We start from the raw sequence: 57671 nt of genomic DNA on the forward strand, positions 1-57671 counted from the left end.
ATAGTAGTTTGAGGTATATACATTACTGGTCATATCCTTTCGAGTAGAATTTTGTGTGGTAACTCAATTATTACTCTATATTGGATATGATTTTTAATTTTTTGTGAATTACTTTTGCAACACTCTAATTTATATACACTAAAATACTGCATATATTTCTTCACTTAATCTAAAGGTGTTTCAACTCTAGCTAAGAGTAGGAAGGGAAAAACTAGGTTTTACTTCAACTTATCTACTATATAACCTGATATAAGAGGAAGTACAACTGACCTAGGCATACCGTGCCCTACTTCACTTGCAACTATAACATTTACACCATTATCACTTGCATCTGTCACTAACTCTGCATCTGACACAGGTGCTACAGGATCTGTAGATGTTCCTATTGACATTATATCTACAGAAGTTTTCATTTTTCCTAGATACCCTTGGTTTTCTAAGCTATACTCAGGAGCAGCTTCAGCAAACCCTTTTATGGATGTATCTAATCTGTCAGCAAGAACTACCTGATTTAACATAGGAAGATAGGATACTGTCTCAGGGTTAATTCCCTTCCAAACATCACTTAAAGCTCCACAGAAGTTTACAACAGCTGTAACATCTTCTTCATTGGTAAAGGCTGTTCTAACTGCTGGTTGTCCCCCAAGGCTTGAGGCCCCTACTACTATCTTTCCGTTAAACCTAGGATCCTTCTTAATCTTCTCTATAACACCTCTATGAACTATATTGGTATCTGGAGTATATGTAAGGTGTGAGTTTATTCCCATCCCAGGAAGCTCAAATGAGATATAAGCTATCCCCTGCTCTGCAAGATACTCCTTAAATAACCTGTAATACTCTATTGCAAATACATCGGATCCTCCTGTAAAGATAACAACAGGATAATCCTTTCCATTCTTTTCAGGAAGGTGTAGGTTGGCATACGCCTTCCCCTGAGGAGTATCCACCTCTATCTTCTCATAGTAGAATCCATCCTCCTCAACCACCTTCTGGTAGTTCTCCATAGCATTTACCACATAACTATTGTAGTTTTCCCTGCTGTCTTTAAAATAGGGGTAAGCAGAAACTGTATAGTAAGCAGCAGCTTTTTCATAGTCTCCACTTCTTTCCGCTTCTGCTGCTATCTGATCCCACTCATACTGCCAGTTCCCATCCCCATACTCCCTTGTAGCAGTATCAAGGAATCCGTCTTTCCCCTTGTTCTCCTTAAGGATATCATTAACTACTTTAGTGATTACCCCTTCTTCAGCTCCAATGTAGGTCCAATCATCGTATTTAATTTCTCTAAGGAATATTCCGTCAAGCTCTTGATCCACTCCCCTTAAATTTTTTAGCCCTTCCTCTCCAGTAGCTATTAAAGTAGTAGCAGCCATTATTGAACCTATTATTACTTTCCTCATCTTAAAACCTCCCTATATCTCTAAAATTTATACTTGAACCCAGCTCCAACTTCATAGATAAAGTTATTATCCACTATTGGTGAATCATCTATTTCTCCTGAAAGATACTTTACTCCGCCAAAACCAACTAAGGCAAAACTTTCATTAAGATCATGCTCTGCCATTAATTCGATACCATATTCTTGAGAAGAGCCGGCATTATACTCCTTTTTTATCCCCTCATTCTTAGCTGCTTCATCCTTAGTTACCCCAAAGTAGTAGTCCGTGTAGGAAGAATCATTGAATGCGGCATATACTGAAGGTCTAATAATAGTTTTTTCCCCTATAAAGTACAGTTTACTCCCTTCTAAAGTGTATCTGTTTCCCTCACTCCCTAAAGCTATCCTTGCTGTTAATTCATAATCCTCTGGAAGCTTATAGGTAAGTTCTAGTCCACCTTCAAATTGTGTGTCTCTGTCATCAATATCTTGGTAACCTTTATCTAGATCTCCACCTTCAACTTCATAGCCTCCCATAAAATCAGCAAAAGCACTAACTTTGAATCTTTCAGTTTCAAAGGCTTCATACCCCAGTTCAGTTCCCCTTAAGTATAGTTTCTTATATTTAAGGTCTAACACTGGAATAGGACTTCCCTCTGTCCCAACACCTTTATACGGGCTCCTTTCTGCCATAAGTCCAATACCTACATCAGCCTTCCAAGACCTCTCCTCCTCTTCTGCATATAATCCTGTAGTTAACCCTGTAAGTATAAGCAGGGTCATTAATCTTTTCATGTAGTGCCTCCTTTAAGTTTTAGATATTCGTTATGATACAACCTAAAGCTTAGCTGAAACTTAAGTTTGAAATTTAGCTGAAATATTGTTCGGTTTATTTAAATTTCTTGTCTTTAAATTGTTCCTTAATAATATCTAAATGGTTTTATATCTTGGTGATCTCTGCTTAAAGTAATAAATATTTAAAGTATTTTCTTTAAATTAAAATAGAATTTAAGTTTAAAATCAGTTTCATACCCTAAACTAAATAATAAACTATATTAAAGGGAGAAAAAGATTATGAAGAGAAGTTATTGGTTTATCTATTTGTTGATTTCTTTAAATCTATTTGGCAAAACTATTACACTAGAGGAAGCAGTAGAACTAGCCAGCCACCAAAATTTAGATATCCAGGAAAAAGTATTTGAAGAAAAGATACAAGAAAAGCGTGCTTATAGCAAAAAGAAGGACCTCCTTCCAAAATTAAGTGCCACAACTACCCTTGAAGACTCTGAGGGCAGTGGAAATAAAAGCAGTGAAACAGACCTGCTTTTCAGGGGGACTTTATATAATGGAGGAAAGATTATTAATTCCATAAACCTCGAGGAAAAGCGACATGAAGTTTCAACTTTAGCTAAAGATATCGATAAGAAAAATATTGAATTTTTAATAAAAAAATCTTACCTGGAATGTCTGAAAGCCATCGACAGAAGGAACATTGTTTTAAAAAGTTTAGAATTTTATGAGAAATCTTATGAAAAAAACAAAGAGTTAAAGGAACTTAACCTTATAACAAGGGCCGACCTCTTAGCAGTTAAAAGTGAACTCTCTAAAAGAAGATTGGACCTGATACAGGCTGAAAATACCATAGAGAGTTTAAAAATTTCTCTGAAAAAACTAATGGGACTCACAGATGAAGATACCCTGGAACTTGTTTCAATTGAAGGTGTAAACTACTTGGCTGAAGAGCCCGCTGCTCCAGAAATTTTAAAGGAGAATATGGAGATTAACTTGAGTAATATCGAGGTTGAAATAGCCGGATTAGAAAAAAAAATCTCTTTAGGTAATTTTGCTCCAGAAGTCACCTACCATATGGGCTTTAATGAGACTCAGGATAGCTTTTCAGATACATACAGTGATTTTCAGGGGATAGCAAGTATCTCCTTTAAGCTTGATATTTTCAGCTGGGGTCAGAGGATTGATGAAGTAACAATAGCTCAGATGGAAGTAGATCGAAAAAAAATCTCTCAAAAGAATAGTGTGGATCTTCAAAATGAAAGGTTAAACCTTCTGAAAAATGATTTAAACTCCTTGGAGGAAGGAGTTGCTCAAAGTAAAACAGCCCTTGAAAATTTCCAAGAAAAATTCAAATATTATGAAGAATCTTATGTGCATAAACTTATAAGTTTAGATGAGTACCTTGACAGTGAGCAGGATCTATTAGATGAAAGGTCAAGGTTTATAGGTCTTAACTACGACTACAAAATAAAAAAAGAAGAGATATTAACACTACTTAAATAGGGGGAATTGAAATGAAAAAAATATTTTTTTTGTTTATATTAACGATAACTTTGACTAATGCGAGTAATTTAGAGACTTTAACGATAATGGGTGAAAAGGTGCCTCATTGGGTAGAGTATACTGCTAAGACATCCTATGCTGACAAAGTTGACATAATAAGTGAGGAGCCTGGTTATGTTAAAGTCATTAATTTTAAGAATGGAGATAATATAAAAAAAGGAGATATTGTAGTTGTATTAGAGAATAGAGAGCTTTTCATAGAGGAGGGACAGGCAAGAAAAGCCCTTGAAATGGATGAGATAACGTATAAAAAATATGAAAAATTATACAGTAAAGAACTCATTTCAGAAAGTGAACTTTTTACATACAGACAAAATTATCTGGAGAGCAAAAAAGATTATAACCTTATCGAAAAAAGAGTTGATGACTTAAAGATAAGAGCACAGGTCTCTGGAATAGTAGGGAACATTGAAGTAGAAATAGGGAATAAAATTGAAGCAGGAAATAAAATTGCTTCAACTGCTTCAAGAAGCTTAATGGAAGTAACCGGATATATCCCAACAGAAGAGATTAATAATATAAGAGTCAATGATGCTATTGATATCAACTTTTCTGAATTAAAAATTAAGGAAAAAGGAAGGATAACAGAAATTAATCCATTTGTTGATGAAAAAATCAAAAAATATCGGATAAAGGGAACATTTGAAAATTCTACTCCCTATCTTCTTGACAATATTTATACTAATGTCCAAATAAATATTTCACCTGAAACTGGAATCTTAATACCTAAAAGCTCGATAATCTATTATGACCTTGAAACATATGCCTATGTCATTAAGGATGGAGTTGTAAATAGAAAGAAGATAACTCTAGGTAGAGAAGTAAAAGATCAATTTATTGTTTTAAGTGGCCTAGAAATAGGAGAAACATTAATTATAAATGACCTTTATAACATTACCAGAGGACAAAAGATTAATTAGGAGGATGTTATGAAAAAAAAGTCGACCATGGTTTTAGACAAGATAATGCAGCTAAATAAAGGAGTTATAGTTATATATATAATGCTAATATTCGGAGGAGTATACTCCTTATTTTCCCTCCCTACAGAGTTTTATCCAAATTTTGACAGACCTTCTACTGAAACACTTACAGTATGGGAAGGAGCCTCCTCCAGCGAAGTAGAGAAGTATATAAGTAAACCTTTAGAAGACCTATTATATACGCTAGATGATGTATATAAAATAACTTCAAACTCTTCCAATGGAAAAAGTGTCATAACAACAGAGTTCAACTACGGAATAGATGCTGACATAAAGGCTTTAATGGTTCAAAATGAAATTCAAAATATATTAAATGATCTCCCTACAGATCTTGATGATGGCCCAAGTACCAGTAATGGACTAGCCAAGGATGAGGTGATATCATATAATATCTTTGGAAATGAACTTTGGGAAGTAAGTGATTACGCTAAAAATACACTCAAGCGAGAACTGGAAGGCGTTGAAGGTATAGGATCAGTAGTAGTAGAAGGGGCACTTATTAAAAAGATAGATGTCGCTCTAAATACTGTCCTTCTCTCAAGGTACGATATATCGGTTCTTGAGATAGTAGAAAAGATAAGATCAGCTCACTCCTATATTCCTCTTGGAGAAGTGAAAACTTCAGAAAATAATCTCAGTGTACTCTATGATGGAAAGCTAAAAAACATCGAAAACATAGAGAAGATTGTTGTAAGAACAGATGGAGAAAGTAAAATATACCTTAAAGATATAGCAAAGGTGGAGATTGGATACAGGGACCTTGATACTATCTACACGGTAAATGGTAAAAATGCTGTTTATGTAAAAGTTCTTAGAGAGGAAGGAGAGGACTTTATAGAGGTCGCTCAAAGAGTAAGAGAAAAAATTGAAGAAATCAACCTGCAGCTCCCATCTGCTATTGAAATTTCGGAGGGAGAAGTCCCTGCCGACGAAATATCTACATCTGTGAGTGTATTAAAAAGTAATGGAGCTATGGGTTTCTTCCTGGCAATTATAGTTATTTTTGTATTTTTAAGGAATTTAGGGGCTTCTGGAATTATAGGAATAAGTATTCCAACTTCGTTTTTAATAACATTTTTATCCTTTAAATTTTTTGATGTTACTCTTAATATGCTCACTCTTATGGGACTCTCCCTAGGTGTCGGGATGTTAGTAGACAACTCTGTTGTTGTCCTAGACAGCATTGAAAGTCATGTTTCCAAATATGGTAAGAGCAGAAAAACCATTGAAGAAGCTGTTTCAAAGGTAATCTCACCAATAACTGCTGCTACTATTACTTCAGTAATAGTTTTTGTCCCAATATTTATGATAGGAGGAATGGCAACGGAGATATTCAAGGATATGGCATTTGCGATTATAGCATCTATAACGGCTTCCCTCATAGTTGCAGCTACTTTAATCCCTATAATATCAGAAACTTTTTCCTGGAATGTAAAAAATAAAGGAATTAAATTAGAAAGTTTAAAGTATTTTTATGAAAAAATATTAATGACAGCTTTAAGAAGGAAATATTTAACAATTGTTACAGCTATATTGATACTTTTCTCCAGCTTTTTTCTTATTACCCTTATTGACATTAATTTTTTAGCTGACTCAGATGAGGGGTACTATGGGATTCTGGTGGAGACACCTAGAAACTATTCTCTAACAAAAAAGGATGAATTAACTAAAAAAATTGATATCCTTATAGAGGAGGACCATAATACTCAATGGTATAGTAAGAAGGTCAGTGATGAAGGTATCATCTATAATGTAGCTTTAGTAGAGGAACGATCAAAAAGTGCTATGGAGATAAGAGATTCTATGAGAAATACTATCGGTAAGGTCCCTGATGCTAAATTAAACTACTTTTTAGATGCAGGATACGGATCTGAAAAGGATATCGAGCTTTCTATATCCTCAAAAGACATAAACCTTTTAAAGAGAAATATGGATCAGGTCATCGATAGTCTCTCCAAGGTAGATGGTATAACTGATATTACCTCATCCTATAAAGATATGTTGCCACAAATGTACATGTCCATCGATAGAGAGAAGTTAAGAGACTATGGACTTACCGAGGCAGAGTTAAACGAAATGATTGCTGTTCAAGTTAATGGTATAGATGCCACATATTTAAACTCAGAAAATGATAAAGTAGATATTGTTGTAAGACTAAATAAAATAGAAAGAGACTCCATTAAAGACATAAGAAATATTTATGTTGATCTCCCAAATGGAGGAAAAATTAAGCTTAATCAATTAGTTGATTTAAAGATAAGAAGTGACCTTACAACTCTTTCTAAAGAAAATAGGAATCCATACTTTAATTTTTCAGCTAATGTAAAGGAAGGGTATAGAGGCTCAATTGTTAAAGAGAAGTTACTTGCCACTTTAAATGAAATGAAGCTTCCCCATGGAATTAATTTTAGATTTATAGGAGAAGCAGAGGATCAGAGCGAGGTTATGACATCTTTAGCTGTTTCCTTTATAGCTGCAATAGGACTGATTTACTTTGTACTGGTCCTACAATTCAATTCAGTTTGTTTACCGTTAATAATTATGGGGGCTATTCCTCTATCATTTACAGGTGTTCTTTTTGGGCTTTTTATTACAAATACAAACTTTGATATACTGGCTATGATAGGGGTTATCATTCTTTCAGGAGTTATCGTTAATAATTCACTTGTATTGATTGAATATATCCGTCAGCTTGAACTCCAAGGTATTGGTATTAAAGAAGCAATTCTAGAAGGAGGAAAGGAAAGGATCAGGCCTATTTTAATTACTACTTTTACTACAGTTATTGGAATGATACCAATGACTTTAGGAGTTGGACAGGGAAGTGAAATATACATTGCTATGGCTAGGGGAATGAGTACAGGTCTGATACTTTCAACCTTACTTACACTTATAGTTATTCCTACCCTCTATTATGTTTTTAGAGAAAAAGCTTACCAGAGAGATAAAAGATCTGAATGCTCAAAAAAATCGGAGCAACCATGCCTTCAATAACTTTTAAAATTAGGTTGTTTAAAAATTTGAATAGCCATTATATTTAAAGAAAGGAAAAAATATGGAAGACAAAATATTAATTGTAGAGGATGATCGAAATATTTCTAATATTCTAAAGCTTCAACTAGAAAGACAAGGATATGAAGTTACATGTGCTTTTGATGGTTTAGAAGGAATTAAAATGGCAAAAAAACATAAACCCCATTTGATTCTTTTAGATTGGATGCTTCCCCAGATCTCTGGAACAGAGGTGTGTAAAATACTTAAAAAGGTGATGGATGCTCCAATAATATTTCTTACAAGTAAAGCAAGAGAAGGAGATATAATAGAAGGATTAGAAGTTGGGGGAGATGACTACATTACTAAACCTTTTAAGTTTGAAATTGTTCATGCAAGAATCCGCGCAAACTTAAGAAAGTATTCTGGAAGTAAAATAGGCAAGTTAAAATTTAAGGAAATATCTATAGATATCTCCTCTAATATTGCCTACTATGAAGATAACCCCATGGAACTTACTAAACTAGAGTACCTGCTTTTAACACTTCTTCTTTCAAATCCCAAATCCATATTATCTAAAAACAGGATAATACATGAGCTCTGGGGGGATTTTGAGGATGATCATACAAAGGGAAACAACCTTGAAGTTGTAATTAATAGTCTCAGGAAAAAACTATCATCTGACAAGAAAAAATATATTAAAACACACAGAGGGAGAGGATATGGTCTTATTTAAAAAACTATGGCATAAAGTTGCGATAGTTTACTCTTTAATTATTATGGCTTTATTTTTCATCTTTATTGCAGTTCTTCAAAACACGTTTTTAGCGTATTTTGAAGATAAGGAATATCCTATGTATTCAGATTTAACAAATAATATTGAACTATTTATAGAATCTAAGGAGGAAATTAACGGTAAAGACTTGGAAGGGTTTATTCGAGAAGGAGACCTCTTAAGTAAAGTAGATATATTGCTATATGATGATAGTGGAAAAATGATTTTGGGAGATAAAAAATACCATGAACTTCTTCAAAACTATGAGTTGCATATTGATATGAAGGATGGAATGATTATAGAGCCCCGGGATAATCCAGATGATCATGATTACTTCATTCTTGAGAGGAAATATAAAAAAATAGATGGGACATTATACCTAGTAAAACAAATTGATAAATATACAACATTTTATTTAAAAATGGAAAGATTTGCTATATCCTTTGCGGTATTGTTGTCAACTTTGTTTATATTTCTCAGTTTAATAACCTCCAGATGGCTATTGAATCCAATCTTTAAAATATTACAAGATGTTAAAAAAATTGAAATTGAAGGCAGTACAAGTCTTTTGACAGAACAATACCCTGAAGAGGAATTTAAAAAAATTGTTCAACTACAAAATAGTTTTATTAAAAAAATCAGAAATTATATAAGTAGAGAAAAGAAGTTTATATCCAATGCCTCTCATGAACTTTTGACCCCTGTAACTGTAATAAAAGGTTATACAGAGGTGTTAAGATGGGGAAGTGACGATAAAGAGGTTTTAAACAGTGCTTTAGATACTATCGAAAATGAAACCGAAAGAATGGAAGAACTTATGAGATCTTTAATGGTATTGTCTAAGATAGAAGAAACAGAAAAGAACATTCTCGTTCCGTTGGATATGAAAAAAATTGTTGAAGAAGAGGGAAAGCGCCTTCAAGGAGTATATGAAAGAAAAATTAGAGTTAAAAGTGAGAAGAGTATTATCCTGGGAGAAGAGCAGCTTTTAAAGCTACTTCTGGGAGAAGTTGTAAAAAATGCTGTAAAATATAGTCAAGAAGATATAAAAATAAATCTCTACACCGATAAAAATAAGGTGATTTTAATTATAAAGGATCAAGGGGAAGGAATATCTTCAGATTATTTAAAGGAGATATTTCAAAGGTTCTCTCAAGAGGATAATTCAAAGGGGAGCAAGGGATTTGGTCTAGGTCTTGCAATTGTAAAAGATATATCTAAGCTTCACCAAGGAATGGTAGAGATAAAAAGTGTTCAGGAAGAGGGGACAGAGGTTAAAGTAACTTTTCCAAGAGCAAATTGAATTTATAACTATTAAAAGGAGCTATCAAAGCTCCTTTTAAATTGGAAATGTATAACTGTTTTTATTTAAAATTAATTCCCCATAAATAAGGTTAATCTAAGATATGGAGTTTATAATCATGTTAAGCCAAGAAGAGGAAACGTCTATAAATAGCTGAAGTTAAATAAACGAAAAATTTGGAGGGAATAAACATGTATTACATAAATAAATACGGAAAAAAAGTCAATTCAATTGACTTTATAAATCCATATATCTGTATCACTTGTGGGACTTTATTTAAATTTGATTCAAATAAAGTTAAAGAACTACTATCTAAAAATATAAGTTACAGAGTTAATTTAATAGAACGATCTATTGTTGAACTACACTTAGAGAACTTTTTTTCAACAAGTGGTGAGCTGACAATTAGAAATAAGATTTCTAAGCAGTCGCTGGAAGAATTTTTTGGTGAGATAACATAATAATAAGTCGTTCCTCTTCTCAAGAAGATAGCTTACAATGATCACAAGAATTAGGAAAAGGCCTATATTGAAAATCTTCCCAGTTTAAAGCCGACCTGTAGGTTCCATGAGTTAGGTCTGCTCTTATCTGACCATTCCAATACTTATGAAGCCCCTTATATGCCGGTGTACTGGAAATCTTCTGCACCTACCAAGTAGCCGCCCTCTACATCCATCTCAAGAGTCGGCACCTCTCCGTTTTTTACCTGGTAGGTTCTGGTGCTCACTAGAGTACTCTGAACATTTTCTACACTATCCCGGTAAATCTTGGCAGAGCTATTGTAGCTATGATCCCTCTTTATCTATTTTTAATACCACCGTTCCCCCTTGCAATGTCTCAACTTTATTTACTTAATCTTTCATCTACAGTAACCTGACTATTCATTATTGTCCTAAAGCTAGTCTCCTCATTTGATTCCTCCAAATTAAATGTAAATACTAAAAAATAAAGCAGACCTAAAAAGGTCTGCTTTCAAAATATTGTCACTTGATTTTATCTAACTTAGATTAAGCTAATGTTTTCCTCTGTTTCAAGATCAAAGATGTGACACTTCTCCATGTCGAACCAGAACTTATAGTCCACACCGTTAGCTGTATTTTTTACCTTAGCTGAGTCAAATCTTGCTGCAAGCTGAGTTCCGCCTACGTTGAAGTATACAAACTCCTCGTTACCCATCATCTCAACTACAGAGATCTTTCCGTCTACTAGCTCCTCATTTGGGTGGATCTCATATGAACCGACATTTTCAGGTCTGATTCCAAACCATACCTTCTTTCCTACGTATGACTTAACCTTCTCAGCCTTGTCCTTTGGAAGGTGAAGGATATTTCCTCTAAGGTCCACTGCTATTCCTTCATTGGTATCGATAATCTCAGCCTCTGTAATATTCATAGATGGCGATCCAATGAACCCAGCTACGAACTTATTTGCCGGTCTGTTATATAGGTTAATAGGAGTATCTACCTGCTTGATCACTCCATACTCAAGTACACAGATTCTGTCACCCATCGTCATAGCCTCTACCTGGTCGTGAGTTACATAGATCATTGTAGATGACATCCCCTCATCCTTCAGCTGCTTATGAAGCTGAGTAATCCTAACTCTCATAGATACTCTTAACTTTGCATCCAGGTTTGAAAGGGGCTCGTCAAATAGGAATACATCTGGTTTTCTAACAATTGCTCTTCCAACTGCTACCCTCTGTCTCTGTCCACCAGACATCTCCTTAGGTTTTCTATCCAGAAGCTCAGTGATCTCAAGTTTTTCCGCTGCATCCCTTACTCTAGAATCTATCTCCTCCTTGGAATAGTTCTTTGAAAGCTTTAATCCAAAGGCCATATTATCATATACAGTCATATGTGGGTACAGTGCATAGTTTTGGAATACCATTGCAATTCCTCTGTCCTTTGGTGGAAGATCATTTACTATCTTATCCCCTATTGAAATAGTTCCACCAGAGATCTCCTCAAGTCCTGCGATCATTCTAAGTGTAGTTGATTTTGCACAACCAGATGGTCCTACAAATACCATGAACTCTCCGTCCTTTATATCCAGATCTACCCCATGTACTGCCTTAAACCCATTTGGATAGATCTTTTCTACCTTTCTTAACTGAACTCCTGCCATCTTTATTCCCCCTATTTTTACCCTTTCAGGTTATTTTCTTTTTTTATTTAGTTAAACGGTTAACAAAGCTTTTAAAAAAACTATGTAGCTGAGCTACGTAGTTTCTCTCTTTCTTATCTTTACTGGGATGGATACCTCTCTCTTAAACTTTCCTCTATCACCGATCTTGTCGATAATCATATCCACAGCCAGTTCACCCTTATAGGATACCTGCTGGTCGGTACTTGTAAGGGATGGAGTTGTATACTCCCAGGCTTGGGTGTCTCCAAAGGCAATGATCTTCATCTCCCCTGGTATATCCCTTCTTCCGTTGAGGTATTTAAGTGCCCCCAGAGCTCCCTCTGAGTAGGAAAAGAATATTGCGTCTGTCTTGCCAGCTTCACATATCCTTCTGGTTGCCTCATATCCCCCTCTAAAGGTTTCCTCGGTCTCGAGGATATTTTCCTCGGTAAGGGCCAATCCATACTCCTCCACAGCTGCCTTATACCCGTAGAACCTCCTCCTGTATACCTCATTTTCATCCAGGGAACCGCACACAAAGGCGACACTTCTGCTTCCCCTTTCGATGAGGTGCTCCACAGCCAAGTAGGATCCCAGTGTGTCCTCTGAATGGATGTAGGAGGCTTCCTTCAGCTCTTCTCCATAGTTATCCACCATTACCATGGGAATTCCTGTCTTCTCTATCTCCCTGAGAAGTTCCTCCTCATAGTCCCCTAAGAAGATAACTCCCTCCAGGTCTCTCTTGGCGATCCAGTCCCTGAGATATTCCATGCTTCCGTCTCTGAATACCTCAGTTATAATGAGGTCGTAGTTCTCATACCTTCTGATAGCAGAGTTCATTCCATTTACAAGGAGGTTCATCTGACTGAAGGAACTTCCCTCGGTCTTCTCATTGATGACTATCCCCAGGAGTCCCGATCTTCTTGTAGCGAGGGTCTTAGCTGAGATATTGGGTCTGTAACCTAGCTCTCTGGCGGTTTTTAACACCCTCTCCCTTGTTTCCTCCCTGCACTTCTCCACACCATTTAGCACATTGGATACAGTGGCTACAGATACACCAGCTTCCCTGGCTATATCTCTTATGGTAACTTTCTTCATATAATCTCCTCAAAGGTTTTGTTAACCGTTTAACTTCCATTAACTGATACTATAATATGACATAAAACCTCCCTTGTCAATACTTCTCCCTCAACTTTAACCTTAAAGTGTATAGAGCGGTTTAAATACTGCAATAATACTTGAGTCTTTCCCTCCTCAAACACTTGACACTATCAACTACAGTACTATTCATATTTAAACGAGAACTTTAGTCATAAGTTTATTGAAAGTAAATGGAACTTACTGTATAATATCCTTAAGATTTGATTATAATTTTAAGTTTTTTTATAAATACACAATAAAACTTAAGGAGGAATACTATGGAATTTATGAAAATCCAGATATTGGCTATTGGTATGCTGATTCTGGGAGCTTACACCGGAGGTGTTATAGCTAAAAAACTTAATATTGGGGAAACCATCGGACAGATCATTGGGGGGATGTTAATCGGTCCGCATTTTTGGACGTTAATACACGACTGGGCTGCTAAGAAGGAGCTCCTTACATCTACACTGTTGTTTCAAAAGCTGGAATATGTTTATACCCACGGGTTTCATACCTACGCTGAGGTTATAGAGGAGAGTCACTTCTTTGTCTTCTTCTTTCTGGGAATTATCGCCTTCAGCTTGGGAGAGGAACTTCACTTTGACAGGCTGAAGCAGGTGGGAATTAAGCCTACCATCATCTGTCTAATTCAGGCACTTCTAACATGGGTGATGATCACTCTGGTATTCTGGAAGGCCTTCAACTTCCCGATGATAAACTCGGCAATAATAGGGTCAATCGGTATTGCCACAGCACCGGCTCTTACCTTTGTACTTATGAATAAGCTCAAGGTAGAGGGGAAGTTAAAGAATCTCTTGGCTAATATAGTTGTTTTAGACGATATTATAGAGGTAATCTTCTTTTCGGTATTTTTAGGAATAGCGGTTATGATCCAGAGCGGAACCCACCTTTCAATAGGTCATCTTGCTTTTGAGGTAACCAAGGAACTAGTCCTTGCTGTTCTTGTGGGAGTTCTTATCTTCTTCCTGCTGAAGTTTACTGTAAAACCAAGGGGAGTTAATGATGAGGATGGAGTTATTGAGGTAGAGAGCTTCTACGGCCCTATGCCATCTATAGAACTCTTCTTTATAGTAGTAGGTTTTGTAGCTGTTGGATCGGCAATTGCTCTTCACTTCCACCTTCCATTCCTTGTGGTGGCTGTGGTGGCTGGAGCTCTTGTATCAAACTATCACTTCCACGCTATCTTCCACTCGCTGCAGCTTGGAAATATCATGCCTGCACTAAACCTCTTCTTCTTTGCTCTTATCGGAGCCAGTGTAAAGCTGGAGACCTTTTCTCCAGAGACATTTGTCTTTGTACTGGGTTACCTTTTTGTAAGAGGTGGAAGTAAGTTCTTAGGTACTTGGTTCGGATGTTATATAACTGAGCAGGAGAAGGAGATAACCAACAGTCTTCCTAAGCTGATGCTTCCTCAGGCAGGGATGGCAGCTGTGGAAACGATTCTTGTAGCTACAGTGCTTAAGGATAGCGGCGGAGAGCTTATCTTCAATACTATTATTCCGGCACTGGTTGTCTTTGAGATTGGAGGAGCCTGGCTTTCGGAAAAAACTCTTATCTCCTGGAAGAACTTCATCGGAAGTAAGTCTAGTGGCAAGAAGGAGCACTTCTCCATAGAGGATATTGTAGGAAATGTATGGGAGTTTAAGGCAGAGAATAAGAACAATGCCATTGAAAGCCTCTCTGAACACCTTAAGGGGAAGGGGATAATCAAGGATCTTCATGAGATATCCCATGCAATCCTGGCCAGAGAAAAGCTTGCCAGTACAGCTCTTGGAAAGGGGGTAGCTATCCCTCACTGTCGTACTGGAGAGGTTGATAAAACAACCTGTGTCTGCGGATTCCTGGAAAAACCTGTAGAGTGGGGATCACCAGACGGAAAACCAGTTGATATTGTTTTCCTGGTAATTACTCCAAAGGATAAGCCACAGGAATACCTTCAGTTTGTAAGGGCAATAATCAACACAGTAAAGGACCTTTCCCTTGAGGGAGAGGTTAACCACAGCCTTCTGAGAAACATTCTTGTAGGCTAGAGCAATATAAAAGCAGCTGAATCAACCTTCAGCTGCTTTTTTTATATCTTATCTTTAATTCTACCAAACAACAAACTCACGAAACCATTCACGGATCATCTGAAGTAGACAGGAGAAACAGACCTTTCTGTCATAACCAATATGCTTCCCGCAGCACCTGCATCTATTCATTCCATCCACCTCCCGCCAAAAACCTCTTCTAACCATTCTATACTCTCTCTGTCTATATTTCCTTGTTTTCTACCTGTAAAATAATTGTATTTTTCAAGTAAAGCAACGTGACCTTGCATCCTTAGCACTCATTATTTTATTTAGTTTTTTATAGCTTCTATAACTTTCCTTAACAATAAAAAGACTCCCTGGAATAACCTCCAGAGAGTCCTCTATCAACATCCTAATCCTAATTTTTTAACTGAATAAAAGAATTTATTTAAGCACCTTCAACTTCATACTTTCCAACCCAAGGACTCTTCTTTATCACAATCTCTGAGAATGGAAGGTAGATAGAAACGATTCCCAGCACCGCAAGGAGCTGCTGGTACCATAGAAGTGGCATTATCTCCATAGGAGTCACTGCTCCCCCTGCAAATCCAAGAAGGATAAGCATCTGAGCTCCATATGGTATAAGACCCTGAGCTATACACGAAAAGATTCCCAGAAGCCCCGCTACCTTTCTAGGGTCAACCTTGTAGTTCTCTGAAAGCTTCTTTGCTATTGGACCATTTATAATAATGGCTACTGTATTGTTTGCTACAGCTATATCTGTAAGAAATACTAGAGCTCCAATACCCATCTGAGCCGATCTAGGTCCCTTTATCCTTCTCTGGATCTTTTCAAGGATCCACTCCACTCCCCCTGCCTTAGTTACCATGGCAGCCAGTCCTCCTGTAAGAAGGGAAAGAAGGAAGATCTCATTCATATTTGCAAAACCGTTGTATACCTCTCTGGCAAAGTTTATCACAGTAAAATCACCATAGTAGGCTCCAATTGCCCCAGAAAGGAAGATCCCTCCAGTCAGAACCACAAATACATTGAGCCCAGCAAGAGCCAGAACCAAAACGAAGAGGTATGGCATTACCTTAACCAGGTTGTAGCTATACTCAGCTGCTGCTGGAGCTACCTCAGGCTTTCCAAAGACAAGAAGGAGAGCTATAGTTATAAAGGCTGCTGGGAAAGCTACAAATATATTTACCTTAAACTTGTCCCTCATCTCGCACCCCTGGGTTCTTGTGGAAGCTATGGTAGTGTCCGAGATAATGGAAAGGTCATCTCCGAACATAGCTCCTCCCATTACAGCTGCAAGGATTATTGGAAGAGCTACTCCCGACTTCCCTGCAAGGTCAACAGCAATTGGCGCCACAGCAACTATAGCTCCCACAGAGGTTCCCGTAGCTGTAGATATAAACCCTGCTATAACAAAGAGACCCGCTGCTATATACTGTATAGGTATATAGGTAAGTCCCAGGTTAGCTGTAGAGTCTACACCGCCCATAGCCTTCGATACAGCAGCAAAAGCCCCTGCCAAAAGGTAGATGGTACACATTATTATGATATCGCTGTTTCCGCACCCCTTAACAAAGGTTTCAAACTTCTCATTTATATTCCCCTTAAATAAAAGAAAAGCTGAAATTATTCCGCAGAAAACTGCCACTGGAGCCGGCAGTTGATAGAACGCCATCTCCACTCCCTTTAATTGAAAAAACAAACCACTTCCCAGATATATTCCTATGAAGACCAGAAAGGGTATCAGTCCCTTTCCGCTGGCCTCTATTTTATTCCCCTTATTCATTAACTTTCCCCCTAATTTTTTTAAAAAATAAGGGCCCCCTCCTAAAAAGGGGCCCAGTAGTTAAAACTACTTAATTTTTGCTAATCCCTGCTCTAAGTCTGCAATGATATCTTCAGCGTTCTCTAGTCCAACTGAGATTCTAACTAGACCATCAGCGATTCCTGCAGCAAGTCTCTCTTCTCTAGTGTATGGAGAGTGAGTCATTGATGCTGGGTGCTGGATTAAAGTTTCAGTATCTCCTAAGCTAACTGCTAATGTACAAAGCTCTAAGCTGTTTAGTAGAGTTTTTCCTGCTTCGATTCCACCCTTAACTTCAAATGCCATGATTCCACCGAATCCGTTCATTTGCTTTTTAGCTGTTTCGTGTCCAGAGTGAGACTCTAGCCCAGGATAGTGTACTACTTCTACTGCCTCGTGACCGTCAAGGAACTTAGCAACCTTCATTGCGTTCTCACAGTGTCTCTGCATTCTAACTTCAAGAGTCTTCATTCCTCTGATCATCATGTATGCATCGTTTGCTCCAAGTACAGAACCAGTCATGTCCTTAACTCCCACAAGTCTGATCTGCATTACGTGCTCTAATTTACCAGCAACGAAACCTGCGATAACGTCTCCGTGACCGTTTAGGTACTTTGTAGCTGAGTGAACTACTAGGTCTGCACCATGCTTGATTGGGTTTTGAAGGAACGGAGTAGCAAATGTGTTGTCTACTACTACTAGTGTGTTCTCATTTCCATGAGCGATTTCGCAAACCTTCTCGATATCTACAACCTTTAGGTTAGGGTTTGCAGGAGTTTCAAGGTAAACAATTCTTGTGTTTGCCTTCATAGCCTTCTTTACAGCCTCAAGATCAGATGTATCTACGAAGTCTACTTCGATTCCAAACTTAGTAAGTCCGTGGCTTAGTAGAGCATATGTACACCCGTAAAGAGTCTCGTCTGCGATCATGTGATCTCCAGCCTTTAGAAGTGTCCACATAGTTGATGAGATAGCTCCCATTCCAGATCCAGTTGCTAGAGCTGCCTCTGCTCCCTCTAGAGCTGCTAGCTTCTCCTCTACAACTGAAGTTGTAGGGTTTGCAAGTCTACTGTAGATGTATCCTCCTTCTTCAAGAGCGAATCTTCTTCCTCCCTGCTCAGCTGAGTCAAAAACAAATGTTGAACTCTGGTAGATTGGTGTAGTAAGAGTTCCAAATGGGTTCTTCCCGTGTCCCCCGTGTATAGTTTTTGTTCCAAATCCTTTTGCCTTTATATTTTCCATATTTCCTCCTATTAAAGAACTTAAAGTTCTAATATTGATCGTTTAGTCCTGATTGACACAAAAAGTCTAACATAGCAATTTTACAAAATCAATCTTTTTTTTGTAAAAGTATTATTTTTTTATGAAGGTAGATGCGAACTGCCGTTCAACATTAGTAAATATAAGACCTCAATAGAGTACAGACCTATCATAAAAAAGATAAATGGTTTACTATAGCACACAGAAATAACTAAAAAGTGGAAAGCTTACACTAGGTAAGGTGCAAAATATACCTGCATATCGTCCGCTATAAAAGTTTATTGGTCATATTCCGTATAAATGAACATCATTGAAATTTAATATATTACACTTTTGGAATATCTCTAAAATTGAAAAGCAACGTGACGTTGCATCCCGACAACTTGTTGGAATCTTGTTGCTTCATATGATTTCTTTATAAATTCTATTCTTTTCTTAGAATTAAAAAAAAGCTAAGTCCTTAGACTTAGCTCTTTAAAACTTCCCCTCTTCCAGTACCTTGTTGGCAGCTCTGAAGATTCTCTGGCTTGCTTCTAGCTCATCGGGATCTACCTTCTTAAACAGTTCACTGAGGAACTTCCCCTTTACTCTCTCTATACCAGTGCAGATTCTTTCTCCCTTTTCAGTTAACCTGAGGGTCTTCTGCCTTCCATCCTTCTCTCTTGTAATAAGTTCATTCTTCTCTAGCTTAACTAGGTCTCTGGTCATATATGATGGATCGATGCTCAGCATCTTAGAAAAATCCTTGGCAAGCATATTTGGGTTATCCCTTAAAGCTGTAAGGATTACAGAATCCAAGATATTAAGCTCGTCTACCTCCTTCTCACACATCCTGATGTACCTGTTAATACCATTTCGAAATTTCATAAATTCTTCTAAATACAGCATATTCTCACCCTCTATGATAAAATTTTTATGTCCAATTAATTAATATTCACAATGCTGATTCTAACATAATTTTAATATTGTTAAAATTGATTTTATCAACTTCCCAATATTTATTTTTATCAACTTTCATTATATTATAAGCTCTTTAAAGAGAACGCACTTTTAAAAGGACGTCATTACCATAATTTTGATACTAACTATGGATATACCGTGATAAATTGGTATTGTAATATTCGCTATTCTTTAAAAAATTTAAAAAATTTATAATCAAAATCTGAAAAAAATTAGACAAATCCACCTTTACGTTGAGGGAGGATAGGGGACTATCTCAACTTTCCTATAACCTCACAGGAGTTAATTCTTAAATTTTTAACACAGATCCTATACTATTCTAAGATTTTTCTAAGATTTGTAGTTTAAAATTAACAGACAGGATCTTTTGATCCGTTAAACCTACTCAATAAGGAGGAAAAATAGTGAATATAAGGAGATTTCCAGACTTTCTAAATGATATATTTTGTGGAATTAAAGATAAGGTTGGGATAAAGATCCCCAGAGAGGTTGAAGGAGAGATTGCAGATTACTTTGAGGGTTGTTCCCTGGGAAGGTGTGTATCTCCCTCAGAGGATTATAGTGCAGACAAAGCCATGGAGGATTATATCAACTTTATCTACTGTGCCCTCCTCCTTCAATATATATCCTCTATAAATATAGAGATATATGAGTTTATGGAGGAACTGAATAAGTTTAAGACCTGCGTCGGCTCTAAGATTCAGAGGAGCTGCTCCGACCTACACCTTCCAAGAAAGATCAGAGAGTTCGACACCGAATACCTGCCAGACTATAAGAACTTGGCAGAGGAGAGCTATAAAAAGCACCATTGCTCCTCAAAAAATATTATGAGAGAGCACAATGAACTAAGAAGAAAACTAATAGGGGAGTGTGAAGTGGATATACCCTTCAGGGAGAACTCCACAAAAAATAAACGGGCAGCTGTCGGATATCTTTGGAGGCTTTTTTCTGCATTGAGGACAGCTAAAATCTCTCAAGACAGCATAGGGGAAAATGTTCCCCACCAACAACACCCACTATAAAAAAAGACCTGGCGAACCAGGTCTCTTCCATGTTTCAGACAATATCTTTTTCAGCAGGTAAGCTATACTACCATCTCCGTGTTAACAGGCTATCTAAGATGTATAAAAGATCTGTTTCTTTAGGGAATTCCACTCTATCTCTCTTAATAGGTCCCGTTAGTCCCCTATAAAGCCGTCCTTCTGACTGTTGTAGAGGGAGCTATACACTCCTCCTACCCTCATAAGCTCATGGTGGCTTCCCTCCTCTATTATCCCCTGCTTTCCTATAACCAGAATCCTGTCGGCTCCCTCTACTGTAGTAAGCCTGTGGGCTATGGTCACAGTAGTCCTCCTGTCCTCAGATCCCCTTGTGAGCTCATAGAGAGCTTCCTGAATATACTTTTCAGTCTGGTTATCCAGGGCTGAAGTGGCCTCATCCAGGATAAGGACCTTGGGATTTTTTACAAATATCCTGGCTATGGATATCCTCTGCTTCTGCCCGCCGCTGAGCTTGACTCCCCTCTCGCCCACAAAGGTATCGAAGCCATTCTCCAGCCCCTCTATAAACTCAAGGGCATCAGCCCTTCTGGCAGCTTCCCTTATCTCCTCATGGGTAGCATCTAGCCGGCCAAAGGCTATATTCTCCCTGATACTTCCATTAAAGAGGAATACGTCCTGCTGGACGATTCCAATATTTTTTCTCAGGGTTTCATCCCTTAATCTTCTTATGTCCACCCCGTCTATGGTAAGCTCTCCCTTGGTCACGTCATAAAACCTCGGAATAAGACTACAGATAGTGGACTTTCCCGCTCCGCTCTCTCCCACCAGGGCTATACTCTCCCCTGGGGCAATCCTCAGATTGAAATCTTTCAGTATATCCTCGCTTCCGTCGTAGGAGAAGGTCACACTATTAAAGTGGAGCTCCCCCTGTACCCTCTCAAGGTCTATGGCATCTGGAGACTCCTCTATATCTGGATCTATCTCCAGTATATCCATAAATCTCTCAAAGCCTGCCATGCCTCCCTGATACATCTCAAGGAGGTTCAGCATCTTTCTGATAGGCTCTAAAAACCTGTTGGCAAAGAGAAAGAATCCTATAAGGGCTCCCACAGTCATCTCCCCGCCGATGGTCATCATCCCTCCTAAAAGAAGGATGATGATCTGGATCCCCCCTGAAAACATCCCCATCCCTGCGTGAAGAAGACCCAGAGAGTGAAAGGCTGCAAGAACCGAGGTGACCACATCCATATTCTTCCTGTCAAACTTCTCATTTATAAAATCCTGGTTTCCAAAGGCTTTCACCACCCTTATACCGCTCAGGTTGTCCTCTATCTCCGAACTGAGCTCCGCGGAACTCACCCGCGACCTCCTAAAAGCATCTTCCATAGCCGTGTTATGCTTCAGAGCAAAGATCAGGTAGACTATGAGTATAGCAAATATTATAAGGGTTAACTTTGCATTCACGCTGTACATAAAGATAAAGGAACCCACCAGAGTAATAATAGCTATAAAGAGATCCTCTGGACCGTGGTGAGCCAGCTCCGATATAAGCTCCAGATCCCCCATTATCCTGGACATCATCTCTCCCGTCTTTACATTGTCGAAGTAGGAGAGGGAGAGCTTCTGCAGGTGCTTGAAGAGATCATTTCTCATATCATACCTTATCTTAAGCCCCAGCCCGTGCCCCCAGTAGATAACTATATAACTCAGTATATTTCTCACTCCCTGTAAAACTATAAGGAAGATACAGAACTTGAGCAGGAGTCCCATATCTCCCCCTGGAAGAACCCTGTCCACAACCCTTTGGGTAAAAACAGGAAATATTAGATCCAGTATAGACATAAAAAAAGCACATCCAAAATCAAGGATAAAGAGCTTTTTATGCCTGGTGTAGTAACCAAAAAAATACCTTAACTTTTTCATAAACCCTCCCCCGATATTGATAATAAAAAAAAGTATATAATAATCCCGAAAAAAATAATACCCCCATAAAAAATTTTAAAAACTACCAAAACTTTCATCCCCTCTTAATCTCCTATTATTTCGTACAAAATGTACTATTAATTTTCAGAAAGTGTTTTTTGACCTCCATCTGCCCGCACTTTCGTGTACACTTTTGATCTAATTTTGATCTTTTTTTGGTTAATTAAAAAACAAACTTGACTATTGAGTTTGCCGTTGTTATAATGCCGTTAACTTGAAACAAACACCAGGAGGGGCAAATTTATATGAGTACACAATTTGGTTTTAAAAGAGATGAGATTGGAAGGGGAACTCCAAAGGCTTTTTCCAGAATAAGAACCACAATTGAGACATCCTTTTATAGAAACAATGTAATTAGTGTAAAATCTTTAGAGGAGGCTTACAATCTTGCTATGGAATCATCTGGAACTATCGTTACAGATCTTCCGATTCACAGAGCAGAGGAGCTAGGACTTCCAGGAGATTCCAAGGTTTTAATATTCAACGACGGTGCCAGAACAGGAAGAACCGCAGCTGCTAGAAAGATCTTAGGTGAAAGACATGTTACTGAGGAAAAATATGAGGGGCTCATTAGAGAAGCCGTTTTCCAGGGAAGAAATAAAAAGATGTACAGAGCATCTGTATGTGTTGGACTTCACGAGGAGTTCATGGTAAGAGCACACCTTGTAATTCCAGCTGGGTATGAGAACATCCTCTACTCGTGGATGCTCAACTTCCAGAACTTCAATGAGGAGTTCATTGTAAAGTACGACAACTCCCAGGAGATAGAGGAGGGAGATATCTTTGTTTACTCCGATCCAGAGTGGGAGAATGAGAATCACCCTCACGGACTTACATTCTTTGACTCTGAGCACAACTGTGCTGCCCTTCTGGGAATGAGATACTTCGGAGAGCACAAAAAGGGAACTCTTACTCTGGCATGGACAATTGCTTCCAGAGCTGGATACACTCCTTGCCACGGAGGACAGAAAAGATACAACCTTGAAGATGGAAAAAAGTTCATCGTAGGTGTATTTGGTCTATCTGGTTCTGGTAAGTCCACTATCACCCACGCAAAGCATGGGGACAAGTATGACATCACAGTTCTCCACGACGATGCCTTCATCATCTCCAATAAGGACGGATCATCTATCTCTATGGAGCCGTCATACTTCGATAAAACACAGGACTACCCTACAGATTCAGAGGACAACAAGTACCTTCTCACAATGCAGAACTGTGGGGCAACTATGGACAAGGCCGGGCTTATCGTTCCGGTAACTGAGGATATCAGAAATGGTAATGGTAGAGCTGTTAAATCTAAGTTCTGGTCTCCAAACAGAGCCTATAAATTTGATAAAAAGTGTGATGCTATCTTCTGGCTGATGAAGGATGAGAGTCTTCCACCGGTAATAAAGGTTAACTCACCTACTCTGGGAGCTGCCTTCGGAGCTACCCTGGCTACAAAGAGAACCTCAGCTGAGCACCTTCTAAAGGGTGTAGATTCCAATGAGCTTGTAATTGAGCCATATGCAAATCCATTCAGAACCTACCCACTGGTTCACGATTACAAGAAGTTTAAGTCTCTGTTCAAGGAGAGAGAGATCGACTGTTATGTTCTTAATACAGGGTTCTTCCTGCATAAGAAGATAACACCTGCTGTTACCCTTGGAATAATAGAGGATATCGTAGAGGGAAAGGCAGAGTTCCAGAAGCTTGGTCCCTTTGAGAATATAGAGTACTTAGAGGTTCCAGACTATATTCCAGACTTTACAGATGTTTCCTACCTTAACCTGGTAGAGAGCAGAATCGACAAGAGAGTGGAGTTCATAGGAGAACTGAGAGACTACAATAAGCTGCCATATGAGGCCAGCGAATCACTTCATAAGCTTATGGAGAAAATCCAGGAGTTAAAAGCTGATATAGCTGAATAGCAATAAAAAAAAGAGGCAAAGGCCTCTTTTTTTTATTTGTCACCGTTACGAATAGTGAGATCATCCTCAAATTCATCTTTATTTGCAGCACATATTGGGCAGATCCAGTCCTCCTCTACATCCTTGAACTCCGTTCCTGCCTCTATTCCGTGCTCTGGATCCCCAATCTTGGGATCATATACATAACCGCATATAGTACACACCCATCTCTTCATCTTACACACCCTCCTCTCTGGTTCTCTATGTGTAAGAATTACTCCTTTTACAGCTCTTTCCTTTTTATATCTTCAATTTAGAGAAAAAGCCCCTTGAGGAACTCCACTATTTCATCTCTAAATCCCCAGCTGAGAAAGATTGTCATCTTATTCATAGCAAGGAGGGCTCCCATAGTTATGAGGATTACTCCCCCTATCTTCTCTGAAAAGAGAAAGTTTTTTCTTATGAAGTCAAGCTTATTGCCCTTATCCAGAAGGAGAGCAAAGATCATAAAGGGGAAACCAAGCCCTAGGGTATAGATCCAGATATAAAGCAGCCCCGTCCACATGGTGTTAGCTACAGCCAGGTATGACATCACAGTAAAGAGCACAGGCCCCATGCAGGGGGTCCACCCAAAACCAAAGGCAAAACCAAATAGGTAGGAGGTCCCTACATTTCTCTTCATGAAATGAAAGTTAAACCTCTTATCGCTATATAGCTTGGTTATCTTAAATACCCCCACCATATGCAGCCCCATTACAATTATAATTCCCCCAAATATCATATTGAGGATATTATTTCCTATGAGGTTACTGGCTAGGTTGGTAAAATTAAAGAGCAGAATCTGCAGCGCTGAAAAGGCTGTACCAAAGCCCAGTATAAAAAAGAGGGTATGGATAAATACCTTAACCTTGTCCTTGGCACTCCTACTCTCCCCCAATACCATTCCGCTGATATATGAGAGGTAGCTTGGAACCAGGGGAATTATGCAGGGAGCCAGAAATGTTCCTATCCCCGCTAAAAAAACAATAAATACATTTATCTCCATCCTCTACTCCTTAAGACCCTCTATATCCTCCACAGTCATCCCACTCCAGTCTGTTGCCCCGTGTATCCTTGCAAGGTTTATTCCATTTTCATCTACAATATACGTTGTAGGAACCACCCTTATAAGAAATTTGTTTGCCAGCCTCTGTCCCACGTCAAAGTAGTGGGGAAAATCCATGGGATTATCCCTAAAAAACTTATCCACAGCCCTGCCGTCTGTATCTATCATTATGGATACAACATTTACCCTGTCCCTGTTTGCATTGTAAAACTTGTTTAAAAGGGGCTTTTCCACCTTACAAGGAGGACACCAGCTGGCCCCAAAGTTGTATATGGTAATCTTCCCCAGATGCTCCTTGGAGGACCCCACAACCTCACCCTTGGTATTGTAGAGTGTCATCTCTGGAAACTTATCTCCAGCCTCTAGCCCCTCCTTAGCACCAAAAGCCATCAGGCTCAGGGATATCAGTAGTATAAACATCAATCTCTTCATTCCAATTCTCCTTTCTCCATTTGATACTGAATTCTATAATTTTTTTCTACCAAAGTCAATTTCTTATTTGTGGAGTAAAGAAAATCCGAGGGGTTCCCTCGGATCTCTCTGTTTATATTTAATTTTTCTGACATCTGTTAGTTTTCATCCCTGACTTCTACAAAGTTCTCATCGTAGCTTATCCAGTCGGAGAACCCTCCGATGTAGATCCTGCTCCTGCCTCCCAGCTCATCATAAACAACATAATCTAAGGCTGCATTTATTCCTGAACCGCAGTAGAAGGTAACATCCTCGGACTCTGAAACTCTTCCCATTATCTCCTTGAGCTCCTCTAGGGGCTTCAGTCTTCCCTCGGTAAGAAGGGATTTAGAGTCGATACAGATAGCCGATGGAATATGTCCCGCTCTGCTGTAGAAGGGCTCATTGTTTCCCAGGTACCTGTCGTGGGAACGGCACTCTACAAGTACTGAACCCTCTTCCTCTATACTTTCCTTTACTCTCTCTATAGATGAGTAGATATCCTCCCTTACATGAGGTTCATAGCTTCCCTCTCTCCTTGGTGGAAGTTCAGAGGTAACCTCTCCTCCAGCCTCTAGCCAGGCCTTGTATCCGCCGTTTACTATCCTTACATCAGTATGACCTATATACTTAAACATCCAAAATGCTCTGGACGCTGTTATCATATTTTCATCGTAGAGCACTACAGTGGTATCCTTACCTATCCCCATAGCCTCTATCTTCCTTACAAACTCCTCTACTACAGGTACAGGTCTCGATCCTCCGTGGGTCTCCTTATCTCCTGCAAGATCGGCATCTATATCCAGATAGTATGCCCCGGGGATGTGCCCCTCTCCATAGGTAGTTCTTCCATACTCATTGTTGTGCAGGTCATACCTCACATCTATCACCACTACACCTTCTAAGTTGTCCATAAGCCACGAGGCTTCTACAAAGTTTTTCATGTTACTCCTCCAAAGTATTGTTTAATCTGCTCTAAAGCTTCCTCTCTTTATAAAGTTAGCTATGTACTTGGCTGTACCGAGCTTCTTGTGAATCGCCTTATGATTTAGAGGAAGTACCAGGAAATCCTTAAGGTTTTTAACCCTTACCTCCTCTACCTCCACTCTTCCATCATTTTTTTCAGCCAGAAACCTTCCAAGAAACATCTCTGGTTCACTTCCTGCTATTGCAGCCACCTCTATATCCTTCCCAGAATAGAGTCTCAGCTCCTGAAACTTCTTCCTCTCAAGGGATTTCAGTGGTTTATATATCTTTTTCAGAAAGGGAAGATACTTCCCCGCCATATCAGCTAACTTACATCCATTGTTTGGGGTGGATATGAGAACTACCCTGTCCACTACCCTTCTCATCCTTCTGTCAGCAAGGGCCGCCCTTATAACAAGTCCTCCCACACTGTGACCGATAAGGATTATCTCATCCCTCTGGCTGATCCCGCTGTTTTTCAGGTCACAAAGAAGCTCCTTGAGAAGGTATACAGACTCCTCCATATTTCCAAAGGTAAGGGGCATATTGAGGTAGTCCACCACAAAGCCCTCCTCCTCTAAAAGCTCTCCCAGGGGATACATATCCCTCTCATCTTTATTATAACCATGTAAAAGAATCACTCTATAATCACTCATAATATTCTCCTGCTAAATCATTGTCCCCTAATTTTAACATAGCAAGGGGGAATTATAAATAAAATTCTTTAAAGAAGTAGTAAATCCCCCTTTAATTTCCTTCTTTAGAGTATAAGGGATTTCTCTTGAAGGTTTCTCCAATTAAAAGAACCCCGGAACGTAATGCTCCGAGGTTATCCCTATCTAAACTCTATATCTTGGACTTATTTAAAGGGCTTTCCTTGAACCCTTACCATAATCTGTTAATTCAAGCTACCCCTTGTACCATACATAGAAGGCATCCATAGATACTATATACTCTATTAAACCGCTGTCCTCCATGGACTCAAGCATAGCCTCCATCTCCTCTGGATCCTCCTTCATCCTGGCCACAACATCTGCAGCTATCTCCTCCTCCTGACTCATCTTAAAGAAATACTCCAAGAACTCAAGGGGCCCCTCAAAGGTATCCATTCCAAGCATGAGCTCTGAAAGGATCTCCTCGGTGAGATCTTCATACTGCTCCTCTACATACCCTATCATCTTAGAAAGGGCTTCCAGCTGATCCTCATCTATCTTCTCCTTGGCTTCTCCCATAAATCTGTCGGCTCTCTCCAGGTCCCACAGCTTAATTAATTCATTTCTCAGTATATTGTAACTGTCCATTATTTCCTCCTCATAACTCTTGCAATAGCTTACCCCTTATTTTATCATATTTTTCACATCTTTATTAGTACCTTCTCCCATTATTGTCGTATAATCTATTAATCTAATTTAGGGGGTAACTATGAAGGAAAAGAAAAGGATAAGGGAGCGGCTAATAGGCATGAGGGATGACCTCTCACCTGTTGAGATAGATAAAAGGAGTGATACCATAGCCGAGAAACTCTATTCAGACTACAGGTTTAAGAAAGCTGAGACTATATTTATATTTACCTCCTTTGGTTCAGAGGTGGATACCCACAGGATTATAGAGGAACTTCTCTCCATGGGAAGATCCGTATGTATCCCCAAGATAATGGGGAAACACCTCATGGCAGCAGTAAGGATAGGTAGCCTTGAGGAACTAAGACCAAATAAGTTCGGTATACTGGAGCCGCTAGAGGGTGAGGAGGTAGCCCCTCAGGAGATAGACCTCATTGTAGTTCCCGGGGTTGCCTTCGACAGGAGGGGATACAGGATAGGTTATGGAGGTGGTTTCTATGATGCCTTTATGTCCAGGGTCCCTGAAGTAGACAAGATTGCCCTGGCCTACGACCTCCAGCTCATAGACAGGATCGACAATGAAAGCTGGGACATAAGGGTGGACACCCTCATTACAGAATCCACCACCTACCACTTTAAAAGGATAAGGGAGTATGGGATAGTGGTAGGGAGTATGACCCCTGGGCCCCTCAATAGGATTACCGATGTAGAGGGGGTTCTTGTGGGACACACCACAATAGATACCCAGAGGAATAAGACCGGTGTAAGTTTAGTGATACCCTCCAGGGAAAACCCATTCCTTCATAAGCTGACTGCCTCTGCCTACGTATTAAATGGTTTCGGAAAGACTACAGGACTTATTCAGCTAGAGGAGCTGGGACAGCTGGAGAGTCCCATAGCCCTTACCAACACCCTCTGTGTAGGCAGGGTTCAGGATGCCCTTGTGGGGCATATGATAGATTCATGCACCAGGGAGGGAGTGGAGCCCATCTCCCTGAATACTGTAGTAGCTGAGTGTAACGACTCCTACCTCAACGACATAACCCATAGGGCTATAGAGGAGGAACATCTCCTTAAAGCCATCTCCAATGCTTACAGAGACTTTTCCGAGGGAGATGTAGGTGGAGGAAAGGGGATGTCCTGCCACTCCCTTAAGGGGGGAATAGGCTCCGCCTCAAGGATAATAAAGGTAGGAAACAGGGAGTATACCCTGGGAGTACTGGTTCAGTCCAACCACGGCCTTCTATCCGATCTTACCATAGGGGGAAGGAGGATCGGGAAGGATATCCAGGAGGTTCTCCAGACCCACGATAGGGTGGATAAGGGGTCTATAATAACAATCATTGCAACGGACCTCCCCCTTACCTCGAGACAGCTCAAGAGGATCTGTAAGCGTGCTTCTGTAGGCATGGCTAGGACAGGATCCTATATGGGACACGGAAGCGGGGAGATCGTTATCGGGTTTTCCACCGCCAATAAGAAGGAACATTCAGGAGGAGACCCCATAGTGGAACATACCTCCCTGAGGGAGGATCTCATGGACCTTCCCTTCAGAGGAGTGGGAGAGGCTGTGGAGGAGGCCATCCTCAACTCCATGGTCTGCTCCTCCAGAGTAGAGGGTGTGAGGGGAGCGAGGGAAACCCTTACAGACTTTATGTACCTGATCTAGATAAATTTAAGTAGGAGGTATGCCATGTCAAAGGAACTGAAAAGGGGAGTGATTATGGGAGTTCCCATTGCTCTTGGCTATATCCCCATCGCCATGACCTTTGGAGTTTTGTCCAAAACTGCAGGAGTAACCCTGGGGGAGTCCTTTCTCTTCTCCTCTATGGTCTATGCCGGTGCCAGTCAGTTTATGGCTATAAATATGATTATGCTGGGCAGTGGCTTTCTACAGATTGTAATTGCCACCCTCCTGTTAAACCTCAGGCACTTCTTGATGAGCGCCTCCCTCTCTCAGAGGATGGATATAAAGGGATCAAAGCTTCTCCCCTTCATCTCCTTTGGGGTTACCGATGAGGCCTTCTCCATGGCTTCATCCTGTGAGGGAAGAATAGACACCCTTCTCTTCATGGGAATTCACCTGATTATATATACATCTTGGGTTGCAGGAACCATTCTGGGGTATCTTGCAGGAGAGATACTTCCATCATCTCTGAGCAGTAGCATGGTGGTGGGACTATATGCCATGTTTATAGCCATCCTTACTCCCCAGATGAAGGGTTCCAAAAGGATATCTTTTCTGGTATTTCTTTCTGGCCTTATAAATACTATAATTAAAAGTAGGGAGCTTCTTCCCAGGGGATGGGATATTGTGGCTACTATTTCAATAGTAGCTCTTATAGGAACCCTTACAGAGGAGAAAAAACAAGGAGTTATTGGTGAGAGGGAGCTAGAGGATGAGAGATAATATTATATTTATTATTTTTGGAATGTTCATGGTAACCTATATCCCCAGACACCTTCCCTTCATGATCTCTAAGAGGTTTACCTTCCCTGCGAGAGTAAAGACTTTTCTCACCTATATACCTGCAGCGGCTCTTGGTGCTCTCATTCTTCCCGATGCCTTTCATGCTGTGGAGGGAGAACCCCTGGCTTCAGCCTTAGGGGTTGCAGGTGCAGTAATACTGAGCTATACTCAGAGAAACATCTTTATAACGGTAGCAGGATCTATTGGAATAACATATATTACACTTAATTTTTTAGCGGGGTGATATTATGATAAGAATAGAGGATCCATCCATAGGGATTATGCGTAGGAAATACCTCTCATCCTTAGGTTTAGAGGAGGGAGATAGATACTTTACCACCTGGCACTTCTCCGACAATCGGAGGGATGCAGATGAACTGGCTCACCTTGTTAAGTCCGGTATAAAAACAGCCACTTCCTCCCTGTGTGAGATGTATGATATCGATGAGGAGGACACCCTTCCCAAGGTGGGAGAGTACTCTGTAATTACAAACTGGGAGGGAAAAGCTCAGTGTATTATAGAGACGGTGGAGGTTACCCTTCTTCCCTTCAGGAAGGTAGAGGAGGAGTTTGCATATTTAGAGGGGGAAGGAGACAGGTCTCTGGAGCACTGGAGAAGGATGCACAGGGAGTTTTTTCAGAGGGAGCTGAAGGATCAGACCTTTTCAGAGGATATGCTGGTAGTATGTGAAAAATTCAAAGTTGTATATAAATAGGAGGATATAATGGCTAGAGGATATGATAACGACAGAGAGAGAAAATCAAAGGTAAGTTTTTTTGGAAAGGATCTTGCCCGAAGATCTAAATCATGCTGTGAACTTTGTGAGGTAAGCGGAGAGAAGTTAGAGGTCTTTGAAGTACCTCCAGTACCTGAGGAACCCGACTTCGACAGATGTATCTTCATATGCAGTTCATGTAAAAACCTGCTGGAAAACATCGACAAAGCCGATGAAAATGATGTGAGATTTTTAAATAACTCCATATGGAGTGAGGTTGAGATGGTAAAAGCTGTTTCAGTTGCTGCTCTCAGAAAGCTGGAAGCTAAGCATCCATGGGCTTCAGATATCTTAGACACTGCCTATATCGACGTGGATATAGAGGAAAAGATAGACGGGATAGACCTTTAAGTTATTCCAGCTTTTTCCACCTCATATAAAGTATTATTTTAGTCCTTTAAAGAGAATGGAGCTTTCCTCAGAATGAAGTAAATCATTCTGAAGAAAGCTCCATCTTTTTATCTTATTGTATAACCTACCCCTCTAATTGTCTTTATAAGTTTTTCCTCATGTCCCCTGTCTACCTTATCCCTAAGATATTTTATATACACATCCAGTACATTGGGATTGGAGTAATCTGCATCTCCCCATATTTTCTCCAATATCTTTTCACAGCTCATGGCAATACCACTATTTATTACCAGGTACTCTAAAAGATCGAACTCCTGCTTAGATAGCTCTATCTCTCTACCTGCCCTTGTTACGATTCTTTTTTTCGGATCCACCACCATATCCCTATATGTTATAATTTTTTCCTCATCGTTACTGGTTTTTCTCAAGTTAGCTCTTATCCTTGCAGCTAACTCTCCATAGTTAAAGGGTTTAACCACATAATCATCTGCCCCAGTATCCAGCCCTATTATCCTGTCGCTTATATCATCCTTTGCAGTTACCATTATAATAGGTACATCCGACTCCCCCTTTATCCTTTTACACACCTCATAACCATCTATCTTAGGTATCATCACATCCAGAAGTACAAGATCATAGTTCTCCTCCCTAAACTTCAGGAGACCCTCGAAACCATCCCTTGCTATATCCAATCTATATCCCTCATATGAAAGCTGCAGCTCTAATACCCTTGCAAGCTTTTTATCATCCTCTACTATCAGTATCCTCTTCATTCCCTTTCCTCCCTCTGGAAAACTATTCTGAATGTACTTCCTACTCCTACTTTACTTTCCACATCTATACTACACCCATGGATCTCAGCTAGCTTACTTACAATTGAAAGCCCTAGCCCCATACTTCCCTCATCTCTATTTCTAGCCTTGTCTCCCCTGTAAAACCTTTCAAAAACCTTCTTCCTCTCCTCTTGGGTCATTCCCCTGCCAAAATCCCTTACATATAGGATACCCTTCTCCTCCTCGGTATATCCTCCTATCTCGATACCACTATCCCTACCGTACTTAATGGCGTTATCAACAAGGGATCTCAGCATCTGAAGTACCATATTTTGATCGCAAAAGACCTTCATTCCCTCCACAATATTAAGATTGATCCCAGGTCCCCCTGCAAAGGAGGAATAATCCCTTCTTAACTTCTCCAGAAGTTCCCGGACATCGAGCTCTCCTCTTTCTACCTTGAAGCCTTCCAGATCTCCCCTTGCAAGGAAGAGGAGTTTATCTATCATCCTTCTCATGTTTTCATTTTCTTCCTCTATTGCTTCTATTGCTTCATCCACTAGGGCTTCATCCTGACCTCCCATCCGCCTGTAGATATCCAGGTATCCCTTCATCACAGCTATGGGAGTTCTCAGTTCATGGGAGATATTGGAGATAAACTTTCTCTGGTTTTCAAAGGAACCCTCCAGCCTCTCCAGAGCATTGTTGATAAGCTTGGAAAGCCTTACAAGCTCATCCTCCACCCCCTCCACTGGAAGCCTCTCACTGAGGTTTTCCGAGGTAATCCTTTCAGTAATATCACTTATCTTAGTTATAGGCCTTACCAGGCTGTTTCCCGTCCTAATTCCTGCACCGAGGGATATCACTAATCCTAAGAGTTCTACTATTACAAGAGCCTTTACCAGTATCTTAAGGTATTCCTCGTAATCTGTGACTAAGACATACTCTATCAGATATTCGGTTCCCTCATAGTCATAAGTTTCACTCAGATAGAAGTACTCCTCCCTATCCTCTCCGTCTATGAGAATAGTTTTTTTAGATCCCCTTACAGCTTCTTCTACCTCCAAGGGAAGGCCTCCCGCTTCCCTTTCATCATTTAGGGATATCCTTATAAAGAAGTTCCCAGAGTGCTCCCTGATACTCTTCATCTCCTCCTCTATTCTTTCCCGGGATACGACCCTCCTCTCCCTGTGAAGGCCCTCCATCCTCTCTATAAAAAAATCTCTGTTAGTTTCCAATATCTCCTTTTTATTCCTTATAATCATCCCTGCACTGAACACATATATCATAATATTTAGGAGTAAAAGAGTTCCTAGAAATACTCCTACATAGGTAAAAACTATCCTGTTTCTTATACTTTTAAACTTCATCTCTCTCCCCCTTAAACCAAGTATAACACATGGTCCTTCCAAGTCAAAAAGCCGGTTCCCCGGCTTCTTCTAGTATTTCTTAGAGAGAATATTTTCATCCTCATACTGGGCCACAACCCTCACAGGCTTCTCAAAATCCTCCTTCATATCCACAGCTGCCCTCTCTGCAACCTCCTCTACTGCATCTTTCAGATCAACCTCTCCCCTCCTGAAGAAGTTATCCTCCACCTCTATCTCCAGAAGAATAAAGTTTCCGAGGTCCCTCAACTCATACTCCATCTCATAGTGCTTCCCACCAGCCTCCACATATGGATACTCCTTCTCAAGTACCCTCTCATCCCTCTCCATTACATCCTCTCCATGGCTGGCCATAGCTGAAGTGGAAGTTACCACCATACCTACTACCATTAATATTCCAATTAATTTTTTCATCCTTCTCATCTCCTATTATAACCTGCTAATCTTAGAATTTTCTTAGAATACTATCAGTGGACTAACTTAAGGGCTATATATGTTGCTATAAAGTAGATTAACAGCACTCCCACTGAAAACCTTCTCACATCCACTTCTTTTCCCATGAAATCCAGGGAAAGAGCATCTATCTTAGAGGGACAGGTCTCTCCGTCTACACAGTTAAAGCATGATATACAATCCTCTCCGCATATTCTCTCCTTCTTGGATACCTCTATCTTCATAGGACACTCCCTGTTACACCTCCCACAGGATACACACCTCTTTGTATCTCTTTGGATTGCAAGGCTCGGGATAAACCTGTGTATTATATTATACATAGCCTTCTGGGGACAGGCATACTTACAGAAGAACCTTGGAATTACCAGGGGCACCATAATTATCATGTATTTTTTCATCTTAAGAAATGTAAAGGAAAGGGCAGATCCCTTATAGATCTCCACATGGTTTCCAAAGAAGTAATCATATCCCCCGAAAATAATAAGATATATAAATCCAGCTAAAAATATATATTTGAGAAACCTGAGCCTCCTGTCCCACTTCCCCTGAGGCAAAACCTGCACAGAGGGAAACAAACTCCTTCCTATCCTCTCAACAAAGTAACTTAGATTTCCAAAGGGACACAGCCACCCACACCAGAAACTGCCAAATACTATAAAGGATATAAAGGTGACTACCTCCACCTCAAACTCTATCTCCACTCCAAACATACTTTGGGTAAACCATCCAAACCAGGGAACCAGCAGTACCACCGTTAAGAATCTTACAAAATCCCTTAACTCTCTTACCTTTATCTTCTCGATCATATCTTCCTCCTTCTCAATTATATCAATATACTATAGCCTTTAAATTAGGCCATCCTTTGATCAAGCTTAGAATTCTATTAGAAGAAGTGCAGCTTAGGATAAAATACCTTAAATTAAATCTTAAAAAATAAAAAAACCTGAAAATTAATCCAGGTTTTTTGACTCTTACTTTAATAGATCAGCTATAGAGTCTAGACTCTTAGCTCCAAAGTGTATCTCGCTGTCATCTACTATAATAGCAGGCACACTCATAATATTGAACTTACTTCTCAGTTCCTTGAAGTTTGAGATATCGATCATCTCAGCCTCTATATTATCATTTTCTATGGCTATCCTCTGAGCTGCTACCACCACATCTGGGCACAGGTGGCAGGAGAGGGATACTGCTACCTTCACATTCCTCTTCCTCTGAATAGCTCCTATCTTCTCCCTGGATTTTCCCGTTAACTCCTGTCCAGGTCCCGCCATATTATAGATAGCCAGGATGAAGGAGTTCAGCTCATGTCCTCCAGGGACACCGTGGAACTTAACCCTTCTATACTCTCCCCTACTGTCTGTAAAGGCCACAGCAGGATACTTATCTATATTAAGCTTCTCCTCTACCTGAGGGTTCTCCCCCTTGGAGTACACCTCAAGGGTTAATCTGTCGCTGAGCTCCTCTATCTCCTCCAGGAAGGCCTTCAGTTCCACCGACTTGTCGTTGGTCTCATCTACCACAGTTACCATCTTCAGGTCCTCTGTAAGCTTTCCGAAGATTCCCTTAAGCTGCTCCCTTATCTCTGCTTCTAGGATTCCCTTCTTTCCCTCTCCAGGAGCTTTATCTTCCTTCTTCTCCTTCTTAGGTGCCGGTTTATCCTTTATTCCCAGCTCTCTCTTTTTATCCTCTACATACTTCTCTGCATCTGTTGCAGCAATGGCTCCGTCTGCCACAGCTGTTACCACCTGTCTCAGCACCTTTGGTCTCAGATCTCCTGCTGCATAGATCCCCTTGCTATTGGTCCTCATATTTTCATCTGTGATGATGTATCCGTAGTCATCTGTCTTCACATGTCCCTTAAAGAGGTCCGTCTGAGGCTGGTATCCTATGAATACGAATATTCCAAAGGTTCCGTCCTCCTCGCTTGCCTCATGTATCCACTTCTCACCAGTAATATTATCTATAAAGATGGCTCTCTGAATCATCCCATCTCCAGAAGCCTCCACGATCTCAGTATTAAACCTTACCTCTATATTATCATGGTCATCCAGCTTCTCCACTATGGACTTGGCACAAGTAAACTCAGGCTCCCTTGCAATAATAGTCACCTTGCTTGCAAACTTAGAGAGGAACATAGCCTCCTCCACAGCTGCATAACCTGCTCCTATTACAAATACCTCGAGATCTGTGAAGAACTCTCCGTCGCAGGTAGCACAGTAGGCTACTCCCCTCCCTGTAAACTCCTTCTCTCCAGTGAATCCAAGCTTCCTCGGTTTAGCCCCGGTTGCTATGATAACAGACCTTCCCAGAACCTTTCTTCCGTTGAGGTTAATAACCTTCACATCTCCCTCAAAATCTACATCCACTACCTCTCCTCTTATGAAGCTCACTCCAAAGCTTTCAGCCTGGGCATGCATCTCCCCCACAAGCTTAGGTCCTGTGGTATCCATGATTCCCGGGTAGTTTGCTATCTCAGAGGTAGTTGCTGCCTGACCTCCTGGAGCTCCCTTCTCGATAATTACCGTGTCCATCTTTGCTCTTCCTGCATAGACTCCAGCTGAAAGCCCTGCTGGTCCTCCTCCAATTATCACTACGTCGTATATATGCTCCATATCTATCACCTCAAGTTATTATTTTTATTTTACTGATAATTCATCCTAAAAGTTTCTCATCCTATGAGATTTCTTTTAAGTATCAATTTTCTATAAAATCCTTCGTTTTAAAAAAGAGAGGCACTTTCGTGCCTCTCAATGACTTCTAAAGATCTTCTTAGATCTTACCAATTAGGTCTAGGCTAGGCTTAAGAGTTTCTGTTCCTGGCTTCCACTTAGCTGGGCACACCTGATCTCCGTGAGCTGCTACAAACTGAGCTGCCTGAACCTTTCTAAGTAACTCATCTGCATCTCTTCCGATTCCAAGGTCGTGTACCTCATATGCCTTGATCTCCCCCTCTGGGTTCACGATAAATGTACCTCTAAGAGCAAGTCCCTCCTCCTCGATCATTACACCAAACTGTCTTGAAAGAGCTCCTGTAGGGTCAGCTAGCATTGGATAGTTGATCTTCTGAATACTCTCAGATGAATCGTGCCATGCCTTGTGTACAAAGTGAGTATCTGTAGATACAGAGTAGATCTCGCAACCGATCTCCTTAAACTTCTCATAGTTATCTGCTACGTCTCCTAGCTCTGTAGGGCAAACAAATGTAAAGTCTGCTGGGTAGAAGAAGAATACACTCCACTGCCCCTTTAATGATTCGTGGGTGATCTCCTTAAAGTCACCGTTGTGGTAAGCCTGTACTCTAAAATCTTCTACTTTCTTGTTGATTAATGAAGTTGCCATCTTTAAATTCCTCCCTGTCTCATGTTTTATTTTTAATTTTCAATTTCTTACAACTTTGTAATTATTACAAAACAAGTATAAAACAATTCCTGACTTGTGTCAACAGGTTTTTTTAAAAATTATTTTCTTATTATAAATTGAACGATACCGTCGTCCTTCTGCCTCACCATAATTCTGAAGTTAAGTCCCTTTAAGAGCAGCCTTAATTCCTCTCTATCCGATGCCTGACACTCCAGTATAGGGCAGCTCATATGTATCCCAAGTCGAAGGTTAACTTCATTTTTCCCAGGAAAATTTTCTACTATTGTGTATGCGTTGTCCTCCAACATCTTCCTTATTCTGTTCATCTCTTCCATAGTTATCACCTTCCACTCTGCTTTTTTCTTTTTAGACATAATTATAACAAATTCCTAAATTTGTAGTATGATATTAGCCCCTATATAGTTGTCTGTCAATACCTTTGTAAAATTCTTTATTAATTTGCTAAGTTTTAAAAGTTGTTATAATAGTGTAATAATTTCATCCTTGTTTCTGCACCACTTTAAAGTAAAGTAGATGTACCCCCTATATAAAAAAGGACCAAGCCTCCCACAAGGAAGGTTCAGTCCTCTTATCTTAAGTTTATTTCAATTACGAGTAAAGCTCCTCTAGTCTTTCCTGAGTTGCTTCGTCATCTAAGTATGAATCGTAGTCTGTAAGCTTGTCTACAAGTCCCTTAGGTGTGATCTCGATAATTCTAGTTGCTACCGTCTGAATAAACTCGTGGTCGTGAGCTCCAAAAAGGATAGTTCCGTCAAACTTAATTAACGCCTTGTTCAGAGATGTGATCGACTCAAGGTCTAAGTGGTCTGTAGGGTTATCGAATAGAAGTACATTAGCTCCGCTAAGCATCATCTTAGAAAGCATACATCTTACCTTCTCTCCTCCAGAAAGTACCTTAGCACTCTTCATAGCGTCCTCTCCAGAGAATAGCATTCTTCCCAAGAATCCTCTAACAAATGAGTCGTGCTGATCTGGCGAGTATGGTCTTAGCCAGTCGATAAGGTCTGCATCTACTCCCTCAAAGAACTTAGAGTTATCCCTTGGCATATAAGCCTGAGATGTAGTTACTCCCCAAGTTATCTCTCCAGAATCTGCTTCCATATCCCCAGCAAGGATTGAAAGTAGTGTAGTCTTCACTATATCGTTTTTAGCAAGGAATACTACCTTGTCTCCAGTGTTTATAGTAAAGCTTACGTTATCCAGGATCTTTACTCCCTCTACAGTCTTACATAGGTTCTCTACCTTTAGAAGGTTGTTTCCAGCTTGTCTGTCCGACTTGAACTCAACAAATGGATACTTTCTGTTAGATACCTGCATATCCTCTAGCTGAAGTGATTCAAGCTGCTTCTTTCTTGCAGTTGCCTGCTTTGATTTCGATGCATTTGCCGAGAATCTTGAGATGAAGTTCTTAAGCTCCTCTCTCTTCTGCTCAAGCTTCTTGTTCTTGTTGTTGATAAGAGTTGCCATAAGCTGGTTTGACTCATACCAGAAGTCATAGTTTCCAACAAACATTTTAACCTGTCCGTAGTCGATATCTGCAATGTGAGTACATACCTTGTTTAGGAAGTGTCTGTCGTGAGATATTACGATTACAGTAGTGTCTTCGATATTTAATAGGAAGTTCTCCAGCCATCTGATAGCCTTGATATCAAGTCCGTTTGTAGGCTCGTCCAGTAGTAATACATCTGGTTCTCCGAAGATCGCCTGTGCAAGAAGTACCTTTACCTTTTCAGGCTCAGTAAGCTCCTTCATAAGCTTTCTGTGAAGGTCTGCTCCGATACCTAGACCAGTAAGCATCTTCTCTGCATTTGTCTCAGCACTCCATCCGTCAAGCTCTTCGATTCTCTCTCCCATCTCTCCGGCTCTCATATAGTCGTCATCTGTAGCTTCAGGGTCAGCATAGATTCTCTCCTGCTCCTTCATGATACCATATAACTCTTCGTGTCCCATCATTACTACATCTATTACAACATCCTCTTCGTGGGCGAAGTGATCCTGTTTAAGTACAGCTAAACTCTTTTTTTTGTCTAAGATTACCTCTCCCTCTGTTGGAGATATCTCTCCTGAAAGTATCTTAACAAAAGTAGATTTTCCTGCACCATTGGCACCTATTAATCCATAACAGTTTCCCGGAGTAAACTTTACGCTTACATCACTAAATAGTTTTTTGTTTCCAGAAAAACTCATAGAAAGATTACTAGTTGAAATCATGTGTTTCCTCCTCAATCAATTAAAAATTCAAAATATTATATCATATTTCCCCTGTTCTTTCTACTCTATATCTCTATTTTTAAAGGGTTTTCTTTTATTTTTTCTTTAAGAAAAATATTTTATATTAATAAATTATAGGACTTTGTATTGGGTTTGGTAGATAAGTGCAACTTATACTCAACTTAAATCTCTTTTTTTCCTTGACAAAATACATATAAAAACCCGGGGAAATATGCTAAAATATAAGAAAAATTTATTCAATAATTTATAGTTTTAGGAGTAGTTAATGATAAATATATTCACCCCTGCAAAGATAAAAAATATAGAGATAAAAAACAGAGTAGTACTTCCTCCCATGGTTAGATTTTCCCTTGTGGAGAAGGATGGCTATGTTACCCAGGAGCTGGTTGACTGGTATGAAGATATTGCCCTTAATGGCGTAGGAATGGTTATTGTAGAGGCTTCCTGTGTAGCTGAGGATGCCAAGCTAAGGGACAATCAGATTGGTATTTGGGAGGATGACTTTATTCCCGGCCTGAAGAAAATTGCCGATGTGTGCAGAAAACACAGCGTTCCGGCACTTATACAGATCCACCATGCCGGATTTAAGGAGGAGATCTCCACAATTTCCAAGGAGAGGCTGGACGAGATCTTAGATCAGTTTATAGAGGCATTCAGAAGGGCCAAGAGATGCGGTTTCGATGGAATAGAGATCCACGGAGCCCACACCTACCTCATCTCTCAGCTAAACTCCAGGCTGTGGAATACAAGAGAGGATATCTACGGCGGGAGCTTTGAGGGACGTATGACCTTCAACAGACTTCTTATAGAGAGGACGAGAGATCTCTTCGATGAGAACTTTATCCTGGGATACAGAATGGGAGGAAATGAACCCCACTTGGCCGACGGGATTGAGATTGCAAAGTATCTAGAGGAGCTGGGAGTGGATCTTCTTCACGTATCCAGCGGTGTTCCCGATCCAGAGTATAAGACCGAGGTAAAGGTGGATATACCAGAGGAGTTTCCCCTGGACTGGGTTGTCTATATGGGAACCGAGATAAAAAAACATGTGAATATCCCTGTAATCGGGGTCAGAAAGATTAAGACAGAGGAACAGGCTAGCTGGCTTATTGAAAACAATCACCTTGATTTTGTGGCTGTGGGACGTGCTATGATAGCAAGGCCCCACTGGATGAGCTGGGCTAGAAGAAGCTTCAATAGAAGAGGATAGTCAAATAAAAAGGAGGGGAGATTTATGATAGGAATCGTTATTGTTTCACACAGCTACCACCTTGGTGTAGAAGTGATGAAGATTGCATCGGATATGTATTCTTCCTCAGGAATAAAGTTCCCCATGATCAATGCAAGTGGACTGGGAGACACCTCCCTTGGAACCGACCCTGAAAAAATATATAAATGTATCAAGAAGGTCCACAACGGAAGGGGAGTTATAGTTCTCTGCGATCTGGGTAGTTCAGTACAAAATGCTATGAAAGCCATCGATATGCTGGATGAAAAGAAGAGAGGTTCTACCTTTATAGCTGATGCTCCCATTGTAGAGGGGGCTATAGTAGCTGCCAGCGCCAACTGCAAGCAGAGCGACCTCAAGTGTCTTCTAGGGGAGATAGAGGAAGTAAAGACCTTTCCCAAGGTAAGGAGAGCGTAGGATGACCCCGCAGGAGAAGCTGACTAAACTAGATAGTGGCTGTACAAGGTGCAAGATTAAAATGTGCAGTATGTGCCCAGTAGGGAGAAAAAAGGATGAACTGCGAAGGTTATTGGGTGTTTCAAAGGATGATCTGTGGAGTAAGCTTAAAAAGTTATTTAAATAAAAGGATGTAGGGGTAATCCCCTACATCCTTTTATTTTTTTCTTCGCTGAATATCTCTTCACAGAATAAGTAAAACTACTCCTTTCTATCCCTGGAATAAAGTAGATAGCTCTCCAGTCCCTCTATTATATAGATAATATGCCTGTTAATCCTCCTGTACTTGGCCAGGATTTCCATTACAATATGGTCGGCATAGCTGTCCTTCTTCTCCAGGGGATCCACTACTGAAAGCCTTGCTGACACCTGATTACACCTGGTCTTCAGAGTACTCAGCCTCTCATACTCCTCCCCTGTAATTATCTCCTGTAGGTCTCTCAGAAAACTGATGATATTCAGGTGCCATATCTCAATATTCTTTATACCACTGTCATCGATGTAGGTCTCTGAATTTTTAATCTTTATATACACTTTTGCCAAACCTGCCCCGTAATCCCCCATGGACTCCATTTCATCTGCGATCTTCATTATCATCCTGGCTTCATTTAAGATTCTTTGGGAACTTATACAGTTTAACAGCTCCGTGAGTTCTTGGTGGATACCCTCCATCTTTCTATCCTGATACTTCTCCCCCTGAAATATCTCCTCTACCCTTCCATCTCTTTCTGTGGAGGATAGAAGTTCAAAGAAGAGGTTGATATCCGCCACAAGCCGCTCCAGCATCTGCAACACCTCCTCCCTTCCTTTCTCCAGGATTACCGAGGGAATCTTATAGATACACTCATTTACATAGAGCTTCTGTTCAATCTTTTTTGAGCTTCCCATCCTATTTAATCCCCTTAAAAAAATATCGGTAAATGGAAGAAAGATAATTACAAGACCCACATTGAATATAGTGTGGGAAAGGGCAATATACTTTGTGATACTCCTTTCTGGTTCTATAAACTTTGACACAAACTCTAAGTAGGGGTAAAAGAGGGGAAGGATTACAACTACACCTATTATTTTTATGAGGATATGGGCGTAGGCAACCCTCTTGGCCTCTAGCTCTGCCCCCAGAGAAGCCAGATAAGCTGTTATAGTTGTTCCTATATTCCCACCCAGAATCAGGGCCACAGCCGTTTCCGCACTTATAGCCCTCTGACTGGCAAGGGCCATGGTTATTCCCACCGTTGCTGATGAGGTTTGCAGGAGTGCTGTAAGTATAGTTCCAGTTAAGGCAGCCAAAACTACTCCCCTGTAGGATTCTGCAGAAAAGAGGTAGAAGAACCTTATAAACTCCGGCATATCTCTCAGAGGTTTAACACCTGATTTCATAAATGAAAGGCCCAGGAAGATCATTCCCAGCCCCATTATAGCAAGTCCCTGCTTTCTTCTTCGGGTCTTGCTGTTAAAGAGATAGGTCAGGGCTCCTGCTCCCAAAAGGGGAAGTCCATACTTGGTTACCTCCAGAGCCAGTATCCAGCCGATAACAGTAGATCCTATATTTGCCCCAAATATCACTCCCAGAGACTGCTTTAGGGTCATAAGTCCTGCATTTACAAATCCTACTGCCATAACTGTGGTCACTGAACTAGACTGAAGAACAGCAGTCAAAACACCTCCCACAACAATCCCTCTAAAGAGGTTTGAGGTCATCTGAGATATCAACTTTCTAAGGCGATAACCTGCTATCTCCTCTACAGCTTCAGACATTACCCTCATCCCATAGAGGAACAACCCCAGTCCCCCCACTATCTGTATAAGTATATTTATAAAAATATTCATAGTACCACTTCCTTTAAACTACTTATACAAACTTTTCCACCTATCCCTTTCAAAATCCTTTCTTTTCTATTAAAACATTGCTTTAAAGAATATTTTTTAGGGATTGTTTCTCTCCCTTAATATAATCCCCTATCATACCGTAAGGTCAACCGTTTGTTTTAAAAAAAGTCTCTACCGACATTTCTGCCAACTTTTTAAGCTACCCGATACCTTTTAAGATCCACAGTCACCTTCATTCATTCCTCCTATAGAATTGTCACTTCATATCCTTAGGTACAGCTTTAAAGGGATTGACTTTACCATATAAAAGGAGTATAAAAGTCTTCATCAGTTATCTATTGTAGGAATGATTTTTTAAAAATCTGAAAATCAAATGTCATTTTAAAGCTCTACAGGAGGAAGCATGAATACATTTACAGTTAATCGCTACAAGGAAGAAATCGAGATATCGGAAGAATCTATAACATTCCACCTCAGGAGGTGCAGGCTAACAAAGAGGTTGGAGGAATTAAAAGAAATCAGAAAAACAATAACCTATGGAGGCCTTCTATTTCACCTTTTTGGAGCTAGGGCCATAGGGGAGCCAAAATTATATAGTATAGGATATAGGGACATCTCCTTGGAGTTCAAATTTAAGGAGAATGATTTTTGCTTAGTGGAGTTTTCCGTGGGAGATGAACCCATGGTTGAGAGAAGTTTAAAGAATATCGATGATATCAATATCCTCTGTAGTTCATTCAACAAAAATATAGAACTTACATCTGAGGATAAACGCAGCTTTTTTTAAATTTTAATATTAGGGAGAAATGCCATGAGAAATCAAACTACACCAAACGATGCTAAATATAGAGAAGCCAAGGAGGATATTACCAAACAAATCTTCACTGAAGGCAATGAAGTAAAAACTATAAAGAGCGGCATAGATCTGTTTATTTTTGCCCTTGTACTCCCCCTTCTTTTAGTCGACTTGATCGTTATCTCCAATGAACCCCTTATTAAAGGCTCAGCCATCCTTTCCTTTATTGTCGAGTACATTCCCACAGTATTCGTTATACTGATTGCTGATAGAGCTAGGAAGGATCCTGATTATAATGGGGTCTATTTTTTACTGGGTGCCTTCTCCTCCCTGACTGTGGAGGGGATTACCTCTATATTAATCGATAACTATCTTTCGATTACAACTCTATATACAGATACAATTGTAAAAGGTATCATAACCGCCTTCGTCTGGGGATACTTTTACCGGTCCTTTAAAATCTATTCCATGAAAAAGTTGTTCGAATAGCCTTAGATTCAAGGATACATTCAGCTTTCCCTTCTTCTCTATCCAACAGCTTATGTCTGGTTTGTTCATTTTTAAAATTTGATTTTATCGTGTAAAAATGTTACTCTTCTCAAATAAAATAGATATAATTTTTATGAAAATCTTAGCTTATAGATATTCATATGGGAGCATCTATATGAAAGATTAAGAGGAGAAAACTATGAAAAAAGGCTTTACCATAATTGAACTTATAATCGTTATCTCTATCATCTCACTACTAGCAGCCATTACTCTGCCCAGATATACCGATGCAACATCTGAAGCAAAGGTGGCAAATGTTAGGTCAAACCTTGCAAACCTGCGTACAGCTATAGAGATGTACAATGTAAAAAATGAAAGCTATCCTGAATTAAAGGATAAGGAGGATAATCTTGAAGATTTCTCAGAGTTCTACTCCAAGTCTAAACTTCCGGAAACACCTCCTCATGAAAACCTCACTGAGAATAACACCATCTATGAGAAGAGGACAGATGCGGGGGGATGGCTCTACCTCAAAGAAAAAGGTGAGCTATATGCCAACCTTTCGAATGGTATCTATACTGGGGATACAGTCAATGAAATCTGGGATGGGGAACCTACATCCCCTGTGGACCCTACAAAGGAGTATGCAGTCAACCCGGGGTTTGAAGTTTCAGGATTAAATATTAGTACATGGAGATCGGTAGATGCCAATCTGATAGAAGGATGGGAGACTACCTACCCAGACAATAGGATAGAACTTTGGAAGAGCGGATTTCAGGGCGTGGAGGCAGTAGATGGAGATTACTTTGTAGAGCTTAACGGTAATGGCCCTTCCACTATATATCAGGAGATAGAAACGATCCCCGGAACAACTCTCACATGGTCTATTAGCCACAGGGGAAGATCTGGAGAGGACATTGCTGAGATATACATAGGTTCTGGAGAAAACAGAGTCGTGCTGGAAACCATGAAGGACGGTAATAGCCAGTGGGGAACCTATACTGGTACCTATGTGGTTCCAGAGGGGCAAACCTCTACAAAAATTTCTATAGCTGCTGTCTCCTCAGTTGGAGGCTCCTCTGTGGGAAATTTTATAGACAACTTTTCAGTGAAGGCTTCCAATTAATCCTTCGCCAGATACCTTAAGAGATCTTAAATAAATTTTAACTTAAAAAGGCCAGGGAATTCCCTGGCCTTTTTACTGTTACTCTATTATCATAACCCTATTTAAAGTACTAAATGTTTACTAACGATTTGCCACAACTATATTAGCTATAGCCTCTATAACAACATCCATAGTAGTAGCCAAACACGGAACCTTTCCATTCCTCTCTGGAAGAAGGGCTACAGATATCCTCTTAGGCGCCGGAGTCAGGCTGCTCCCGCTCTCCTTTACACCCTTTATTCCGTGACCAAACTCTATAGCTGAAGCCTCTGGAATAACCTGGAATAACACACTTGAAAAATCAGCCTTTAGCTCATCTATATCTATATCCCACGGGAAGCTGCACTCCACTACTCCTCCCAGTGAGTCCTTCTCCATGGCCATCTTCTGAAGAGCCACCTGGATATAGCTTCCATTCTTTTCATCTGTGCTTATTCCGCCTACCTCGCTGGCTCTAGCTGTAATATCCCTTCCAAGGACCTTCTTTGCAAGGACTCCCACAAGGATCATAGCTGAACTCTTATTTCCCTCTCTGTAGATAAACTTAACGTCCTCTCCAGTTGTGAATTCATCATCTATCCCCTGAACTACATCTATCTCCTCAGCTGGGTTTAACTCCACCCCTTCTGCCATTCTTCTGGCAAGATCCCTTCCAAAATCGATAGGAGTAATGTTTATTCCCTCGGGTATCCCGGACACACTGACCTCTACCACATTATTATTCTCCCTCATCTCAAAGGATATCTTTTCTCCGTATTTCATACTTCCTCCCAAATTAACCTCAATTAAATTATTCGTCTATTGCTAAAATTATAAACTATCTCCCAATAAATTCAAAGATTTTTTTACTCTCACCCTTCAAAAATAAAAAAGCTGTCCCTTGGGACAGCTTCCCTATATCCTAACCTATACCGAACTTTTAACCACTCTAGGCCTTGGGTAGGGATATTGTAAACCTGCTCCCCTCCCCCTGGTGGCTTTCAAAGGATATGTCTCCCTTATTTAGCTTGGTAAACTCCTTTACAATAAAGAGCCCCAGACCTATCCCCTTTTCATTTAAAGTTCCCAGGGTGGAGTTATACCTTCCGCTAAAGAGGTTTCTCTTAACCCTTTCTGGCATCCCCACTCCATTGTCCTCCACTGAGAGATGCAATTTCTCCTCACTCTCCTCTGTGAATATCCTTATCTTTCCCCCTGGTTTGGAGAATTTTATGGCATTGGAGAGAAGGTTCCTTATAGTGGCTTCCAGAAGGTTCCTGTCCGAGTGAATAACTCCCTCCCCTGCTACACTGAGCTCTAGGTCTATTCCCTTTCCCTCCAGCTGTACCTTAAATATATCCCGGTACTCCTGCAAGATCTCCTCTAACTTCACTGTCTCCGGAACATACTCCATCTTCTTTCTGTGCAGCGTGGACCACCTGAGAAGATTTTCAGTGAGGGTATATAGCTTCATACAGCTTATACTCATTCCGTCTACCATCTCCTTTACCTCATTCCTGCTGTACCTGTCATACCTTCTATTGAGCATCTGAAATCCTCCCAGAAGGGAGGTAAAGGGGGAACGAAGGTCGTGACCTATAAGGGAAAATAACAGCTCCTTGGTCTGAAGGGTTTTTCTGAGCTTCCCATTGTTTCTTCTAAGGGTCTTTAGGGTTCCTATCCTCTCCACCTTCTCCACACTGTAGAGCCACAAGAGAGCCACAGTCATAATAAGCAGTATCACAGAGAAGGCCAGATACTTCTTGAGAGACAGTATTAAAAATTCATCTATCTTTTCATCTGGGATATAGGAGATAAGCCTCCCCCTCCCAATAAAAGCTTCTGATAGGACTACCCTGTCAAAGTATTTTGAAAGAGATACCGCCAGTCCCTCTCCAAGATTAAATGGTACAGATACTGTATGAGTGGAATTTAAAATATTCCGCACCTCATCCAGGGAGTTATCCAGGGAGAAGTAGTTATACCTGCTGTTATTCCCCTTACTTATTATCCCCAGGTGGGAGGTATCAAAGACATCCTTAAACTCCACCTTAAACCCCTTGAAAAAATCATCTAAACTATAGCTTACTCCTATAAATCCCTTCAGCCTTTCCTCCTCAAATATTGGAGAGTAAAACTCCATATCCAGCCTGTTATATGAATAAGCTTTAAACTCAATATAAACAGTTCTGTCCTTAAAGCTTAACAGCTTCTTCCTTCCCTCGTCGGCGAGCTCATTCCCGGAAAATTCCTTCCCTCCCTTGGAGAAGTCCCTCAATCTTCTTCCCCTCCTGTCCAGTAGGGTTATGCCATTGATACTGTCATTGCTCTGAAGAAGGTTATCCACCACCCGCCTTCGGTGATCACTTCCCCTCGATACCGACTCATCTATGAGCCTGCTATAGGTCTCAAAATCCCCATAAAATTTTATCCATCTGAGGTTGGCTACTACATTATCGATAAGTTTTGCTTTTACTATGTAGTTCCTCTTTCTCAGATCATTCTCCAGTATCTTAATATTCTTATCCCTTTCCACAGCCACTAAAAAACCAAAAATAGTAAGAAGAAGAAGGATGAGTAGGACGAGATATTTAAAAAATAATTTTAAAGTTACTCTACGTACAAATACACTTCTATTCATAGATATATACTCCCGTAAAACTATAATACACTAAGAGTATAGTTCACCTTTCCATATAGTCAAGATTTTTAACCGATTTTTTTCCATTGTATTACATCTAAAATAAAACTTAATGATTTTAAAATGTACACCAAATGCAAATAGTTATAAAAATAACAACTAATCTCTATATAAAGTCCCCTTCCTGAGATTCTCACACCTCCCAGTCTTCAATCATGTATTAAAACTATAAGTTTTCTTCCAAAAACATACTCCTTCAAAATTCTTTATAAGAAAGATAAGGAATTCATTGATTTAGAACTTTTTATGTGCTATATATATTGTTAATTGAGGGATCATCCCTACTCTATTTAAGGAGGAAATTATATGACCGAAACTATTAAGATATATTCCCCTGTGGATAACTCCCTAGTGGGAAGTGTTCCAGCTATGTCCCAGGAAGATGTGGATAAAGCCATTGCCGGACTGAAGGAAGCCTTTATAGCCTGGAAGAAAACAAGTATCGATGACAGAGCCAAGCTCCTAATTAAGGCTGCTGACCTGTTGGAGGAGAGAGCTGAAGGGATAGCCAGGATCATGGCTATGGAGATCTCAAAGGATTATAAGAGCTGTATCTCCGAAGTTGTAAGAACTGCTGATTTTATTAGATATACTGCTGAGGAGGGAAAGAGGCTCAAGGGGGAGACTCTTGTGGGAGACTCCTTTGACAGAGGATCTAGAAATAAGATTTCCATCGTCACAAGGGAATCCCTGGGAGTGGTCCTTGCCATTGCTCCCTTCAACTACCCTGTAAACCTCTCTGCCAGCAAGCTGGCCCCTGCTCTTATTGGGGGAAATGTTGTACTCTTCAAGCCCCCTACCCAGGGAGCTATCTCAGCTCTTGAGCTTGTGAAAGCACTGGTAGACGCCGGAATCCCAGAGGGTGTTATCGCCACTGCCACAGGAAGGGGAAGTGTAATCGGTGACTACCTGGTTTCCCACAAGGGAGTGGATATGGTGAGCTTCACTGGAAGTACCGATGTAGGACAGCACATAGCCAAACTTACAGGGATGATACCCCTTGTAATGGAGCTTGGTGGAAAGGATGCAGCTATCATCCTAGAGGATGCAGACATTGAAAAAGCTGCCAAGAATATTGTAAGTGGTGCCTTCTCCTACTCTGGTCAGAGGTGTACAGCTGTTAAGAGAGTCCTTGTAATGGAGGAGGTTGCAGATAGGCTTGTTGCCTGTGTAGAGGAAGAAGTGAAAAAGCTCAAGAGCGGTCTCCCCATGGAGGAAGGAGTTGTAATTACTCCCCTTATAGATAAAAAGGCCGCTGACTTTGTAGATCAGCTCATAGATGATGCTATAGCCAAGGGGGGAGTACCTCTAACGGAAAGAAGAAGGGAGGGTAACCTCATCTATCCGGTGGTATTTGACCACGTTACCCTGGATATGGATATTGCCTGGGAGGAGCCCTTCGGGCCAGTCCTCCCTATAATAAGGGTGAAGTCTGTAGAGGAAGCCATAGAGATCTCCAACAGGTCGGAGTATGGTCTCCAGGGAGCTATCTTTACCAAGGATATCGACAGAGCCTTTTCCATAGCTGGCAGGCTAGAGGTAGGTACTGTCCACATCAACAACAAGACCCAGAGAGGACCAGATCACTTTCCATTCCTGGGAGTTAAGTCCTCTGGTATGGGAACTCAGGGAATCAGGTACAGCATCGAATCTATGACAAGACCCAAAGCTACTGTAATTACCCTAACCGAATAAAATTTAAAAGGAGCCTGTGATTTAATTCCAAGGCTCCTTTTCCTATAGCAATGTTATTTGAAGATATTCTTATTTATCCCCCTGGCTCTTAGCATAAGATCGGCTAAAACGATGGCTGCTGCATTTTCCACAACAACTACAGCTCTTCTGGCTATACATGAATCGTGTCTCCCCTTTATCTGAAGCTCATCCATTTTCTTTTCCTCAAAGTTATAGGTTTCTTGAGGGACAAATATACTGGATGTAGGTTTTATTCCCACTCTGAAAACTACATCATTTCCATTGCTTATCCCCCCATTTACTCCACCGTTATTGTTGGAGGCAGTATGCCCCTCTCTATCCATAATCCTGTCATTGTGCTGGCTTCCCCTTAGTTTACAACCCTCAAACCCTGCACCAAACTCTATCCCCTTCACTGCAGGAATAGAGAAGATCATCTGAGACATGACAGACTCCAGGGAACCAAAGAATGGATCTCCAAGACCTATGGGCATATTCCTAGCTGTAAATTCAATAACTCCGCCAATGGAATCTCCCTCCTGCTGGATCCTTTCCATATAGAGCTCCATCTGCTCCCCTGTATATTCCCTTACATCTACTCCACCAGCTTCTACAAGTCTTCCCTGGACCTCTATACCTCCACCCTGGAGATCACCTACTACCCTCTTAGCCAACACTCCTGCTGCAACAAGCCCCAGAGTCAGACGACCGGAAAAGTGTCCCCCTCCCCTGATATCATTGTAACCACTGTACTTGTGCTCAGCAACAAAATCTGAATGCCCTGGTCTTGGCATTCTTCTAAAGAGGGAGTAGTCCTTAGATCTGGTATTTTCATTGTTGAAGAAGATATTTATGGGAGCTCCCGTGGTGTAGCCATTGCACACTCCAGACATAATCTTAGGGTAATCGCTCTCTATCCTCTTGGTTGTACCTGCTCCCCCAGCTTTACGCCTTGCAAGGTCCTCTAGCATATCCTCCTCGCTAAACTTAACTCCCGGGGGACAGCCATCTATAAGGATACCTACACCTTCACCATGGGACTCCCCGTAGATAGATACCCTGAATAAACTGCCAAAACTATTCATCAAATGCCTCCTTCATCCTTGCAGCCAGTCCCCTGATCTTTCTCTTGGAAAGACTGCATATTGCTACTCTTATTCCGTCATTTACCTTTATTGTAAATATGAGCTTCTCCTTAAGCTTCTTGTAGATCCTCTCCTGCTCACTAGCTCCTGAAGTCTTTAAAGTCACAAAGAATCCATCTCTATACGGGTACATAGGAAGTCCTGCCTCTATAGCCTCCCCTACAAATATATCAGACCTTTCTCTGAGAAGCTCCACATATCCCTGCCTCTCCTCTATGAGTTTATTGAGATGCTCCTCCTGAGAAAATATTTTGGAGAGGAGCTTCATTCCTCCCTTGGGAACGTTAGACCACATACTCCTAGCTGTAAACTCATTGGCCCTCACAAAATCTTCCACTACCTCCTTTGAGGTACTTATAGCCACCTGAGCTCCGGTCCTTAAACCGTAGGCTGTAAGAGTCTTAGAGATGCTGAACGCCAGTATAACCAAAAAGTTTTCTGTATTGTTGTTGAAGAGCTCCATATACTTTCTTGTCTCAATCCCCTTATAAGAAAAGTCTATATAAGCGATGTCATTTAGAAGGATCACAGGCCCCTTGGCTGAAAGCTCATTTAGGAACCCAGCCAGCTTTTGCCATTCCTCTATAGTGAGACTGTAGCCTGTAGGGTTATGGCAGGGGTCATTTATTACTGCCATAACCTTCCCCTGCTTCTCCATTATCTTAGAAGCTTTCTCCTTGAAGGATTCCAGATTAAACTTTTCCCCGTCAAAGAGCTTGTACTCAGACACTGTAAACTCATTCTCTGTAGCCATTATCCAGTAGGGTTCCCACCCAATATGGGGAAGTAGTATCTCCTCTCCCGGATCCAGATAGTTTTTAAATGTAGATCCCACAGCACCGGTTCCTCCCGGGGTTGCCACAGCATCTGACTGAAACCTTCTGTCTATACCTCTGAAAACCCACCTTTGAAGCTCATCTAGGTACTCTCCCTCTCCCTTAAAGGAAGCGGAATAGGAAGCCAGCTCCTTGGCTACATCTAGATTGAGGTATGTACTCCATACCTCATCAAAGGTTACAAGCTTTCCCTCCTCATCCACAAGTACTCCAAGAGTTGCATTTACTGCCCTGTCTCCATGCTCAGCCACAGCATCCATAGCTGCCTTAGCTGCTGTAAAAACCTTGTCCTCTACCCTCTTCTCTCTCGACCTCTCTGCGATTATGCTCCTCATGCTTTCCCCCTTTATCTGCTGTAACTTCCCACTACCTTGAGGTATTTACTGTTTTCCTCCAGCTCCCTCAACAGATCTCCAGCCTTCACAACATCCCCTTCAAGCTCGATATAGAAATAGTACTCCCAGGGGATATCCTTTATTGGCCTAGACTTTATATTCAGCATATTGTAGCCATACCTCTCTATACTCTTTATGATCCTGGCCAACTCTCCCATCCTGTGCTCTGTAGTTATAAGAAGGGAAAATACACTACCAGGCCTCAGCTCCTCCCTGGATATGACGATAAACTTCGTATAGTTGTTGTCGGTTGTGTTTATATTTTCAGCCAGGACCTCCAGATCATAGAGTCTGGCAGTTTCCACGCTTCCAATGGCTCCCTTATTTACATCTCCAACCTCACTTATATACTTGGCACTGGCAGCGGTATTCCCATAATCTACCTGCTTCCAGCCCCTTCCCTTTAAGAACTTCTCACTCTGAAGAAAGCCCTGAGGATGGGAGTAGACCTCCCTTATATCCTCTATCCTGCTTCCCTTTACTCCAATGAGGTTTTGATCTATCTTTAAATTATAGGTCTTTACTATCCTGCAATCATACCTTTTGAGGAGATCGAAGACCTCTCCGATCTCGCCTGTATATGAGTTTTCCACTGGAACAACTCCATACCTTGCCTCACCGGAACTCACTGCAGAAAATACCTCCTCAAAGGTGGCATAGGGCTTCCCTGGGGAATCCTTAAAGAGCCTCTTCATGGCAATATAACTGAATGCTCCCCTTACTCCCTGATAGGCCACATCCTCCCCTATATTAAGGATAGCTTTTTGATACTCCTTTGAGATATTCATCATCTCAACCAAAAACTGCCTGTAGTACTCCTTCAGTCCCTGATCCTCTATCCTCCCAAGGTTTTTAGAGATAACAGCATCCTCCCTGGCACTGTCTAGCACCTGCATGCCATTGGCCTGCTTATACCTGGCTATTCCCTCTACAATGTGCATCCTCTCCTCAAAGAGTTTTGCTATCTCTCCGTCTACTCTGTCTATCTCTCTTCTCCAGTCCTCTAAGTCCTTCATAGTCTATGCTCCTATACTTCCTTAATTTTCCCGCCTACTCTCTCATACTCTGTCCAAAAGTGCGGATATGATTTCTTCACAGATTCAGCTCCCTCTAAGATAATGGGTTTCTCACATCTTGTAGCTGCCATTGCAAGGGCCATAGCCACCCTGTGATCATTCCATGCACTCACAGTAACTCCTCCCTGGAGTGTCTCCACTCCCTCTATTATCATCCCCTCCTCGGTTTCGGTAATCCTTGCCCCCAGCTTATTCAGCTCAGTGGTCATGGAGGTTATCCTGTCCGACTCCTTTATCCTCAGCCTCTTGGCATTTACTATCTCCGTTTTACCCCTGCTTAGAGAAGCAAGGACAGTTATGATAGGCCCGAGGTCCGGACACTGGGACAGGTCTATGACGGTTCCCTGAGTCTCTGATGGTTTCACAGTAATTACCTCTCCCTCAGTCATCTCTGCCTTCATATCTTTGAGGATACCGTGGATAGCCTTATCTCCCTGAAGGGATTCCAGCCTCATTCCGTGACACCTTATATTACTTCCAAGGGCCCCGGCTACCATCCAGAAGGCCACCTGGGAGTAATCTCCCTCTACCCTGTAGTCCCTTGCTCTGTATTTTTGCTTTCCTCTTATGTGAAACTCCCTATAATCTCTATTCTCTATTTCTATTCCAAAACTAGCCAGTACATCCAGAGTAAGGTCTATGTAACCCTTGGATTCTAGTTTGGAGCTTATCTCTATCACAGAGTCTCCCTCTAATTTTGGAAGAGCATAGAGAAGTCCTGTAATAAACTGAGAACTGATATCCCCGGGCACCCTGAACCTTCCAGGTTTCAGCATCCCGTCCACTGTTAGAGGAAGCTCATCCTCTCCCTTGGAGTAGGATATTCCCTGCTCATCAAAGATATCCAGGAATGTCCCCAAAGGTCTCTTGCAGAGCCTCCCCTCTCCCTTAAAGGTTACCTTTCCTTGGGCGAGAAGAGCCACTGGTATCATAAACCTTATTGTAGAGCCCGACTCCCTACACTGTATCTCATCCTTCAGCCTTTTGAGCTTGTCCACTCCATCTATTACTTCATAGTCCTCTCCAACCTGAAACCTAGCTCCCAGGGACTCCATTGCCTCTGTAGTTGCCTTTATATCCTCTGAAAACTTCAAATTTGTAACACTGCTTCTCCCCTCTGCCATGGCAGCAGCTATAATTGCCCTGTGGGATAGACTCTTTGATGGGGGTATCACCACATCTCCTGCCAATCTTACCGGACTTATCTCCAATCTCATCTATAGATCCACCTCATTCCTTTTTTCCCTTAGTTGTTTTCTTCTAGCTGTGGAGCTTCTAAACTCCCTCTTTAGTATTTCGCCCTCTCCAGATAGGAGAGCTCCCTTTATTACTTCTAACTTTTCCTGAAAATCCTCTATCTTCCCTATGAGGTTTTCCCTGTTCTCCAGAAACAGCTCGCTCCACAGCTCCTCATTTATCATAGCTATCCTTGTGAGCTCCCTGTAGGAGTCTCCGGTAAAGGAGTAGGTATCCTCATCTCTGTCGCTGTTTACAAGGGCCACTGCAATGGCATGGGTCAGCTGGCTGGTAAAGGCCACCATATTGTCGTGCCTTGCTGGGGATAACCTGCTTATCCTCCCAAAGGAGAGGTCCCTGGCTATCTCCTCCACAGCTGCTATTCCCTCCTCTGTGTTTCTCTCTGTGGGGGTCACTATGAAGTTGGCACCTAAAAAGATCTCGGGTTCTCCGTGTTCCGCTCCTGTCTTTTCCCTTCCAGCCATGGGATGAGCTCCCACAAACTGGCACCCCTGGGGCATGAGCTTCTGTACCTCATCCACAAAAGATAATTTTATACCACATATGTCTGTAAGCACAAGTCCTTTTTTAAATTCTCCCCTGTATTTCTCAATAAATTTAATCATTCCCTTGGGGTAGATAGCCATTATGAGAAGATCCGTCTCTCCCAGGATCTCCTCGGGTCTCTCATATCCTTCCTCTATAATCCCCTTATCTCTACAGTAATCCAGAGCCCTTCTGTCTACATCTATCCCGGAAACTCTGTAACCCTTCCTGGTCAGTCCCTCTGCCATGGAGGCTCCCATGAGCCCCATTCCCACTATAGTTACTCTTCTCTCTCCCATAAGCTGCCTACATCTTCTTTCCAACTACATTCAGTATCTGCTCTACCCCTCTTACAGTATCCTCAAACTGTTCTGGAGTCAGGGACTGGGCTCCATCACATAGGGCGTTTTCAGGATCGTTGTGCACCTCTATCATAAGACCGTCTGCTCCCACTGCTGCCGCTGCAAGGGCCAGGTCCTTTACCATCCATCTCTTTCCTGTGGCGTGGCTTGGATCCACAATTACCGGAAGGTGGGATAGCTTCTTTACAGCAAGGACTGCACTGAGATCCAGGGTATTTCTTGTGAATTTCTCATATGTTCTTATCCCTCTTTCACATAGGATTACATTGGGATTTCCCTCTGCCATGATGTATTCAGCAGCCATTAGCCACTCCTCTATTGTTGCTGACATCCCCCTCTTGAGTAGCACAGGCTTCCTTGTTTTCCCCACAGCCTTTAGAAGATCGAAGTTCTGCATATTTCTTGCACCAATCTGAATTATATCCACATCTTCATCAAACTTCTCCACTAAGGATGGTGCCATGAGCTCTGTAACTATCGGCATTCCCGTTTCCTTTCTGGCTTCCTTTAGAAGCTCCAATCCCTCTAGCTCCATTCCCTGGAAAGCATATGGTGAAGTTCTGGGCTTGTATGCTCCTCCTCTAAGTACCTGAGCTCCGCTGGCGTTTACTGCTCTTGCCACCTCTGTAATCTGATCCCTGCTCTCCACGGAACAAGGTCCCGCCATAATTGTAAAGTTTCCTCCGCCGATCCTTATGTCTCCTACTTCTATCACTGTGTCCTCTCCTCTGAATACTCTGTTGGCCTGTTTAAAGGGCTCCTGAATCCTTGTAACCTTCTCTACCCCCACAAGGGCTTCCACATCCCTCACATCTATCTTGGAGGTATCTCCTACCACTCCAATTACACCATACTCAATTCCCGATATATCCCTTACCTGAAACCCCTTGCCTACAAGGATCTCCTCCACATGAATCATCTGCTCCCTTGTTGCTTCCTTCTTCATCTTAACTATCATAGTGCCCCTCCTAGAAATTATCCTATAAAATAAAAAGCCCCCAGGTTATGTACCTGAGGGCTGTTGTTAATAAAAATATAATCCCTGGTACAAATCCACTTTTATTTTGTATAATACAAAACGGATTTGTCCTTGGATGATTATCCAGCTTACAAATCCGTGTTTATAAAGTAATAAAAGTACCAGAAAGAATTGGCAGTATTTAATTTTCTATTTTCTATCTTCTTCATATCTCTCATCTTCCTGCCTCCTCTTTTTTTATCTCCCTGATCTCGGGCCTTCTCCGAATCTTGATTGAAGTTATATTAACAGATTGAATTTTTATTTGCAAGGATTTTTTTTATGATTTTAGTACACTGTTCGTATTTTTCCGATATTTCTCCCTATTTCCTTGAGTTTATGGGTTATTCCTCCTTGACAGTCGTTCGGTTTTCATCCTGTAGATTTCCCACTGAATTATTTATAGATTTAGAGAAAAAAGGCACACAATTAAAGATTGACACTATACAGATAACATGATAGTTTATTAGATAAGTAGGGATTAACAAAACATAATTATGAGGTGATATAGAATGAATTTAGAAAACTGGGAAAAAGACCTATACGATGAGATCTTTGACACTACCTTTGATACTATAATGGCTGACTATGAGGCTGGAACTATCACTAAGGAGCAGATTGAGATGAACATCACTGAGCACCAGCAGACTCTTATGAACGGATTCTTTGAGGGAGCTAAGACATTTAACGCAAATACTGCAATGATCGACGCTCACCAGCTGGCTCTTGCTAAGATCAACAAAACAAGCCTATAATAAGTTAAGGGATAGATTCAGGAGCACTTACCTGATCTATCCCTTTTTTTATTTCCTGATCTCTTCCACCGGAAGATTATAGTTTAACCTCAGTCGCTGCAGTCCTTAAACTCCTTCAGTCCTCCCTTAAGGTTATATACCTTTTTGAATCCTAACTCCTTCATCATCTCACAAGCACCTAGTGATCTTACGCCTCCCGTTCAGACCACAAGATATGTAGGATCTTTAGGGAGCTCCGCTAACCTCTCCTTAAAATCATCGGAGTAGTA

Annotated in this window: 52 protein-coding genes and 1 pseudogene (1 of these 53 running past the window's edge); 20 read left to right on the plus strand and 33 right to left on the minus strand. The window is 40.9% G+C overall.

Going from position 1 to position 57671, the window contains the following annotated elements; translation table 11 throughout:
* Positions 1 to 218: 218 nt before the first annotated feature.
* Both QMG11_RS03465 and QMG11_RS03470 read right to left on the minus strand, forming a co-directional pair.
* Positions 219 to 1400 carry an alpha/beta hydrolase gene (locus QMG11_RS03465; protein ID WP_281833488.1) on the minus strand — a complete coding sequence of 394 codons (1182 nt, stop codon included), beginning with the start codon at positions 1398 to 1400 and terminating at the stop codon, positions 219 to 221.
* Positions 1401 to 1420: 20 nt separating this feature from the next.
* Positions 1421 to 2173, minus strand: a complete 753-nt coding sequence (locus QMG11_RS03470) for a MipA/OmpV family protein (RefSeq protein WP_281833489.1) — start codon at positions 2171 to 2173, stop codon at positions 1421 to 1423.
* A 279-nt stretch (positions 2174 to 2452) separates the two neighbouring features.
* Here QMG11_RS03470 and QMG11_RS03475 point away from each other — a divergent pair, with 279 nt between their 5' ends.
* From QMG11_RS03475 to QMG11_RS03495, 5 genes are all read left to right on the plus strand, one after another.
* Positions 2453 to 3673: a TolC family protein gene (locus QMG11_RS03475; protein WP_281833490.1), complete on the plus strand. Its 1221-nt coding sequence runs from the start codon at positions 2453 to 2455 to the stop codon at positions 3671 to 3673.
* 11 nt (positions 3674 to 3684) lie between these two features.
* A complete protein-coding gene (locus QMG11_RS03480) occupies positions 3685 to 4653 on the plus strand; it encodes an efflux RND transporter periplasmic adaptor subunit (RefSeq protein WP_281833492.1) in 969 nt (322 codons plus the stop codon).
* Between the two features lie 9 nt (positions 4654 to 4662).
* Positions 4663 to 7707, plus strand: a complete 3045-nt coding sequence (locus QMG11_RS03485; RefSeq protein WP_281833494.1) for an efflux RND transporter permease subunit — start codon at positions 4663 to 4665, stop codon at positions 7705 to 7707.
* 61 nt (positions 7708 to 7768) lie between these two features.
* The gene (locus QMG11_RS03490) at positions 7769 to 8440 is read left to right on the plus strand and encodes a response regulator transcription factor (RefSeq protein ID WP_281833496.1); all 672 of its coding nucleotides are present in this window, start codon (positions 7769 to 7771) and stop codon (positions 8438 to 8440) included.
* Positions 8427 to 9782 (plus strand): sensor histidine kinase, encoded by a 1356-nt coding sequence (locus QMG11_RS03495; RefSeq protein WP_281833498.1) that lies wholly within the window; start codon positions 8427 to 8429, stop codon positions 9780 to 9782. The genes QMG11_RS03490 and QMG11_RS03495 overlap by 14 nt, the downstream gene beginning before the upstream one ends.
* A gap of 1002 nt (positions 9783 to 10784) precedes the next feature.
* Here QMG11_RS03495 and QMG11_RS03500 read toward each other — a convergent pair.
* Positions 10785 to 11909 carry an ABC transporter ATP-binding protein gene (locus QMG11_RS03500; RefSeq protein WP_281833499.1) on the minus strand — a complete coding sequence of 375 codons (1125 nt, stop codon included), beginning with the start codon at positions 11907 to 11909 and terminating at the stop codon, positions 10785 to 10787.
* A 93-nt stretch (positions 11910 to 12002) separates the two neighbouring features.
* Positions 12003 to 13007, minus strand: coding sequence for a LacI family DNA-binding transcriptional regulator (locus QMG11_RS03505; RefSeq protein ID WP_281833501.1), 1005 nt, complete (start codon positions 13005 to 13007; stop codon positions 12003 to 12005).
* Between the two features lie 320 nt (positions 13008 to 13327).
* On the opposite strand from QMG11_RS03505, the gene QMG11_RS03510 reads away from it, so the two are divergent.
* Entirely contained in the window at positions 13328 to 15103 is a 1776-nt protein-coding gene (locus tag QMG11_RS03510; protein ID WP_281833503.1) for a cation:proton antiporter domain-containing protein, read from the plus strand.
* 430 nt (positions 15104 to 15533) lie between these two features.
* On the opposite strand, the gene QMG11_RS03515 is transcribed toward QMG11_RS03510, so the two are convergent.
* The 3 genes from QMG11_RS03515 to QMG11_RS03525 all read right to left on the minus strand — a co-directional run bounded on the left by QMG11_RS03515 (position 15534) and on the right by QMG11_RS03525 (position 19037).
* Entirely contained in the window at positions 15534 to 16892 is a 1359-nt protein-coding gene (locus tag QMG11_RS03515) for a Na+/H+ antiporter NhaC family protein (protein ID WP_281833504.1), read from the minus strand.
* 66 nt (positions 16893 to 16958) lie between these two features.
* Positions 16959 to 18152: a methionine gamma-lyase gene (gene megL, locus QMG11_RS03520; protein WP_281833505.1), complete on the minus strand. Its 1194-nt coding sequence runs from the start codon at positions 18150 to 18152 to the stop codon at positions 16959 to 16961.
* A gap of 492 nt (positions 18153 to 18644) precedes the next feature.
* Complete coding sequence (locus QMG11_RS03525; protein ID WP_281833507.1) at positions 18645 to 19037, minus strand: MarR family winged helix-turn-helix transcriptional regulator; 393 nt, start codon at positions 19035 to 19037, stop codon at positions 18645 to 18647.
* Between the two features lie 497 nt (positions 19038 to 19534).
* Here QMG11_RS03525 and QMG11_RS03530 point away from each other — a divergent pair, with 497 nt between their 5' ends.
* Positions 19535 to 20152 (plus strand): hypothetical protein, encoded by a 618-nt coding sequence (locus QMG11_RS03530; protein ID WP_281833509.1) that lies wholly within the window; start codon positions 19535 to 19537, stop codon positions 20150 to 20152.
* 156 nt (positions 20153 to 20308) lie between these two features.
* Here QMG11_RS03530 and QMG11_RS03535 read toward each other — a convergent pair whose 3' ends face one another.
* Positions 20309 to 22054, minus strand: coding sequence for an ABC transporter ATP-binding protein (locus QMG11_RS03535; RefSeq protein ID WP_281833510.1), 1746 nt, complete (start codon positions 22052 to 22054; stop codon positions 20309 to 20311).
* A gap of 305 nt (positions 22055 to 22359) precedes the next feature.
* Between QMG11_RS03535 and QMG11_RS03540 the strand changes: the two genes are divergently transcribed.
* Positions 22360 to 24027: a phosphoenolpyruvate carboxykinase (ATP) gene (locus QMG11_RS03540; RefSeq protein ID WP_281833511.1), complete on the plus strand. Its 1668-nt coding sequence runs from the start codon at positions 22360 to 22362 to the stop codon at positions 24025 to 24027.
* Positions 24028 to 24059: 32 nt separating this feature from the next.
* Here QMG11_RS03540 and QMG11_RS03545 read toward each other — a convergent pair whose 3' ends face one another.
* The 6 genes from QMG11_RS03545 to QMG11_RS03570 all read right to left on the minus strand — a co-directional run bounded on the left by QMG11_RS03545 (position 24060) and on the right by QMG11_RS03570 (position 27828).
* Positions 24060 to 24242: a rubredoxin gene (locus QMG11_RS03545; protein ID WP_281833512.1), complete on the minus strand. Its 183-nt coding sequence runs from the start codon at positions 24240 to 24242 to the stop codon at positions 24060 to 24062.
* Positions 24243 to 24319: 77 nt separating this feature from the next.
* The gene (locus QMG11_RS03550) at positions 24320 to 25051 is read right to left on the minus strand and encodes a cytochrome c biogenesis CcdA family protein (protein ID WP_281833514.1); all 732 of its coding nucleotides are present in this window, start codon (positions 25049 to 25051) and stop codon (positions 24320 to 24322) included.
* 3 nt (positions 25052 to 25054) lie between these two features.
* Complete coding sequence (locus QMG11_RS03555) at positions 25055 to 25543, minus strand: TlpA family protein disulfide reductase (RefSeq protein ID WP_281833515.1); 489 nt, start codon at positions 25541 to 25543, stop codon at positions 25055 to 25057.
* Between the two features lie 137 nt (positions 25544 to 25680).
* Positions 25681 to 26505 carry a sulfurtransferase gene (locus QMG11_RS03560; RefSeq protein ID WP_281833517.1) on the minus strand — a complete coding sequence of 275 codons (825 nt, stop codon included), beginning with the start codon at positions 26503 to 26505 and terminating at the stop codon, positions 25681 to 25683.
* Between the two features lie 21 nt (positions 26506 to 26526).
* Positions 26527 to 27183: a lipase family alpha/beta hydrolase gene (locus QMG11_RS03565; protein WP_281833518.1), complete on the minus strand. Its 657-nt coding sequence runs from the start codon at positions 27181 to 27183 to the stop codon at positions 26527 to 26529.
* Between the two features lie 252 nt (positions 27184 to 27435).
* On the minus strand, positions 27436 to 27828 hold the full coding sequence (locus QMG11_RS03570; RefSeq protein ID WP_281833519.1) for a hypothetical protein: 393 nt from the start codon (positions 27826 to 27828) through the stop codon (positions 27436 to 27438).
* A gap of 121 nt (positions 27829 to 27949) precedes the next feature.
* Here QMG11_RS03570 and QMG11_RS03575 point away from each other — a divergent pair, with 121 nt between their 5' ends.
* The 5 genes from QMG11_RS03575 to QMG11_RS03595 are packed head-to-tail and all read left to right on the plus strand — an operon-like array spanning position 27950 to position 31464.
* Positions 27950 to 29536 (plus strand): 5-formyltetrahydrofolate cyclo-ligase, encoded by a 1587-nt coding sequence (locus QMG11_RS03575; RefSeq protein ID WP_281833521.1) that lies wholly within the window; start codon positions 27950 to 27952, stop codon positions 29534 to 29536.
* A gap of 24 nt (positions 29537 to 29560) precedes the next feature.
* Positions 29561 to 30277, plus strand: coding sequence for an AzlC family ABC transporter permease (locus QMG11_RS03580; RefSeq protein WP_281833523.1), 717 nt, complete (start codon positions 29561 to 29563; stop codon positions 30275 to 30277).
* The gene (locus tag QMG11_RS03585) at positions 30267 to 30581 is read left to right on the plus strand and encodes an AzlD domain-containing protein (RefSeq protein WP_281833525.1); all 315 of its coding nucleotides are present in this window, start codon (positions 30267 to 30269) and stop codon (positions 30579 to 30581) included. Before QMG11_RS03580 ends, QMG11_RS03585 begins: the two co-directional genes overlap by 11 nt.
* Before the next feature lie 4 nt (positions 30582 to 30585).
* On the plus strand, positions 30586 to 31053 hold the full coding sequence (locus tag QMG11_RS03590; protein WP_281833527.1) for an ASCH domain-containing protein: 468 nt from the start codon (positions 30586 to 30588) through the stop codon (positions 31051 to 31053).
* 9 nt (positions 31054 to 31062) lie between these two features.
* Positions 31063 to 31464, plus strand: coding sequence for a PhnA protein (locus QMG11_RS03595; RefSeq protein ID WP_281833528.1), 402 nt, complete (start codon positions 31063 to 31065; stop codon positions 31462 to 31464).
* Between the two features lie 107 nt (positions 31465 to 31571).
* On the opposite strand, the gene QMG11_RS03600 is transcribed toward QMG11_RS03595, so the two are convergent.
* From QMG11_RS03600 to QMG11_RS03635, 8 genes are all read right to left on the minus strand, one after another.
* Positions 31572 to 32237 (minus strand): response regulator transcription factor, encoded by a 666-nt coding sequence (locus QMG11_RS03600; protein WP_281833530.1) that lies wholly within the window; start codon positions 32235 to 32237, stop codon positions 31572 to 31574.
* Positions 32234 to 33607, minus strand: coding sequence for a sensor histidine kinase (locus QMG11_RS03605; protein ID WP_281833532.1), 1374 nt, complete (start codon positions 33605 to 33607; stop codon positions 32234 to 32236). Before QMG11_RS03605 ends, QMG11_RS03600 begins: the two co-directional genes overlap by 4 nt.
* A 69-nt stretch (positions 33608 to 33676) precedes the next feature.
* Positions 33677 to 34039 (minus strand): hypothetical protein, encoded by a 363-nt coding sequence (locus QMG11_RS03610; RefSeq protein ID WP_281833533.1) that lies wholly within the window; start codon positions 34037 to 34039, stop codon positions 33677 to 33679.
* A gap of 53 nt (positions 34040 to 34092) precedes the next feature.
* Positions 34093 to 34884: a 4Fe-4S binding protein gene (locus tag QMG11_RS03615; protein ID WP_281833535.1), complete on the minus strand. Its 792-nt coding sequence runs from the start codon at positions 34882 to 34884 to the stop codon at positions 34093 to 34095.
* Between the two features lie 165 nt (positions 34885 to 35049).
* Entirely contained in the window at positions 35050 to 36693 is a 1644-nt protein-coding gene (locus QMG11_RS03620; RefSeq protein ID WP_281833537.1) for an FAD-dependent oxidoreductase, read from the minus strand.
* 157 nt (positions 36694 to 36850) lie between these two features.
* Positions 36851 to 37420, minus strand: a complete 570-nt coding sequence (ahpC, locus tag QMG11_RS03625) for an alkyl hydroperoxide reductase subunit C (RefSeq protein ID WP_281833538.1) — start codon at positions 37418 to 37420, stop codon at positions 36851 to 36853.
* A gap of 119 nt (positions 37421 to 37539) precedes the next feature.
* A complete protein-coding gene (locus QMG11_RS03630; protein WP_281833539.1) occupies positions 37540 to 37776 on the minus strand; it encodes a hypothetical protein in 237 nt (78 codons plus the stop codon).
* A gap of 274 nt (positions 37777 to 38050) precedes the next feature.
* Positions 38051 to 39673 carry an ABC-F family ATP-binding cassette domain-containing protein gene (locus QMG11_RS03635; protein ID WP_281833541.1) on the minus strand — a complete coding sequence of 541 codons (1623 nt, stop codon included), beginning with the start codon at positions 39671 to 39673 and terminating at the stop codon, positions 38051 to 38053.
* Positions 39674 to 39959: 286 nt separating this feature from the next.
* Here QMG11_RS03635 and QMG11_RS03640 point away from each other — a divergent pair, with 286 nt between their 5' ends.
* The gene (locus tag QMG11_RS03640) at positions 39960 to 40904 is read left to right on the plus strand and encodes an NADH:flavin oxidoreductase (RefSeq protein ID WP_281833544.1); all 945 of its coding nucleotides are present in this window, start codon (positions 39960 to 39962) and stop codon (positions 40902 to 40904) included.
* A gap of 24 nt (positions 40905 to 40928) precedes the next feature.
* Positions 40929 to 41339 carry a dihydroxyacetone kinase phosphoryl donor subunit DhaM gene (dhaM, locus tag QMG11_RS03645; protein ID WP_281833545.1) on the plus strand — a complete coding sequence of 137 codons (411 nt, stop codon included), beginning with the start codon at positions 40929 to 40931 and terminating at the stop codon, positions 41337 to 41339.
* A 240-nt stretch (positions 41340 to 41579) separates the two neighbouring features.
* Here dhaM and QMG11_RS03650 read toward each other — a convergent pair whose 3' ends face one another.
* Positions 41580 to 43208, minus strand: a complete 1629-nt coding sequence (locus QMG11_RS03650) for a Na/Pi cotransporter family protein (RefSeq protein ID WP_281833546.1) — start codon at positions 43206 to 43208, stop codon at positions 41580 to 41582.
* A 403-nt stretch (positions 43209 to 43611) separates the two neighbouring features.
* Between QMG11_RS03650 and QMG11_RS03655 the strand changes: the two genes are divergently transcribed.
* The 3 genes from QMG11_RS03655 to QMG11_RS03665 all read left to right on the plus strand — a co-directional run bounded on the left by QMG11_RS03655 (position 43612) and on the right by QMG11_RS03665 (position 45619).
* Positions 43612 to 43995, plus strand: a complete 384-nt coding sequence (locus tag QMG11_RS03655) for a hypothetical protein (RefSeq protein ID WP_281833547.1) — start codon at positions 43612 to 43614, stop codon at positions 43993 to 43995.
* A 24-nt stretch (positions 43996 to 44019) separates the two neighbouring features.
* The gene (locus QMG11_RS03660) at positions 44020 to 44493 is read left to right on the plus strand and encodes a hypothetical protein (protein ID WP_281833548.1); all 474 of its coding nucleotides are present in this window, start codon (positions 44020 to 44022) and stop codon (positions 44491 to 44493) included.
* A 199-nt stretch (positions 44494 to 44692) separates the two neighbouring features.
* Positions 44693 to 45619, plus strand: coding sequence for a prepilin-type N-terminal cleavage/methylation domain-containing protein (locus QMG11_RS03665; protein ID WP_281833549.1), 927 nt, complete (start codon positions 44693 to 44695; stop codon positions 45617 to 45619).
* Between the two features lie 120 nt (positions 45620 to 45739).
* On the opposite strand, the gene QMG11_RS03670 is transcribed toward QMG11_RS03665, so the two are convergent.
* Positions 45740 to 46420: a chorismate synthase gene (locus tag QMG11_RS03670; protein WP_281833551.1), complete on the minus strand. Its 681-nt coding sequence runs from the start codon at positions 46418 to 46420 to the stop codon at positions 45740 to 45742.
* Between the two features lie 166 nt (positions 46421 to 46586).
* Positions 46587 to 48278, minus strand: a complete 1692-nt coding sequence (locus QMG11_RS03675; RefSeq protein ID WP_281833553.1) for a sensor histidine kinase — start codon at positions 48276 to 48278, stop codon at positions 46587 to 46589.
* 366 nt (positions 48279 to 48644) lie between these two features.
* Between QMG11_RS03675 and QMG11_RS03680 the strand changes: the two genes are divergently transcribed.
* On the plus strand, positions 48645 to 50033 hold the full coding sequence (locus QMG11_RS03680) for an NADP-dependent glyceraldehyde-3-phosphate dehydrogenase (protein ID WP_281833554.1): 1389 nt from the start codon (positions 48645 to 48647) through the stop codon (positions 50031 to 50033).
* A gap of 53 nt (positions 50034 to 50086) precedes the next feature.
* On the opposite strand, the gene aroC is transcribed toward QMG11_RS03680, so the two are convergent.
* From aroC to aroF, 6 genes are read right to left on the minus strand one after another with little or no spacing between them, the layout of a single operon-like run.
* The gene (gene aroC, locus QMG11_RS03685) at positions 50087 to 51118 is read right to left on the minus strand and encodes a chorismate synthase (RefSeq protein ID WP_281833556.1); all 1032 of its coding nucleotides are present in this window, start codon (positions 51116 to 51118) and stop codon (positions 50087 to 50089) included.
* The gene (locus tag QMG11_RS03690) at positions 51111 to 52349 is read right to left on the minus strand and encodes a pyridoxal phosphate-dependent aminotransferase (protein WP_281833557.1); all 1239 of its coding nucleotides are present in this window, start codon (positions 52347 to 52349) and stop codon (positions 51111 to 51113) included. The genes aroC and QMG11_RS03690 overlap by 8 nt, the downstream gene beginning before the upstream one ends.
* 11 nt (positions 52350 to 52360) lie before the next feature.
* Complete coding sequence (locus QMG11_RS03695) at positions 52361 to 53425, minus strand: chorismate mutase (RefSeq protein ID WP_281833558.1); 1065 nt, start codon at positions 53423 to 53425, stop codon at positions 52361 to 52363.
* 11 nt (positions 53426 to 53436) lie between these two features.
* A complete protein-coding gene (aroA, locus tag QMG11_RS03700; RefSeq protein ID WP_281833559.1) occupies positions 53437 to 54702 on the minus strand; it encodes a 3-phosphoshikimate 1-carboxyvinyltransferase in 1266 nt (421 codons plus the stop codon).
* Complete coding sequence (locus QMG11_RS03705; protein WP_281833560.1) at positions 54703 to 55590, minus strand: prephenate dehydrogenase; 888 nt, start codon at positions 55588 to 55590, stop codon at positions 54703 to 54705.
* Positions 55574 to 56587, minus strand: coding sequence for a 3-deoxy-7-phosphoheptulonate synthase (gene aroF, locus QMG11_RS03710; protein WP_281833561.1), 1014 nt, complete (start codon positions 56585 to 56587; stop codon positions 55574 to 55576). Before aroF ends, QMG11_RS03705 begins: the two co-directional genes overlap by 17 nt.
* A gap of 572 nt (positions 56588 to 57159) precedes the next feature.
* Here aroF and QMG11_RS03715 point away from each other — a divergent pair.
* Positions 57160 to 57402 carry a hypothetical protein gene (locus QMG11_RS03715; protein ID WP_281833562.1) on the plus strand — a complete coding sequence of 81 codons (243 nt, stop codon included), beginning with the start codon at positions 57160 to 57162 and terminating at the stop codon, positions 57400 to 57402.
* An 89-nt stretch (positions 57403 to 57491) separates the two neighbouring features.
* On the opposite strand, the pseudogene QMG11_RS20030 reads toward QMG11_RS03715, so the two are convergent.
* Positions 57492 to 57587 (minus strand): annotated as a pseudogene (locus QMG11_RS20030) (rhodanese-like domain-containing protein); the annotation flags it as partial.
* Positions 57588 to 57602: 15 nt separating this feature from the next.
* Positions 57603 to 57671, minus strand: partial view of a rhodanese-like domain-containing protein gene (locus QMG11_RS03720; RefSeq protein WP_281833563.1) — the final stretch only. The gene runs 180 nt beyond the window's last position; only the last 69 of its 249 coding nucleotides appear in the window; its start codon lies off the right edge, out of view; the stop codon is at positions 57603 to 57605.

Origin of the sequence: Propionigenium maris DSM 9537 (assembly GCF_027925155.1) — a bacterium.
Lineage (GTDB): Bacteria > Fusobacteriota > Fusobacteriia > Fusobacteriales > Fusobacteriaceae > Propionigenium > Propionigenium maris.

Coding starts and splice junctions, on each gene's coding strand:
- QMG11_RS03560 (WP_281833517.1), bottom strand. CDS start 26,505: ATGAAAAACTTTGTAGAAGCCTCGTGGCTTATGGACAACTTAGAAGGT.
- aroF (WP_281833561.1), bottom strand. CDS start 56,587: ATGATAGTTAAGATGAAGAAGGAAGCAACAAGGGAGCAGATGATTCAT.
- QMG11_RS03590 (WP_281833527.1), top strand. CDS start 30,586: ATGATAAGAATAGAGGATCCATCCATAGGGATTATGCGTAGGAAATAC.
- QMG11_RS03550 (WP_281833514.1), bottom strand. CDS start 25,051: ATGGAGATAAATGTATTTATTGTTTTTTTAGCGGGGATAGGAACATTT.
- QMG11_RS03525 (WP_281833507.1), bottom strand. CDS start 19,037: ATGAAATTTCGAAATGGTATTAACAGGTACATCAGGATGTGTGAGAAG.
- QMG11_RS03640 (WP_281833544.1), top strand. CDS start 39,960: ATGATAAATATATTCACCCCTGCAAAGATAAAAAATATAGAGATAAAA.
- QMG11_RS03605 (WP_281833532.1), bottom strand. CDS start 33,607: ATGAAGTTTAAAAGTATAAGAAACAGGATAGTTTTTACCTATGTAGGA.
- QMG11_RS03465 (WP_281833488.1), bottom strand. CDS start 1,400: ATGAGGAAAGTAATAATAGGTTCAATAATGGCTGCTACTACTTTAATA.
- QMG11_RS03475 (WP_281833490.1), top strand. CDS start 2,453: ATGAAGAGAAGTTATTGGTTTATCTATTTGTTGATTTCTTTAAATCTA.
- QMG11_RS03660 (WP_281833548.1), top strand. CDS start 44,020: ATGAGAAATCAAACTACACCAAACGATGCTAAATATAGAGAAGCCAAG.
- QMG11_RS03485 (WP_281833494.1), top strand. CDS start 4,663: ATGAAAAAAAAGTCGACCATGGTTTTAGACAAGATAATGCAGCTAAAT.
- QMG11_RS03575 (WP_281833521.1), top strand. CDS start 27,950: ATGAAGGAAAAGAAAAGGATAAGGGAGCGGCTAATAGGCATGAGGGAT.
- QMG11_RS03675 (WP_281833553.1), bottom strand. CDS start 48,278: ATGAATAGAAGTGTATTTGTACGTAGAGTAACTTTAAAATTATTTTTT.
- QMG11_RS03585 (WP_281833525.1), top strand. CDS start 30,267: ATGAGAGATAATATTATATTTATTATTTTTGGAATGTTCATGGTAACC.
- QMG11_RS03620 (WP_281833537.1), bottom strand. CDS start 36,693: ATGGAGCATATATACGACGTAGTGATAATTGGAGGAGGACCAGCAGGG.
- aroA (WP_281833559.1), bottom strand. CDS start 54,702: ATGAGATTGGAGATAAGTCCGGTAAGATTGGCAGGAGATGTGGTGATA.
- QMG11_RS03655 (WP_281833547.1), top strand. CDS start 43,612: ATGAATACATTTACAGTTAATCGCTACAAGGAAGAAATCGAGATATCG.
- QMG11_RS03510 (WP_281833503.1), top strand. CDS start 13,328: ATGGAATTTATGAAAATCCAGATATTGGCTATTGGTATGCTGATTCTG.
- QMG11_RS03695 (WP_281833558.1), bottom strand. CDS start 53,425: ATGAAGGACTTAGAGGACTGGAGAAGAGAGATAGACAGAGTAGACGGA.
- QMG11_RS03570 (WP_281833519.1), bottom strand. CDS start 27,828: ATGGACAGTTACAATATACTGAGAAATGAATTAATTAAGCTGTGGGAC.
- megL (WP_281833505.1), bottom strand. CDS start 18,152: ATGGAAAATATAAAGGCAAAAGGATTTGGAACAAAAACTATACACGGG.
- QMG11_RS03690 (WP_281833557.1), bottom strand. CDS start 52,349: ATGAGGAGCATAATCGCAGAGAGGTCGAGAGAGAAGAGGGTAGAGGAC.
- QMG11_RS03535 (WP_281833510.1), bottom strand. CDS start 22,054: ATGAAAAAGTTAAGGTATTTTTTTGGTTACTACACCAGGCATAAAAAG.
- QMG11_RS03715 (WP_281833562.1), top strand. CDS start 57,160: ATGAATTTAGAAAACTGGGAAAAAGACCTATACGATGAGATCTTTGAC.
- QMG11_RS03500 (WP_281833499.1), bottom strand. CDS start 11,909: ATGGCAGGAGTTCAGTTAAGAAAGGTAGAAAAGATCTATCCAAATGGG.
- QMG11_RS03495 (WP_281833498.1), top strand. CDS start 8,427: ATGGTCTTATTTAAAAAACTATGGCATAAAGTTGCGATAGTTTACTCT.
- QMG11_RS03670 (WP_281833551.1), bottom strand. CDS start 46,420: ATGAAATACGGAGAAAAGATATCCTTTGAGATGAGGGAGAATAATAAT.
- QMG11_RS03555 (WP_281833515.1), bottom strand. CDS start 25,543: ATGAAGAGATTGATGTTTATACTACTGATATCCCTGAGCCTGATGGCT.
- QMG11_RS03540 (WP_281833511.1), top strand. CDS start 22,360: ATGAGTACACAATTTGGTTTTAAAAGAGATGAGATTGGAAGGGGAACT.
- QMG11_RS03580 (WP_281833523.1), top strand. CDS start 29,561: ATGTCAAAGGAACTGAAAAGGGGAGTGATTATGGGAGTTCCCATTGCT.
- QMG11_RS03490 (WP_281833496.1), top strand. CDS start 7,769: ATGGAAGACAAAATATTAATTGTAGAGGATGATCGAAATATTTCTAAT.
- QMG11_RS03515 (WP_281833504.1), bottom strand. CDS start 16,892: ATGAATAAGGGGAATAAAATAGAGGCCAGCGGAAAGGGACTGATACCC.
- QMG11_RS03565 (WP_281833518.1), bottom strand. CDS start 27,183: ATGAGTGATTATAGAGTGATTCTTTTACATGGTTATAATAAAGATGAG.
- QMG11_RS03680 (WP_281833554.1), top strand. CDS start 48,645: ATGACCGAAACTATTAAGATATATTCCCCTGTGGATAACTCCCTAGTG.
- QMG11_RS03480 (WP_281833492.1), top strand. CDS start 3,685: ATGAAAAAAATATTTTTTTTGTTTATATTAACGATAACTTTGACTAAT.
- QMG11_RS03615 (WP_281833535.1), bottom strand. CDS start 34,884: ATGATCGAGAAGATAAAGGTAAGAGAGTTAAGGGATTTTGTAAGATTC.
- QMG11_RS03650 (WP_281833546.1), bottom strand. CDS start 43,208: ATGAATATTTTTATAAATATACTTATACAGATAGTGGGGGGACTGGGG.
- dhaM (WP_281833545.1), top strand. CDS start 40,929: ATGATAGGAATCGTTATTGTTTCACACAGCTACCACCTTGGTGTAGAA.
- QMG11_RS03665 (WP_281833549.1), top strand. CDS start 44,693: ATGAAAAAAGGCTTTACCATAATTGAACTTATAATCGTTATCTCTATC.
- QMG11_RS03595 (WP_281833528.1), top strand. CDS start 31,063: ATGGCTAGAGGATATGATAACGACAGAGAGAGAAAATCAAAGGTAAGT.
- QMG11_RS03505 (WP_281833501.1), bottom strand. CDS start 13,007: ATGAAGAAAGTTACCATAAGAGATATAGCCAGGGAAGCTGGTGTATCT.
- QMG11_RS03470 (WP_281833489.1), bottom strand. CDS start 2,173: ATGAAAAGATTAATGACCCTGCTTATACTTACAGGGTTAACTACAGGA.
- QMG11_RS03635 (WP_281833541.1), bottom strand. CDS start 39,673: ATGATTTCAACTAGTAATCTTTCTATGAGTTTTTCTGGAAACAAAAAA.
- QMG11_RS03545 (WP_281833512.1), bottom strand. CDS start 24,242: ATGAAGAGATGGGTGTGTACTATATGCGGTTATGTATATGATCCCAAG.
- QMG11_RS03610 (WP_281833533.1), bottom strand. CDS start 34,039: ATGAAAAAATTAATTGGAATATTAATGGTAGTAGGTATGGTGGTAACT.
- QMG11_RS03600 (WP_281833530.1), bottom strand. CDS start 32,237: ATGAAGAGGATACTGATAGTAGAGGATGATAAAAAGCTTGCAAGGGTA.
- QMG11_RS03630 (WP_281833539.1), bottom strand. CDS start 37,776: ATGGAAGAGATGAACAGAATAAGGAAGATGTTGGAGGACAACGCATAC.
- aroC (WP_281833556.1), bottom strand. CDS start 51,118: ATGAATAGTTTTGGCAGTTTATTCAGGGTATCTATCTACGGGGAGTCC.
- ahpC (WP_281833538.1), bottom strand. CDS start 37,420: ATGGCAACTTCATTAATCAACAAGAAAGTAGAAGATTTTAGAGTACAG.